Annotated in this window: 50 protein-coding genes (2 of these 50 cut by a window edge); 32 read left to right on the top strand and 18 right to left on the bottom strand. The window is 65.0% G+C overall.

Annotation, left to right across the window (positions count from 1 at the left end; translation table 11 throughout):
- On the top strand, positions 1-1,283 hold the 3' portion of the coding sequence (locus AC066Y_RS18120; RefSeq protein ID WP_478275060.1) for a L,D-transpeptidase family protein. Its footprint begins 262 nt before the window's first position; 1,283 of the gene's 1,545 nt are visible here — the last part of the coding sequence; the start codon falls outside the window, past its left edge; the stop codon is at positions 1,281-1,283.
- Positions 1,284-1,363: 80 nt separating this feature from the next.
- On the opposite strand, the gene AC066Y_RS18115 is transcribed toward AC066Y_RS18120, so the two are convergent.
- A complete protein-coding gene (locus AC066Y_RS18115) occupies positions 1,364-2,422 on the bottom strand; it encodes a class I SAM-dependent methyltransferase (RefSeq protein ID WP_478275059.1) in 1,059 nt (352 codons plus the stop codon).
- A gap of 181 nt (positions 2,423-2,603) precedes the next feature.
- A complete protein-coding gene (glgA, locus tag AC066Y_RS18110) occupies positions 2,604-4,031 on the bottom strand; it encodes a glycogen synthase GlgA (protein WP_478275058.1) in 1,428 nt (475 codons plus the stop codon).
- A gap of 175 nt (positions 4,032-4,206) precedes the next feature.
- Between glgA and AC066Y_RS18105 the strand changes: the two genes are divergently transcribed.
- The 8 genes from AC066Y_RS18105 to AC066Y_RS18070 all read left to right on the top strand — a co-directional run bounded on the left by AC066Y_RS18105 (position 4,207) and on the right by AC066Y_RS18070 (position 13,362).
- On the top strand, positions 4,207-5,418 hold the full coding sequence (locus AC066Y_RS18105) for a CaiB/BaiF CoA transferase family protein (protein ID WP_478275057.1): 1,212 nt from the start codon (positions 4,207-4,209) through the stop codon (positions 5,416-5,418).
- Positions 5,419-5,653: 235 nt separating this feature from the next.
- Positions 5,654-7,195, top strand: a complete 1,542-nt coding sequence (locus AC066Y_RS18100; protein WP_478275056.1) for an ABC transporter substrate-binding protein — start codon at positions 5,654-5,656, stop codon at positions 7,193-7,195.
- A 6-nt stretch (positions 7,196-7,201) separates the two neighbouring features.
- Positions 7,202-8,152: an ABC transporter permease gene (locus tag AC066Y_RS18095; protein ID WP_478275055.1), complete on the top strand. Its 951-nt coding sequence runs from the start codon at positions 7,202-7,204 to the stop codon at positions 8,150-8,152.
- Positions 8,139-9,008 (top strand): ABC transporter permease, encoded by an 870-nt coding sequence (locus AC066Y_RS18090; protein ID WP_478275054.1) that lies wholly within the window; start codon positions 8,139-8,141, stop codon positions 9,006-9,008. Before AC066Y_RS18095 ends, AC066Y_RS18090 begins: the two co-directional genes overlap by 14 nt.
- Positions 9,005-9,991, top strand: a complete 987-nt coding sequence (locus AC066Y_RS18085) for an ABC transporter ATP-binding protein (RefSeq protein ID WP_478275053.1) — start codon at positions 9,005-9,007, stop codon at positions 9,989-9,991. The genes AC066Y_RS18090 and AC066Y_RS18085 overlap by 4 nt, the downstream gene beginning before the upstream one ends.
- Complete coding sequence (locus AC066Y_RS18080; RefSeq protein WP_478275052.1) at positions 9,988-10,956, top strand: ABC transporter ATP-binding protein; 969 nt, start codon at positions 9,988-9,990, stop codon at positions 10,954-10,956. The genes AC066Y_RS18085 and AC066Y_RS18080 overlap by 4 nt, the downstream gene beginning before the upstream one ends.
- A 141-nt stretch (positions 10,957-11,097) precedes the next feature.
- A complete protein-coding gene (locus AC066Y_RS18075; protein WP_478275051.1) occupies positions 11,098-12,168 on the top strand; it encodes an alcohol dehydrogenase in 1,071 nt (356 codons plus the stop codon).
- A 111-nt stretch (positions 12,169-12,279) separates the two neighbouring features.
- Entirely contained in the window at positions 12,280-13,362 is a 1,083-nt protein-coding gene (locus AC066Y_RS18070) for an isocitrate/isopropylmalate dehydrogenase family protein (RefSeq protein WP_478275050.1), read from the top strand.
- A gap of 52 nt (positions 13,363-13,414) precedes the next feature.
- Here AC066Y_RS18070 and AC066Y_RS18065 read toward each other — a convergent pair whose 3' ends face one another.
- From AC066Y_RS18065 to AC066Y_RS18050, 4 genes are read right to left on the bottom strand one after another with little or no spacing between them, the layout of a single operon-like run.
- Positions 13,415-14,662: a hypothetical protein gene (locus AC066Y_RS18065; RefSeq protein ID WP_478275049.1), complete on the bottom strand. Its 1,248-nt coding sequence runs from the start codon at positions 14,660-14,662 to the stop codon at positions 13,415-13,417.
- A gap of 10 nt (positions 14,663-14,672) precedes the next feature.
- Positions 14,673-14,990: a hypothetical protein gene (locus tag AC066Y_RS18060; RefSeq protein WP_478275048.1), complete on the bottom strand. Its 318-nt coding sequence runs from the start codon at positions 14,988-14,990 to the stop codon at positions 14,673-14,675.
- A complete protein-coding gene (locus AC066Y_RS18055) occupies positions 14,987-16,594 on the bottom strand; it encodes an amino acid adenylation domain-containing protein (RefSeq protein WP_478275047.1) in 1,608 nt (535 codons plus the stop codon). The genes AC066Y_RS18060 and AC066Y_RS18055 overlap by 4 nt, the downstream gene beginning before the upstream one ends.
- An 11-nt stretch (positions 16,595-16,605) precedes the next feature.
- A complete protein-coding gene (locus AC066Y_RS18050) occupies positions 16,606-17,958 on the bottom strand; it encodes an LLM class flavin-dependent oxidoreductase (protein ID WP_478275046.1) in 1,353 nt (450 codons plus the stop codon).
- Between AC066Y_RS18050 and AC066Y_RS18045 the strand changes: the two genes are divergently transcribed.
- The gene (locus AC066Y_RS18045; RefSeq protein ID WP_478275045.1) at positions 17,939-19,705 is read left to right on the top strand and encodes a carbamoyltransferase family protein; all 1,767 of its coding nucleotides are present in this window, start codon (positions 17,939-17,941) and stop codon (positions 19,703-19,705) included. The genes AC066Y_RS18050 and AC066Y_RS18045 overlap by 20 nt on opposite strands.
- A 48-nt stretch (positions 19,706-19,753) precedes the next feature.
- On the opposite strand, the gene AC066Y_RS18040 is transcribed toward AC066Y_RS18045, so the two are convergent.
- Together AC066Y_RS18040 and AC066Y_RS18035 are read right to left on the bottom strand one after the other, a co-directional pair.
- A complete protein-coding gene (locus tag AC066Y_RS18040; RefSeq protein WP_171948101.1) occupies positions 19,754-20,077 on the bottom strand; it encodes a hypothetical protein in 324 nt (107 codons plus the stop codon).
- Positions 20,078-20,510: 433 nt separating this feature from the next.
- Positions 20,511-20,906, bottom strand: a complete 396-nt coding sequence (locus tag AC066Y_RS18035; RefSeq protein WP_016844123.1) for a helix-turn-helix domain-containing protein — start codon at positions 20,904-20,906, stop codon at positions 20,511-20,513.
- A 570-nt stretch (positions 20,907-21,476) separates the two neighbouring features.
- On the opposite strand from AC066Y_RS18035, the gene AC066Y_RS18030 reads away from it, so the two are divergent.
- A complete protein-coding gene (locus AC066Y_RS18030) occupies positions 21,477-21,788 on the top strand; it encodes a hypothetical protein (protein WP_143046883.1) in 312 nt (103 codons plus the stop codon).
- A 49-nt stretch (positions 21,789-21,837) separates the two neighbouring features.
- Here the strand turns inward: AC066Y_RS18030 and AC066Y_RS18025 are convergent, their stop codons facing one another.
- From AC066Y_RS18025 to AC066Y_RS18015, 3 genes are all read right to left on the bottom strand, one after another.
- Positions 21,838-23,157: a dicarboxylate/amino acid:cation symporter gene (locus tag AC066Y_RS18025; RefSeq protein ID WP_478275044.1), complete on the bottom strand. Its 1,320-nt coding sequence runs from the start codon at positions 23,155-23,157 to the stop codon at positions 21,838-21,840.
- Positions 23,158-23,258: 101 nt separating this feature from the next.
- Positions 23,259-24,716 (bottom strand): sensor histidine kinase, encoded by a 1,458-nt coding sequence (locus tag AC066Y_RS18020; RefSeq protein WP_478275125.1) that lies wholly within the window; start codon positions 24,714-24,716, stop codon positions 23,259-23,261.
- A gap of 232 nt (positions 24,717-24,948) precedes the next feature.
- Positions 24,949-26,223: a serine hydrolase domain-containing protein gene (locus AC066Y_RS18015; protein WP_478275043.1), complete on the bottom strand. Its 1,275-nt coding sequence runs from the start codon at positions 26,221-26,223 to the stop codon at positions 24,949-24,951.
- A 143-nt stretch (positions 26,224-26,366) separates the two neighbouring features.
- Here AC066Y_RS18015 and AC066Y_RS18010 point away from each other — a divergent pair, with 143 nt between their 5' ends.
- The 12 genes from AC066Y_RS18010 (at position 26,367) to AC066Y_RS17955 (ending at position 38,703) form a co-directional block, all read left to right on the top strand.
- A complete protein-coding gene (locus AC066Y_RS18010; protein ID WP_478275042.1) occupies positions 26,367-27,281 on the top strand; it encodes an intradiol ring-cleavage dioxygenase in 915 nt (304 codons plus the stop codon).
- A 345-nt stretch (positions 27,282-27,626) separates the two neighbouring features.
- Entirely contained in the window at positions 27,627-28,943 is a 1,317-nt protein-coding gene (locus AC066Y_RS18005; protein WP_478275041.1) for a CmpA/NrtA family ABC transporter substrate-binding protein, read from the top strand.
- A 60-nt stretch (positions 28,944-29,003) separates the two neighbouring features.
- Positions 29,004-29,906, top strand: a complete 903-nt coding sequence (ntrB, locus tag AC066Y_RS18000) for a nitrate ABC transporter permease (RefSeq protein WP_478275040.1) — start codon at positions 29,004-29,006, stop codon at positions 29,904-29,906.
- 10 nt (positions 29,907-29,916) lie between these two features.
- Entirely contained in the window at positions 29,917-30,711 is a 795-nt protein-coding gene (locus AC066Y_RS17995) for an ABC transporter ATP-binding protein (RefSeq protein ID WP_478275039.1), read from the top strand.
- An 81-nt stretch (positions 30,712-30,792) separates the two neighbouring features.
- Positions 30,793-31,218, top strand: coding sequence for a globin family protein (locus AC066Y_RS17990; RefSeq protein WP_478275038.1), 426 nt, complete (start codon positions 30,793-30,795; stop codon positions 31,216-31,218).
- A 197-nt stretch (positions 31,219-31,415) separates the two neighbouring features.
- Entirely contained in the window at positions 31,416-32,318 is a 903-nt protein-coding gene (locus AC066Y_RS17985; protein ID WP_478275037.1) for an SMP-30/gluconolactonase/LRE family protein, read from the top strand.
- Between the two features lie 349 nt (positions 32,319-32,667).
- Positions 32,668-33,507, top strand: a complete 840-nt coding sequence (locus AC066Y_RS17980) for an aldo/keto reductase (RefSeq protein WP_478275036.1) — start codon at positions 32,668-32,670, stop codon at positions 33,505-33,507.
- Between the two features lie 192 nt (positions 33,508-33,699).
- Entirely contained in the window at positions 33,700-34,689 is a 990-nt protein-coding gene (locus AC066Y_RS17975; protein WP_478275035.1) for a DMT family transporter, read from the top strand.
- A 90-nt stretch (positions 34,690-34,779) separates the two neighbouring features.
- Positions 34,780-35,862 carry a zinc-binding dehydrogenase gene (locus tag AC066Y_RS17970; protein ID WP_478275034.1) on the top strand — a complete coding sequence of 361 codons (1,083 nt, stop codon included), beginning with the start codon at positions 34,780-34,782 and terminating at the stop codon, positions 35,860-35,862.
- 79 nt (positions 35,863-35,941) lie between these two features.
- Complete coding sequence (locus tag AC066Y_RS17965) at positions 35,942-36,700, top strand: SDR family NAD(P)-dependent oxidoreductase (protein ID WP_478275033.1); 759 nt, start codon at positions 35,942-35,944, stop codon at positions 36,698-36,700.
- A 4-nt stretch (positions 36,701-36,704) separates the two neighbouring features.
- Complete coding sequence (locus AC066Y_RS17960) at positions 36,705-37,964, top strand: NAD(P)/FAD-dependent oxidoreductase (RefSeq protein WP_478275032.1); 1,260 nt, start codon at positions 36,705-36,707, stop codon at positions 37,962-37,964.
- Between the two features lie 70 nt (positions 37,965-38,034).
- Positions 38,035-38,703: an amino acid ABC transporter permease gene (locus AC066Y_RS17955; RefSeq protein ID WP_176532749.1), complete on the top strand. Its 669-nt coding sequence runs from the start codon at positions 38,035-38,037 to the stop codon at positions 38,701-38,703.
- Between the two features lie 165 nt (positions 38,704-38,868).
- On the opposite strand, the gene AC066Y_RS17950 is transcribed toward AC066Y_RS17955, so the two are convergent.
- A complete protein-coding gene (locus AC066Y_RS17950; protein WP_478275031.1) occupies positions 38,869-39,747 on the bottom strand; it encodes a transporter substrate-binding domain-containing protein in 879 nt (292 codons plus the stop codon).
- 284 nt (positions 39,748-40,031) lie between these two features.
- On the bottom strand, positions 40,032-40,994 hold the full coding sequence (gene ppk2 / locus AC066Y_RS17945) for a polyphosphate kinase 2 (RefSeq protein ID WP_478275030.1): 963 nt from the start codon (positions 40,992-40,994) through the stop codon (positions 40,032-40,034).
- A gap of 148 nt (positions 40,995-41,142) precedes the next feature.
- On the opposite strand from ppk2, the gene AC066Y_RS17940 reads away from it, so the two are divergent.
- Positions 41,143-42,315 carry a fumarylacetoacetate hydrolase family protein gene (locus AC066Y_RS17940; protein ID WP_478275029.1) on the top strand — a complete coding sequence of 391 codons (1,173 nt, stop codon included), beginning with the start codon at positions 41,143-41,145 and terminating at the stop codon, positions 42,313-42,315.
- Positions 42,316-42,464: 149 nt separating this feature from the next.
- A complete protein-coding gene (locus tag AC066Y_RS17935) occupies positions 42,465-42,773 on the top strand; it encodes a hypothetical protein (protein ID WP_478275028.1) in 309 nt (102 codons plus the stop codon).
- Positions 42,774-42,852: 79 nt separating this feature from the next.
- Here AC066Y_RS17935 and AC066Y_RS17930 read toward each other — a convergent pair whose 3' ends face one another.
- Together AC066Y_RS17930 and AC066Y_RS17925 are read right to left on the bottom strand one after the other, a co-directional pair.
- Positions 42,853-44,475, bottom strand: a complete 1,623-nt coding sequence (locus AC066Y_RS17930; protein WP_478275027.1) for a Spy/CpxP family protein refolding chaperone — start codon at positions 44,473-44,475, stop codon at positions 42,853-42,855.
- A 265-nt stretch (positions 44,476-44,740) separates the two neighbouring features.
- Complete coding sequence (locus AC066Y_RS17925; protein WP_478275026.1) at positions 44,741-45,202, bottom strand: Lrp/AsnC family transcriptional regulator; 462 nt, start codon at positions 45,200-45,202, stop codon at positions 44,741-44,743.
- Between the two features lie 130 nt (positions 45,203-45,332).
- On the opposite strand from AC066Y_RS17925, the gene AC066Y_RS17920 reads away from it, so the two are divergent.
- Positions 45,333-47,699 carry a transketolase gene (locus AC066Y_RS17920; protein ID WP_478275025.1) on the top strand — a complete coding sequence of 789 codons (2,367 nt, stop codon included), beginning with the start codon at positions 45,333-45,335 and terminating at the stop codon, positions 47,697-47,699.
- 308 nt (positions 47,700-48,007) lie between these two features.
- Positions 48,008-49,441, top strand: a complete 1,434-nt coding sequence (locus AC066Y_RS17915) for an aldehyde dehydrogenase family protein (RefSeq protein ID WP_478275024.1) — start codon at positions 48,008-48,010, stop codon at positions 49,439-49,441.
- A 202-nt stretch (positions 49,442-49,643) separates the two neighbouring features.
- Here AC066Y_RS17915 and AC066Y_RS17910 read toward each other — a convergent pair whose 3' ends face one another.
- The gene (locus tag AC066Y_RS17910) at positions 49,644-50,606 is read right to left on the bottom strand and encodes an SMP-30/gluconolactonase/LRE family protein (protein ID WP_478275023.1); all 963 of its coding nucleotides are present in this window, start codon (positions 50,604-50,606) and stop codon (positions 49,644-49,646) included.
- A 113-nt stretch (positions 50,607-50,719) separates the two neighbouring features.
- Between AC066Y_RS17910 and AC066Y_RS17905 the strand changes: the two genes are divergently transcribed.
- A complete protein-coding gene (locus AC066Y_RS17905) occupies positions 50,720-51,541 on the top strand; it encodes an NAD-dependent epimerase/dehydratase family protein (RefSeq protein WP_478275022.1) in 822 nt (273 codons plus the stop codon).
- On the opposite strand, the gene AC066Y_RS17900 is transcribed toward AC066Y_RS17905, so the two are convergent.
- Complete coding sequence (locus AC066Y_RS17900; protein WP_478275021.1) at positions 51,542-52,111, bottom strand: invasion associated locus B family protein; 570 nt, start codon at positions 52,109-52,111, stop codon at positions 51,542-51,544. It lies immediately after the preceding gene.
- 34 nt (positions 52,112-52,145) lie between these two features.
- On the bottom strand, positions 52,146-52,838 hold the full coding sequence (locus AC066Y_RS17895) for a GntR family transcriptional regulator (protein ID WP_478275020.1): 693 nt from the start codon (positions 52,836-52,838) through the stop codon (positions 52,146-52,148).
- Positions 52,839-53,011: 173 nt separating this feature from the next.
- Between AC066Y_RS17895 and AC066Y_RS17890 the strand changes: the two genes are divergently transcribed.
- The 4 genes from AC066Y_RS17890 to AC066Y_RS17875 all read left to right on the top strand — a co-directional run.
- Complete coding sequence (locus AC066Y_RS17890) at positions 53,012-54,715, top strand: IlvD/Edd family dehydratase (protein ID WP_478275019.1); 1,704 nt, start codon at positions 53,012-53,014, stop codon at positions 54,713-54,715.
- A 153-nt stretch (positions 54,716-54,868) separates the two neighbouring features.
- Positions 54,869-55,867, top strand: coding sequence for a TRAP transporter substrate-binding protein (locus tag AC066Y_RS17885; protein WP_478275018.1), 999 nt, complete (start codon positions 54,869-54,871; stop codon positions 55,865-55,867).
- Between the two features lie 97 nt (positions 55,868-55,964).
- Entirely contained in the window at positions 55,965-56,549 is a 585-nt protein-coding gene (locus AC066Y_RS17880) for a TRAP transporter small permease (RefSeq protein ID WP_478275017.1), read from the top strand.
- On the top strand, positions 56,546-57,671 hold the 5' portion of the coding sequence (locus tag AC066Y_RS17875) for a TRAP transporter large permease (protein ID WP_456757905.1). 215 nt of this gene lie beyond the right edge of the window; the window shows 1,126 of its 1,341 coding nt (coding positions 1-1,126); the start codon lies at positions 56,546-56,548; its stop codon lies beyond the right edge, outside the window. The genes AC066Y_RS17880 and AC066Y_RS17875 overlap by 4 nt, the downstream gene beginning before the upstream one ends.

Raw genomic sequence — 57,671 nt, 5'->3', positions numbered from 1 at the left:
ACGATGCCTGGATGCCGAACATGCAGCGCATCACCTGGAACGGCATCGCGCTGCATGGCGGCCCGCTGCCCGGCTATGCGGCCTCGCACGGCTGCGTGCGGATGCCCTACGACTTCGCCGAGAAGCTGTTCGACAGGACGCGAATCGGGATGCGTGTGATCATCGCGCCGAACGACCCGACGCCGGTCGATTTCACCCACCCCGCGCTGTTCGTGCCGAACGCCCAGGCCATCGCGGCTGCTCCGGCGCGTGCTGAGACGTTGTCCCGCGAAGCTGCGGATGCCGCCAAGGTGGCCGACGAGGCAAAGAAGGCGTCCGTGGCCGCGACCAAGGAAGCTGCACTGTTCACGCCGGCATCGTTGCGCAAGCTGGAAAAGGCCAAGACCCGTGCCGACGCCGAGCTTGCGTTCGCCGACAAGATGCTCGCCAATGCCAAGACCGATCAGGCCAAGGCGCGCGCCGAGGATCTGAAGCAGAAGGCCGCCGCCAAGGCCGCGGAAGCGACGACGCAGTTCGAGGCGGCCCAAGGCGACGCCAAGCCGAAGCTCGACGCCGCAGCGGCCGCAAAGGACGCCGCCAAGGCGGCCGAGACCAAGAAGGCCGACACCCAGAAGGCTGCGACCGAGGCGAAGCTCGCGCTCGAGCCGGTCTCTGTCTACATCAGCCGCGCGACGCAGAAACTTTACGTCCGGCGCAACACCCATAAGCCATGGGCTGACGGTGGCGAGGTGTTCGACTCAAGCATCGAGGTTCCCGTCACCATTCGCGATCCGGACCAGCCGATCGGCACGCATATCTTCACGGCGATGGCGCGCAACGACACCGGCCTGCGCTGGACCGAGGTGACGATCGACGACGGTGACAACGCCAAGAACGCGCTCGACCGCGTCACCATCCCGCAAGATGTGCTGGATCGCATCGCGCCCACTGCCGTGCCGCGCTCGTCGATTATCATCTCGGACGAGCCGCTGAGCGCCGAGACCAACTACCGCACCGAGTTCGTCGCCGTGCTGAGCAACCAGCCCCAGGGTGGTTTCATCACACGCAAACCGACCCGGCTGATGGAAACCGACGACATGGTTGCGAGCGGGGACGGAGACAGTTTCGGCTTCTTCTCTCAGCGCAGCTGGAATCCCCAGTCCGGCACCCAATACGGCTATCCCCAATACGGCAATCCTCAGGCGCCGACCCAGTACGGCTCCCCGTATTATGGCAATCCTCAATCCGCCAATCCGCGCCGGCGCGGCGGCCAGTACTACTGGCAATCGCAACAGGACTGGTAGCAGGGCGCTGCCGCTGGATCAGACAGCACTCTGAGCGTCGGACGGCGGCGTGACACCGCCGTCCGATCGCGTGAGCGCTGTTACGGGCGAGCTTCCAGGATCAGGTTGAACGGCGTTTCCGCCGCGCGGCGGAAGCGTGAGAAGCCACCCTGGCGCGCCACCTCACGCAGCCTGGTCTCGCCGGCCTGCGCGCCGAGTGCAAGCCCGACCTCCTGGTCCAGCGACGCCGGCGTGCAGATCATCGTCGACGCTGCGTAGTAGACGCGCCCGATCGGATTGAGGTTGTCCTCCAGCCGGTCGTTGGCGAACGGCTCGATCAGCAGGCAGGTGCCGTCGTCGGCGAGGGTGGAGCGGGTGTGCTTGAGCGCGCCGACCGGGTCGCCCATGTCGTGCAGACAATCGAAGAAGCACACCAGGTCGTAGCGATTGGCAGGGAAGTCCTTGGCCGAGTGCGTCTGGAAATGAACGCGGTCCGACAATCCCGCCTCCTTCGCAGCCATCCGCGCCGCCTGGATCGAGCCGTCATGATAGTCGAAGCCGAAGAAGGTTGACTTCGGAAACGCCTCCGCCATCAACCGGGTCGAGACGCCGTGGCCGCAGCCGACGTCGGCGACGACAGCGCCCTTCTTCAGCTTGTCGACGACGCCCTCGAGCGCCGGCAGCCATTCCTGCACCAGATAGTGCTTGTAGCTGGTGCGGAAGAACCGCGCCGTGCCGCAGAACAGGCACTCGCTGCGCTTGTTCCAGCCGACGCCCTTGCCGGTCTTGAACGCGTCGGTAATTTTCGGCTCGTCGAGAAATGTCGCGCCGACCAGGCTTCCCACGGCGCCGAGGAAGACCGGGCTCTCCTCGTCGGCGAGCGCGAGCGCCTGCTCGGGCAGCATCGAGAATTTTCCGGTTGCGCTGTCGTACTCGACGTAACCGGAAGCGGCCTGCGCGGAGAGCCACTCCTGAACGTAGCGTCCGGCTGTTCCTGTTGCCTTGGCCAGCGCCGCTGCATTCATCGGTCCTTGCTGCGCGAGAGCCTTGTAGAGCCCGAGCTTGTCGCCCAGCAGCATCAGCGAGGCGTTCATCGCCGCGCCGACATCGCCAATCATCTTTCCCATGAATGAATTAAGACGCTCCTCGTTGACGTCCATGATGTTCCTCCATCGCAATCGGTTTTGCCAAAAGTCCGTCAGTGGCAATGACACATATGCGCCGTCGTCCGGGCAGGTAGCCATGGGGCGACTTGATCGCATGAAAGGTTCGCTGAAATGACCCGATTGTTACTTGGGACGCCGGAGCGGCCCGACCTCTCAAACCTGCGAGGCAGGCGGCCTATGCCGCCGTCTGCGGCATGATCAGCCTCTTGTACAGCGCGCCGTAGCAGGCGGCCGACAGGTCCCAGCTGTAGGACTTGGCCATCGCGCTGGCGCGCATGGCATTGAGGCGATCCTTGGCGCGATAGGCGTCGAAGGCGCGCCTGACGCCGCCGAGGAAGGATTCCGCCGATGGCTGCGCGAACAGGAAGCCGGTCTCGCCGTCGGCGATGGTCTCCGCGAGCCCGCCGGTCTGGTGGCCGATCGGCAGCGAGCCGAAGCGCTGCGCATACATCTGGCTGAGGCCGCAGGGTTCGAAGCGCGACGGCATCAAGGTGAAATCGCTGCCGGCGAAGATCCGGCGCGCCTGCGCATCACTGAAGCCGATGATGACGCCGATCGCGTCGGGCCGGCGCCGATGCGCGGCCACCAGTGCGTCCTCGATCGCCGGCTCGCCGCTGCCGGTGACGACGATCTGTCCGCCGTCCCTGATGATCTCGTCGGCGGCCGACAGCACGAGGTCGACGCCCTTCTGATGCACGAGCCGCGCAACCAGGCCGAAGATCGGCCCGCGCGAGACCGCAAGGCCGAACTGCCGGCGGACATAGTCGGCGTTGGCCTGCTTGCCCTTCCAGTCGCCGGCGCCGAACGGCTGCGCGAGCTGTGCGCAGTGGCGCGGGTCCCAGCTCTCGTCGATGCCGTTGAGGATGCCGGTCAGCTGCTCGGCGTCGGAGCGGACGCGCAGCAGGCCCTCCAGCCCGCAGCCGAGCTCGGCGGTGGTGATCTCCCTCGCATAGGTCGCGCTGACCGTGGTCAGATGCGAGGCGTAGACGAGGCCTCCTTTGAGGAAGGACAGCTTGTCGTAGAACTCCAGCCCGTCGATGTGGAATGAGCTTTCCGGTGCGCCGATCCGCCGCAGCGAGTCCCGCGGAAACAGGCCCTGATAGGCGAGATTGTGGATGGTCAGGATCGATGGAATCCGCGCCTCGCGCCATGCGAGGTAGGCGGGTGCGAGCGCGGCCTGCCAGTCGTTGGCGTGAACGAGGTCCGCTGCCCAATTCTTGTCCAGCGTTCCGGCTGCAAGTTCGGCAGCGGCGGAGGCAAAGCGGCCGAAGCGGATGTCGTTGTCGGGCCAGTCGCGGCCGGACTCGTCGCCATAGGGATTGCCCGGCCGGTCGTAGAGCTGCGGACACAACAGCACGTAGACCGGCAGCCCGTCTTTGGTCGATGCGCGCCCGAGCGTGCAGGCCGGCATCTCGGCGAGGGCCTCGCATTGTCCAACGATTTCAATATGAGTGAACTGTTCGACCACGTCCCGGTAGCCGGGAAGTATGATCCTGACGTCGCTCCAGGAGCGGAGCGCCCGGGGAAGTGCAGCGGAAACGGCGCCGAGCCCGCCCACGCGGACGAAATCGTCCATCTCCGTCGTGACGAATAAGACCTTCAACAAGCGCCCTCGTTCCCGCCCGTGACAAGGCTATGCAAGATCGGGTCCAATCTGCCTTTGAGTAAAATGCAAGACGGCCCGGGTCCCGGTCTGGACGAGACGCTTTCCTGTCAGGGCGGCTCACTTTAGGGTCTCGCGACGCCGAACAACGGAAACGACGAAGCTGGAGGAAGCCTTGGCCACGACAATAGCCGCTGACGATGAGGGGAATTTGACACGGAGCTTTGACGGCCTTCGCGTGCTCGATTTTTCGACCACGATCGCCGGACCTCATTGCACGCGGATGCTCGCCGACATGGGTGCGGAGGTGATCAAGATCGAGCCCGCCGAGGGCGAGACGATGCGGACGCGGCCGCCGGTGCGCAACCATTGCTCGACGGCGTTCGGCCAGCTCAATATCGGCAAGAACAGCCTCGTGCTCGACCTGAAGTCGCCGGCCGGCGTCGAAGCCGTGCACCGGCTGATCGCGACCGCGGACGTGCTGGTGGAGAATTTCCGCCCCGGCGTGATGCGCCGGCTCAAGCTCGACTATGCCTCGATCCGCGACATCAATCCGAAGCTGATCTTCTGCTCGATCTCCGGCTACGGCCAGACCGGCCCATCGGCGGAATTGCCGGCCTATGCGCCGGTGATCCATGCCGCTTCAGGCTACGAGATGGCGCATCTCGCCTACCAGCCGGGCCGCAGCCGGCCGGATTATTGCGGCATCTATCACGCCGACGTGTTGACCGGGGTCTATGCCTTCGGCGCGATCTCGGCGGCGCTCTATCAGCGCGGTGCCAGAGGCAAGGGCCAGCACATCGACGTCTCGATGCTGGAATCGATGCTGAGCCTGACCCTGAACGAGTTGCAGTGGTCGCAATTCGAGGTGAAGCAAACCCAGCGGCCGATGTTCGGCCCGATCGAAACCACCGACGGCTACGTGATGGTGGCGATCGCCAGCGAGAAGACGTTCCAGAACCTGATGCAGGTGATCGGCCGGCCTGAATGGGTGTCCGATCCGCGCTTCGCCAAATATTCCGATCGGCGGGAGAATTGGGCTGATCTGATGGAGGGCGTCGAGGCGTGGTCGCGTTCGGTCAGCACGCAGGCCTGTCTTGCCGCGCTCAATGAATATGGCGTGCCGTCGTCGGCCTATCGCACCGTGCGCGAGGCGCTCGCCGATCCGCAAATCGCCCATCGCGGTGCACTGGCCGAGGTTGAGGACGGCGGTGGCAGCTTCAAGGTGCTCAATCTGCCGTTCCGGATGTCCGGTGCTGCGGTCGGTGCGGCCAGGCGGATGTCGACGCTCGGCGAGCACACGCTGTCTTATCTGAAGGAGATCGGGCTCTCCGACGACCAGATCGCTGGCTTTGCATCGCAACCGGCAAAGACGGCGCGCAGCTAGAGCATGATCCGGACCCGGAGGGCCGAGTTGGCGCAAAGGGGATGCCGCTTTCCGGAAGGATCGTGCTCAAACAGCTGGACGAGATCATGATGCGGGTCCACGTGATCGCATCGTGATCGAGCTGCGGCTTTTCATCCGTTTTACGGTCTTGTCGCGCGCGGCGATTCCGGACAAGCTGCCTGCCAACGTACGACGATCCGGAACACCGGACGTCGCCACCTGGGAGGGAGCATCGATGAAGCTGGCCGGGCGCGCGCACGCAGTTGCGCGCATATTTCTTGTGGCGGGATTAGGCGCAGCGGCGTTCGCTGCACCGGCCCATGCGCAGAAGCAGGGCGGAACGCTCACCGTCGGCCAGGAGCTGGACATTCCGGGCTTCGACCCGCTCAAGGTCGGCGTCTACGATACATCGGCCAACACTGCGGCAGCCTCGATCTTCGACACGCTGATGACGCTCGACGAGAAGGGCGAGCCGAAGCCGAAGCTCGCGCTGTCGTGGGAGCATTCCGAGGACTTCAAGACCTGGACCATCAAGCTGCGGCCCGGCGTCAAATTCCACGACGGCACGCCGTTCAATGCGCAGGCGGTGAAGGAGAATTTCGACCGCCAGAAGGATCCGGCCAACAAGTGCCGCTGCGCCTTCTACATTACCAGCATCAAGAGCGTGGACGTCGTCGATGACCTCACGGTGCGCTACAATTTCAGCGACCCGGCGGTGAACTTCCCGGCGACGCAATCGATCCAGAGCTCCAACAACGTGATGCAGTCGCCGACCGCGTGGAAGACCAAGGGCGATGATTACAATCGCAACCCGGTCGGTACCGGTCCCTACATCTTGAAATCCTGGAACGCCGGCGACCGCATGGTGCTGGAGAAGAACCCGGACTATTGGGATAAGGGCAAGCCCTATCTCGATCGCGTCATCCTGAAGCCGCTGCCGGATGCGCAGTCGCGCTTCGCCTCGCTGCAATCCGGCGAGGCCGACATCATCTGGGACGACGAGGCCGACGCCGACAATATTATCAAGGCGCGCAAGGACGCGAGTCTGACCGTGCATACCTATCAAGGCTCCGGGGCCGCAGTCGCCGCCTTCAACACCAAGGTCCCACCGTTTGACGACGTGCGCGTGCGCCAGGCGCTGGTGATGGCGCTCGACCGCGAGAAGATGTCGCAGGCGATCACCAATGGTCTGGCGCGGCCGGCCAGCAATCCCTACGGCGACGGCTCCTGGGTGAAGTGCAAGGATGACGGCGCGCTGCTCTACGATGTCGAGAAGGCCAAGGCGTTGATCAAGGATTACGGCAAGCCGGTCGAGTTCAAGATGCTGGTCACGGCGACGCCGCGCGGCCGCACAGGCGGTCAGGTGTTGCAACAATTCTGGAAGCGGATCGGCGCCAATATGGAGATCGAGCAGGTCGATCAGGCGACCATTCCGCCGCGCGCCTTCATGCGCCAGTTCCAGCTCACGCCGTGGCGCATCGTCGATCTCGCCGATCCCGACCCGCAGATGTACGCCAATTTCCACACGGGCAGTCCGGTGGCGCTGGCGAACTATTCCAATCCGGAGCTCGACCGGCTGCTGGAGCATGCACGGACCACCGCCGACGTCGCCCAGCGTACCGACGATTATTGCGCGATCAGCCGCCTGATCAACAAGGAGGCGATCTGGTTCTGGACCTTCCAGAACACCTACTACGCGATCTCGAGCACGAAGGTGAAGGGCGTGCCAAAGATGTTCAACGGGGTGCTCGACGTCTCCTACGCCTGGAAGGAATAGCCTTTCATGCTGTTCTTCGTCGCGCGCCGGCTCCTGTACCTTGTACCGGTGCTGATCGCGGTTTCGGTCCTGACCTTCGTGATCGCCTCGCTGCTGCCCGGCGATCTCGCCTACGTGATCCTCGGCGACCAGGCGACGCCGGAGAATGTCGCGGCGCTGCGTCACGACCTGGGTCTCGATCAGCCGATCTGGCTGCGCTATCTCGGCTGGCTGTGGCACATCCTGCAGGGTGATTTCGGACGGTCGTTCCGCACCGGGCAGACCGTGTGGCAGGCGGTCAGCGAGCGCGTGCCGGTCTCGTTCGAGCTGATGATCTTCGCCGAGCTGATCGGGCTTGCGATCGGCGTGCCGCTGGCGATCGCCTGCGCCGCCAAGGCGGGCTCCGCGTTCGACCGCTTCATGACCGGCTCGGCCTTCGGATTGCTGTCGGTGCCGACCTTCCTGTCCGCGATCCTCTTGATTTATTTGTTTGCGGTCGAGCTGCGCTGGCTGCCGGCGACCGGCTATGTGCCGTTTACCGAGGACCCGGTCGCCAATCTGCGCTTCATGGTGCTGCCGGCGCTGACGCTCGGGCTTGCGGAATGGCCGGGCATCATGCGCGTGCTGCGCTCCGACATGATCGCTGCGCTCCAGGAGGACTATATCGCGCTCGCCAAGGCCAAGGGCCTGAAGCCGTCGCGCATCCTGTTCGTGCATGCACTGAAGCCGTCGTCGCTGACACTCGTCACCATCACCGGCATCAATATCGGCCGCCTGATCGGCGGCGCCGTGATCGTCGAGACGATCTTCGCGCTGCCCGGCATCGGCCGTCTCCTGGTCGGCGCGATCCTGACCCGCGACCTCATCATCCTGCAGGGTGTCGTGCTGCTGGTCGGCGCGGGCTTCGTCATCATGAACTTCATCGTCGATCTGCTCTATGCCTTACTCGATCCGAGGATCCGCCATGGCCACGCTTGAGCTCAGCCTCGACGAGAGCAGTGCCGCACCGGCGCGGCGCAAGCGCCGGGTTGGCACGCTGTTCTGGCTCGCCATCGGATGGACCGTCGTGGTATTTGCGGTCGCGATCCTTGCGGACCTGCTGCCGCTGCCGAGCCCGACCGACATGGACATGCTGGAGCGGCGGGCGCCGGTTTCGGCCGAGCACTGGCTCGGCACCGACGGCCTCGGCCGGGATGAATTGTCGCGGCTGATCTATGGCGCCCGCATCTCGCTGATCGTCGGCCTCTGCGCACCTATGATCGGTGTCACCATCGGCGGCGCGCTCGGTATCCTCGCCGGCTATTTCCGCGGCCGTTTCGAATCCTTCGTGGTCGGCGGCATGGACGTGCTGCTGGCATTTCCGCCGCTGATCCTGGCGCTTGCGGTCACCGCCTTTCTCGGCCAGTCGATCTTCAACCTGACCTGCATCCTCGGTGTGCTCGGCATCCCGGCCTTCATGCGGGTGGCGCGGGCGTCGACGCTGACGCTGGCACGGCGCGAATTCGTCATCGCGGCGCAGGCGCTCGGCGCTACCCATGCACGCATCCTGCTGCGCGAACTGCTGCCCAACGTGCTGTTGCCACTCATCGCCTTCTTCCTGCTCGGCGTCGCCGTCACCATCGTGGTCGAGGGCTCGCTGTCCTTCCTCGGCCTCGGCGTGCCGCCGCCGATCTCGAGTTGGGGCAGCATGATCGGGGAGGGGCGCGAAAGCCTCGAGGTGGCGCCGCAGCTCGCCTTCATTCCGGCGATTGCGATGTTCCTGACCGTGCTCTCGTTCAACCTGATCGGCGACACGATGCGCGCGCTGACCGACCCGAGGCAGGGTGCGCTATGAGCGGTGCGCTGCTGTCGGTCGAGGACGCGGTGGTCGACCTGCCGACGCCGCGCGGCAATCTGCGGGCGGTCGATCATGTCGATCTCGCCGTCGGCGCGGGCAAGACGCTCGGCATCGTCGGCGAATCCGGCTGCGGCAAGACCATGCTGTCGCGGGCCGTCCTGCAGCTGCTGCCCAAGAAGGCCAAGTTGTCCGGCCACGTGATGTTCGACGGGCAGGATCTCACGACGCTGTCGGCGGAGAAATTGCGCAAGCTGCGCGGCCGCTCGCTCGCCGTCGTGTTCCAGGATCCCATGACCTCGCTCAATCCGGTGCTGACCATCGGCACCCAGCTGATCGAGACCATCCAGGAACATCTCGAGCTCGATCTGGCCCAGACCAGGCAGCGCAGCATCGAACTGCTGACGGCGGTCGGCATTCCGGCGCCCGAGCAGCGGCTGACGCAATATCCGCATCAGCTGTCCGGCGGCATGCGCCAGCGCGTCGCGATCGCGGTGGCGCTGTCCTGCGAGCCGAAGCTCCTGATCGCCGACGAGCCGACCACCGCGCTCGACGTCACGATCCAGGCGCAGATCCTCGATCTCTTGGCACGCGAGCAGCAGCGCCGTCATATGGCGATGATCATCATCACGCATGACCTCGGCGTGGTCGCCGGCCGTACCGACGAGGTCGCGGTGATGTATGCGGGGCGCGTCGTCGAGCGCGCGCCGACGCCGGCCTTGTTCAAGCAGATGCGGATGCCCTACACCGAGGCGCTGCTCGCCGCGCTGCCGAAGCTCGACGTGCCGCCGCATACGCCGTTGCCGGCGATTTCGGGGCGGCCGCCCGATCCGACCCGGCCGCTGAAGGGCTGCTCGTTCTCGCCGCGCTGCCGCTATTCGGCCGGGCGCTGCAGCACGGAGAAGCCGCAGCTCAGTCCGGCGGAGACATTAGAGCATCTCTATGCCTGCTTCCATCCGATCGCGGCGGGACGTGGCGCATGATGTTGCAGGCCGCATCCAATCCGCTGATGAAAGTGGAAAACCTCGTCGTCGAGTATTCGGTGGGGGGCAAGACCATCCATGCCGTCTCCGATGTCAGCCTCGAGATCGCGCGCGGCGAGACGCTGGGGCTGGTCGGCGAATCCGGCTGCGGCAAGTCCACGCTCGGCCGTGCCGTGCTGCAATTGGGCCAGGCCGTCTCCGGCAAGGTGCTGTTCGACGGCCACGACCTCACCACCCTGAAGGGCGAGGCGCTGCGCAAGATGCGCCGGCGCGTGCAGCTGATCTTTCAGGACCCGATCGCCTCGCTCAATCCGCGGCGGCGGATCGGCGACATCGTCGCCGAGCCGCTGGTGATCGCGGGCGTCAAGGATCCCGAGGAACGCCGGCGGCGCGTCAGCGAGGCGCTGTCGGCGGTCGGCCTCGATCCGGCGCTGGTAAGCGGACGGCTGCCGCACGAATTCTCCGGCGGACAATGTCAGCGCATCTGCATCGCCCGTTCGCTGGTGCTCAATCCGGAATTCGTGATCTGCGACGAGCCGGTGTCTGCGCTCGATGTCTCGATCCGTGCGCAGATCCTCAATCTGCTGGAGGAGATGAAGGCTCGTTACGGCCTGACCCTGCTGTTCATCGCCCACGACCTCGCCGTGGTGAAGGCGGTCTCGGATCGCGTCGCGGTGATGTATCTCGGCCGGCTCTGCGAGGTTGGTCCGTCGGAGCAGCTGTTTATACGGCCGGCGCATCCTTATACCGCGCTGCTCATCGAAGCGATCCCGGTGCCGGATCCGGATGTCCGGCCGACCCAGAGCGTGCCGGTCGGCGAGCCGCCGTCGCCGATCGCGCCGCCGTCGGGCTGTCGCTTCCGCACCCGCTGCCCGCGGGCCGATGCGCGCTGTGCCAGCGAGGCGCCGGAACTGCGTCTGGTTGCGCCCGGCCAGTTCGCGGCTTGCCATCATCCGCTGATCTGAATAGTCACCCTCTGAACAGTGACGCGTTGGCATTCGAGCGAGCTGCATGGCGGCTTGCTCGAAAATGGGGTCTTGAGCGTTTGTCCCGGGCGGGCAGGCGTGGCAAGGTCCGCCTCAAGAACAAGTTTCGGGAGAACAGCGATGAAGAGTTTCCAGGTCGTCGATTTCAACGCCCCCTTGAAAGAGGTCGATCAGCCGACGCCGCAGCCGTCGGGCACGCAGGTGCTGATCAAGGTCAAGGCCGCCGGCGTCTGCCACAGCGATCTGCACATCTGGGAGGGCGGCTACGATCTCGGCCATGGCCGCAAACCGCTGTCGCTGAAGGACCGCGGCGTCTCGCTGCCGCGCACGATGGGCCATGAGACGGTCGGCGAAATCGTCGCCTTCGGGCCGGATGTGAAGGACGCCGATAAGGGCGCCCTCAAGGTCGGCGATGTCACGCTGGCCTATCCGTGGCTCGGCTGCGGCAAATGCCCGACCTGCATTGGCGGCGACGAGAACATGTGCGCGATCAAGCCGAATGCGCTCGGCGTCTATTGCGACGGCGGTTATGCCGATCACATGACGGTGCCGCATCCGAAATATCTGCTCGACCTCAAGGGCCTCGATCCCGTCACGGCCGCGCCTTACGCCTGCTCTGGCGTCACGACCTACAGTGCGCTGAAGAAGGTCGAGAAGGATCTCGACACGCCGATCGTGATCTTCGGCGCCGGCGGGCTCGGCCTGATGGCGCTCTCGCTGTTGAAGGCGATGGGCGGCAAGGGCGCGATCGTGGTCGACATCGACGCCAGGAAGCGTGAGGCTGCGGAAGCTGCCGGTGCGCTCGCGACCGTCGACGGCAAGGCGCCCGACGCGCTGGAGCAGCTCATCAAGAAAGCGGGGCAGCCGATCCGCGCCGCGATCGACCTGGTCGGCAACGCCCAGACCTCGCAACTCGGCTTCGATTGCCTGACCAAGGGCGGCAAGCTCGTGATCGTCGGCCTGTTCGGCGGCGGCGCGACCTGGGCGCTGCCGCTGATCCCGATCAAGGCGGTCACCATCCAGGGCAGCTATGTCGGCAATCTGCGCGAGACGCAGGAGCTGCTCGACCTCGTCCGGACCAAGAAGATCCCGGCGATCCCGGTCACGCCGATGCCGCTGGCAAAGGCGAACGAGGCGCTGACCAATCTGCAGAAGGGCCAGCTGGTCGGCCGCGCCGTGCTGATGCCATAGATCAGTCACCGTCCTTCCGGGATGGTGCGCCAGCACCAGACCGGGAATCTCGAGATTCCGGGTTCGATGCCCGCATTGCCCAGGAATGACGATCATCTTTCGGGAGTCCCCATGTCCGCCAACGACGCACTCCACATCGCAGTTCTCGGTGGCGATGGCATCGGTCCCGAGGTGATGGCGCCGGCGCTCGAAGTGCTGCGCAGGATCGAGGCGTCGTCCGGCCTCAAATTCCGCTTCACCGAGGCGCCGGCTGGCGCCGGCCATTACAAGCAAACTGGCAAGTCGATGCCGGAGAGCACGATTCGGCTGTGCGAGGAGGCCGACGCGATCCTGCTCGGGGCCTGCGGCCTGCCGTCGGTGCGCTACCCCGACAACACCGAGATCGCGCCGCAGATCGAGTTGCGGATGATCTTCGATCTCTACGCAGGAGTGCGGCCGGCGCGATTGATCCCGGGGGTGCCGAGCACGATCGTCGGTGCCGATCAGAAGGGCATCGACCTTGTCGTGATCCGGGAATCGACCGAGGGCCTGTTCGCCTCGATGGGCAAGGGCGTCGTCACCGACAGCGAGGCGCGCGAGACCATGGTGATCACGCGCCGGACTTCCGAGCGGCTGTTCGAGTTCTCGTTCCGGCTTGCCGAACGCCGCAAGGCGCGCGGCCGCGTCGGCGGCGGGCTGACCTGCGTCGACAAGGCGAACGTGTTCAAGGCGTTCGCGTTCTTCCGCAGCATCTTCGACGAGACCGCGCAGCGTCATCCCGACGTCAGGGCTGACCATCTCTACATCGACGCGGCTGCGGCCGCGCTGGTGAAGCGCCCCTGGGACTTCGACGTCATGGTGACCGAGAACATGTTCGGCGACATCCTGTCCGACCTTACCGCCGGCCTGATCGGCGGCATGGGCATGGCGCCGTCGGCCGATATCGGTGACCGCTACGCGGTGTTTCAGCCGTGTCATGGCACGGCGCCGGACATCATGGGACAGGGCAAGGCCAACCCGACCGCGATGATCCTGTCGGCTGCGATGATGCTGGACTGGCTCGCCGACAAGCACTCTCTCGACAGCGCCGCTGAAGCTGCCGAAAGCATCGAGCGGGCCGTCGACAAGGTCTATGCCGGCGGCATCAAGCCGTTCGAATTTGGCGGCAGCAACGGTACCGCCGATATCGCGAAGGCCGTGCTGGCGGCGCTTTGACGGCGACGAGACCGAGCCCGCCTCCTTTCGCCGCGCTGGCCGACCGGAGCCGTTACGGCAGCAGCGTTGCGTCGCCGTCGAATGGGCCGGCGTACCAGGCGTTCTCGTCCGCGAGGGTGCGGGCCAGGGCCTCGTCCGTCGTCTTGTAGATGAGCGGATCGGTCGGGTAGGTCCTGACGTAAGGGTTCCATCTCATCATGATCCGCCTGATATGTCTGGACACGCCGACCACCTCGAACAGATGACCGCCCGAAGCGACCGCGTTCGCATAGGCCGCCTCGAGCAGCGCTTCGCTCACGTCGGGGTCGTCCTGCTCCACCAGGATGTCGGCGAGCATCGACCGTCGCAAACCTGTCTCGCGGTCGACCGCATGCAGCACGACGGCATACCCCGCCAGGCGCTGGAATCGATGGTGGCAAAGCACGGCAACCGTCGAAGAGCTCCCAGGGAGCGTGAAGTGCCACCGGAGAGAGGCGGGACTTCGGTCGGCCAGCAACCGAGGGGCCTCGCCCAATTTGCGTCGCCACAGCGCTTCGAATTCGTCCCCGATGTCCTTCACATCGATTTCCGTTACTCTGCCGGTCAGACGGCCCCGTGGTCCGCGGCGGAGCGAATCCAAACGCATGGCCGACGCGGCAAGGAAAGCTCCGACAGACTCCATTCCGCTCCCGACGTCGAGCTTCGCTGCGAGCACCCGCGCAAACTGACGGACATCCAGGATCCAGAACAAGATCTTGTCGTAGTCGGGGTCAGGCAACGACCTCGCATGAAGGGCTTTTGATTGATTGACCACCGATGCTGTCGAGTGCGTGATCACGAAGAGATCGATATCTCGCTGCCGGAAGAACGAAGCCAGCAGGCCGATGCATCGGGTGCGGTACGCCGGCTCGATCACGAGGCCAGCTGCTGTCGCGGCGAATATCGTTCGGCTTTCGAGCTGGTAGAGCACGGGAATGTTTCCCTGGTACCCGACGATTCCCTGCGCGGTCTCCAGCACCCACCCCATGCTGGGTTGCGATTTGGCGGCTGCCATCGCGGGATTTTGTCGCCAGAGCCGATCCCAGTTCTCCGGGCTGTCTTTCGCAAGTCCCCCGCGTTCCTTCAGCCTCGCGACGCTTTCGAAATCCGCAAACCGGACCTCCCGCTGCTTCGCCGGCGCCAACGCGATTCCGGAGAGCGGTGCCGCTTCGGCTTGAGCGGACGCAGGACGGCGCCGGCTTTTCAGGAGTCGGAGCAGGATATCGGCGGCGTGATACTTGGAGCGTGCCTGAATTTGCGCCGGCGCACGGGTTCCCGCCATCAATCCCTCCCTAGCCGAATGGCGGCGACGACCCGGTGGCGCCATTTCGCCACCGAGGCTGCGTCAATTGCTCGGACACGAACAGGCACAGGGGGCCGATCAGCGTCATCCGTTCTGGATCGAGGTTCTCGAAATCGATCTCCCCGTCGAAGTGCTCGCCCACCGCCATCATCATCTCGACGAAGGCGAGCGAATCGAGCGCGCCCGACAGCAGCAGGTCGTAGTCGTCGGGGAGATCGCGTAGCGGACGCTGTCCGCGGTCCTGGAGCTTCCGGTTGAGAAAGGCTCCGAAGAACGCGCGGACGTCGTCCGTGGTCGGACCGCTCATTGGCTATCTCCCAAAACCGCCGGCATGGCCTTGCGGTCGTATTTTCCGTTGGCGTTGCGCGGCAGCCGGCTGCGGACGTGCCATCGTCTCGGGACCATGTAGTCCGGCAGCCGGGCGGCGACCGCCGCGCGAAGCCGGTCGAGATCAACCGGCCCGCCTTCGATGAGCACTTCGATGCCGCCATAGCCGCTCGACGTGACGGGCCAACCGATCGCCACGACGCCGTCGACGCCCGAGGCCTCGCGCACCACGGCTTCGACCTCGCCGAGCTCCACCCTGTGGCCGAGGATCTTCACCTGGGAATCCATGCGGCCGAGATGGGTCAGGGGACCATCGCCGGCGGGCCGGCGCACGCGGTCGCCGGTGCGGTAGAACATCTCCTGCCGTCCGGGCGGAACGACGAAGGCTGCGGCGGTCTTCTCGGGATCCTTCCAATAGCCAAGCGACATCTGCGGACCGCTCATCAGCAGTTCGCCGTCCGCGCCCGGCCCGACCTCGTTCAGGTGCTCGTCGACGATGAGCACGTTCATTCCCGGGAATGGCGCGCCGATCGGCACGATGCCCACCTCCGCTTCGAGTGGCGCCCGCTTCGGATCCCACCGGTAGCCGGTGCATGCGATGGTCAGCTCGGTCGGTCCGTAGAGGTTCTCCACGACGCTGTTCGGCGCGGCCATCGCCCAGGCCGCGACGCTAGCGACGGGCAGCGGCTCGCCGCAGAACAGGCTCAGCCTGAGCGAGGGAAACCCTCCCGGCTTCAAAAGGCCGGACTGCTTCATCAGCGCGACCATCGAGGGCACGGAGAACCAGACCGTCAGCCCCTGGTCGCGGATGAACCGCCCAGGATTGATCAGCGTCTTCTGCGAGGGGCAGCACACGCAGGCGCCGCGTTCCCACGCCACGAACATGTCGGATGCCGACAGGTCGAACGTCATGTCGAACGTCTGCGAGACGGTGTCCAGCTCCGTGATGGCGAAGCGCTCCGCAGCATGGTCGACGTAGGCTGCGACGTTGCGGTGCGCGACCATTACTCCCTTCGGCATGCCGGTGCTGCCGGAGGTGAACAGCAGATAGGCGATCGCGTCCTCGCGCGCGTCCGGCTCGCGCCAGTCGGTGTAGCATTCGAGATCGGCGGCTCCGACGACGGCGTGCCGCGGCCATCGTTCGCGATAGGGGCGAGGATCCTCGAGACCGGGCGCGATCACGAGCAGCGGTTCGTTCACGCCCGCCATGAGCGCGTTCATTTGCGGCAAGGATTCCGCGTCGACGATGATCGATCGGCACTCCGAGCGGACGAACATCGACCTGGTGCGCTCGACCGGGAAGCTGCGGTTCAGCGGCACGTAGCCGTTTCCGGCCAGAAGCGATCCGAGCACGCCGGCGAACGCGGTCGCGCTGCGATGCGCGAACACGGCGGTCAGGGGCGTCGACGACCCTTCGCGATGCGCCTGGATGCAGGCTGCGATGCGGACGGCGACCTCGCGAAGCTGCCGATACGACAGCGACGTGCCCTGCGCCACGACGGCAGGACGGTAGGGAAACAGCTTCGCCGAGCGCAGGAAGCCCGTCCACAATCCCCGCCTTGATCCGTCCGCGCGCAACTCCATCGAACAATTGCCTAACCTAGCCTGCGAGGCCCTGACGCGCCGGGATCGCGAAGCGCTGATGATTTCAGACGCCGGGCCTTCGTCAGCGCCTGTCCGAAGACCTCGCCCGTATGGGCCAGTTCGTCGCGGCTGGGTGGAATGTCCAGGATGAACGTCCCGTAACCGGCCGCGGCGTAGCGCGCGAGTTCGTCGGAGACGACCCCGTAGTCACCAACCAGATACGGGCAGAAGGTCTTATAGTTTTCGAACGGTACCAGCCAATATGGCGTGTCCTGGCTGACGGCCGTCTCGGCCGCGAGATCGGACATCTGCTTGTGCCACGCCGAATCCGAGACCTTCATGGCCAACTTGTGCGCCAGTTGCCCCTTCTTGTCAGTCGGGAAGCGTTCGTGCGCGACGCGCCAGGCCTCGTCGGCGTTCGCGCGGGCGATGATGCCGACGCGCACGCCCGAGCCGACGCAGTCATCGTCGGCCTGCCCGTACTCTGCGGCCGGCTTGGGATACTTCACCGGCGTCGCGCCCAGCGCCTTGGCGGCCGCGAGCCCGGCTTCCGAGGAGCCCGACACGAATATGCCGGGCAGCAATTCCCGCGGCAGCGCTGGCGTCATCCTCAGATTGCGGACGGCATGGAATTGCCCTTCGAGCGTCATCGGTTCGGCGTTCTCCAGTAGCAGCTTGATGATGCCGGTGTATTCGACGAGCCTCGCGTACCGCTTGTCGTGCGCCGTCGCATCGCCGAGCGCTGCAAGCTCGGTCGTGTAGCCGCCTGCGACCATGTTCAGATAGAGCCGGCGTCCGTACATGTGCGCGAGCGAACTCACCATCTTGGCGACGCTGTACGGATGCATGTAGACCGGCTGCACCGCCACCAGCGGACAGAGCTCCCTCGTGCTCTGCAGGATGATCTGCGAGACGAGCCAGGGATCGACCAGGGAATTCTCCGTGTAGACCAGGATCCCCTTGCAGCCCGCCTCTTCACTCCAGCGGGCGACGGCCTGCACCCGTTCGACATAGTCCGCGGCCTGCACCGCGCCGGATTGCGGGCACGTGCTGAAGACGTCGAACCGAATGTCGGAAAACGTATCCATCATCCACCTCCGTTCAAATGACGTCGCAACGCCGTGGTTGGTGGAGAACCGCGTGACGATAGCAGATGCGTTCATGAGGTCCCCGACGCAAAGGTGGTACTCCGTCAAGTGATGGGAACGGATGGCCGGTCGACTATTCCGGGGCGGCGCGCGCTGCACCTTTTGCGGACCTTTGATTTCTCCGGTTTCTCTGCAACGATGCCGCGCAACCTGCTCGAATTTCCCTTGAGCCTGATCCGTCCAGGGGTTGTTGAATATGACCAAAGTAATCGGCATCAGTGGATTCGAGAGCTCGATCCCCTTCAAGCGGAAGCACTGGCCGGGCCTGGAGGAGCGTGAATATCGGATCTCACAGGGCCACGATTCCGCCGCGGTGCTGGTGGTCAACGGCAGGATCGTCGCCGGTGCCGCCGAAGAGCGCTTCAACCGCAAGAAACACACCAGTGATTTCCCGATCGGCGCGATCGGCTACTGCCTGGAGACCGCTGGCCTGAAGCCCTCCGACATCGACGTGATCTCTCACGGCTTCGACTATGCGCCCTACAAGGCCGCGTTCATGCTGGATCCGACCTCCGCCCAGCAATACAGGGAGGTCTTCTCGCGCGAAAAACTGCTCTCGCAAGTGGATGAGCACCTGCCCGGATTTCCGGCCGGCAAGGTCCACCACGTCAACCATCATCTGTCCCACGCCGCCAGCGCCTACTACACCTCCGGTTGGGACGAATGCCTGGTGGTGATCCTCGACGGCATGGGCGAGATCCACGCCGTCACCGTCTATCACGCGCACGACAACGCCATCGACAAGGTCGCGGAAATCACCGCCCAGGATTCGATCGGCATCCTCTATTCCACGCTGACGCTGCATCTCGGCTTCGATTTCAACTCCGACGAATACAAGATCATGGGCCTCGCTCCCTACGGCGATCCCGCCCGCCACCGTGCTTTTTTCGAGCGGACCGTGGAGCTGCGCGACGACGGCCTGATCAGGATTCCGCTGCTCCGCCTCAATACCGAGCGCCATGATCGCGAAACCTACGGCGCGACGCGACGTCATCTCGGTGAGTATCTGATCCCGGCGCGCGCGCCCGACGGCGACGTCACCGACGACCATCGCGACGTCGCCGCAGCGCTGCAAGAATGCCTCGACAGCGTCATGCTCCACATCTGCGGCCATTTCGGCCGTAGCACCGGCCTGCGCAGGCTCGCGATGGCGGGCGGCGTCGCGCTCAACTGCACTGCCAACGGCCGCCTGCTGCAGTCTGGCCTGTTCGACGAGATCTACGTTCAGCCGGCCGCAGGCGACGATGGCTCCGCGCTCGGCGCTGCGCTCTGGTCGGCATCGCGCGACAGTGGCGTGAAGAACGTCCGGATGCCGGTCCCCTTCCTCGGCCCCGCACCCACGCAAACCGAGATTTACAGGGCGCTGGCCGACACCGTCGGCCGCATCGAGATCACGCGCTTTCGGGATCTCGACGAGACCTGCGCGGCGGCGGCCAGGCTGATCGCCGCCGGACACGTGCTCGGCTGGTACCGCGGACGCATGGAGTTCGGGCCCCGCGCCCTCGGACACCGCAGCATCCTGGCCGATCCCGGTCATCCTGACATGCGCGACCGCATCAACGCGATGGTCAAGATGCGTGAGGCCTTCCGCCCGTTCGCGCCGGCGGTCAGCCTCGAGCAGGTGCATGACTGGTTCGAGGTGCCGAAGGGGCTCGAGCTTCCCTACATGATCATGACCGCCGACGTGCGCCCCGAGCACCGCGCCGCGCTGCCGGCGATCACGCATGTCAACGGCTCGGCCCGCGTGCAGACGGTCGGCGTCAGGGACAATCCCGAATTCCACGCGTTGCTGCGGGCGGTCGGCCGGGCGACTGGCCGAGAAATGGTGCTGAACACGAGCTTCAACGTGAAGGGGCAGCCGATCGTCAACACGCCGCGCGAGGCCATCGACACCTTCCTCGGCACCGGGATCGAATATCTCTTCCTCGAGAACGTGCTCGTCCGCCGCGTGGGCCAGATGTAGCCGGCACTGGCCGAAAAGGTGAGGGGGCCGAAGCCCCCTCGCTGATGATTAGCGCCGGTGTCCGCCGTGATGTCCGCCGCCGTGATGGCCGCCACCATGATGTCCGCCGTGATGACGGTGCCCGTGATGATGGCGGGGGTAGAAGTGCGGACGATGATGCCATCCGTGATGGCGCGGTCCGTAGCCGTAGCCCGGTTGCCAATAGCAGCGGCCCCAGCGATCGCAGACCTGGCGCACCTTGTCGACATTGGACGTTTCGCCTGCGATGTGGCTGGCCTGCGGAAGCCCGTTCGGCATCGCCGATGCCGCACCGGACATTAACGCTGCGCTTCCGAGCGCGGCCAGTCCAATAACGGCAAGCTTGATATTCATTGAGATCTCCTTGGTTGAAGCCTGAAAACGTCCATGCGGCCGCTTCGTTGCTGCGACAAAAAAGCCAGGCAGGTGCACTCGGTTCTGGCGATGCCGGTTCAACGCAGCAAATGCGGGAGTTGTGAGGTCGCTCCGTGCGCGGGCGACAATTGGCCGCGCGACAGAATGGCGACGGATCGTGCTCGCATGCGCTGCATGAGATGTGCAGCCGGAGCGTGAACTAGAACGGCCGCGCATATGCGCAGCCGGGCGCCTGGATCACGAAAGCTTGAGCCTGCCGCGGCCAAAGAAAAAGCGCTGCCATCGCCGATGGCAGCGCTTCGATATCTTCCCGGTCCGACCGGCGCGTGGCGATCCCAATGACCGGTCGCGGCCGATCCGCTCGCCCTGGTCGATCGCGTTCGCGGTGTCGCGATCGTACCTGTGCTGCCGTTCAGTCTTCGTTGGCGGCGATCGATTCCATCAGCGACACCAGTTGGCGCTGCACGGTCTGATCCTTGATCTTGCTGTAGGCGCGCAGCAACCGGAGGCTGAACGCGCTGTCGAGGAACAGCAGGCTCTCGACTTCGCGGGCCTTGTTGTCGCCGTCGTAGAAGAAGGTCACCGGCACGTCCAGCGCGGTCGCGATCTGCTGAAGGCGGGCGGCGCCGACGCGGTTCACGCCCTTCTCGTACTTCTGAACCTGCTGGAAGCTGACGCCCAGCTTGTCGCCGAGTTCCGCCTGCGAGATCTTCTGCTCGACACGGCGCAGACGAATCCGCTTGCCCAACTCAATGTCCGGCTTGCCGGCGCTGCGCTGCTTCATCTTCTTTGCTGCTGATCTGTTCATTCTCGTGACCCGTCCTTCAAATCGAGAATCCCTGGCCCGGTCGGGTCAGGGACACGTTCATGATGTACCGCGTTAAGCTCGAGTGGATCGTCAGTTCGTCCGAACGACGAAATCCAAGAAGATCGCGGGATGGTATCCAGACGCACATGCGCATTTGGAAGCACCCAAGTACCGAATCGGTCGACTACCTGTAGTCGACCGCACCAAGGTGTCTGTCGACACCCCGCCCTCTACATTTGGCAAAATATTGACCAAACCACAACTAGCGCGAGTTTGATCGACACAGATTTTGCGCGCATGCTTACTGGGCGGCAATGCACTGCGCCCGTAGTTCTACGGGCAGCCAATATTGTACGAGCGTCCTAGTATGGATGCAACCCCAGCTAGTGCATCCTGAGGTCGCGGCGACGGTTCGCGGTTGCTTGACTGAATCGCCGCCAATGCGAAAAGTTTGACGTAAGTCCAAGTCAGGCTTTCGGAATGTTGCTGGACAATTGCCTAAAAGTTCTGAATCATCGGGAACAATTGTGCGCCTACGGAAAGCCGGCGAACTCTGGCAGGAGAGGCCAAATGAAGCGGAAGAGGGGAACACCTCGACTCTACCTCGCAGCTTCGGGAGTGGAAGATATGCCGGTCGCAAATACGGAAGAACGGTTGCTGGCGCTGCTGGCAACCCTGGAAGAATGTCAGGCATTTCTGACTGACCGGGCGAACACGGAGACGGCGCGGCTGTTGTCCCTTGCCATCCTCGAGCTTCGGATGGAGCTGCACAAGGTGACGGATTCCGAGTTGAAGGCGCTGTGCGACATGATCGCGTCGGACGAGCCGGTGCAGGAACCGGCGACCAGGCAGTTGCCGCCGTATCTGCGGCTCATCAAGTAAGCCGGCGCCCGCGCAATGCGCGGGACGCCGCCGGCCGGTGTCGCACGGCTCAGCCCGCGGTGACGTCGACCGCCTCAGTGCCTTCGAGCACGCGCCGGGCCTTGTCCCGGTCAAGGTCACCTTCCCAAGCCGCGACCACGACGGTGGCGACGCAATTGCCGATCAGATTGCCGACGGCGCGCGCCATGCCGATGAACCAGTCAACCGAGAGCACCAGCACGAGTCCGATCGCCGGGATGCTCGGCACCGCATTGAGCGTCGCCGCCAGGATGACGATCGCCGAGCCGGGCACGCCGTGCGCGCCCTTCGACGTGATCAGCGACACGCCGAGCACCAGCAGCAGGTCGCCGAACGACAGCGGCGTGTTGGTCGCCTGCGCGATGAAGACGACCGCCAGCGTCAGATAGATCGAGAACGCATCGAGGTTAAACGAATAGCCGGTCGGAATCACGAGGCCGACCACCGAATCCTTGACGCCGAAATGTTCCAGCTTGCGCATCACCTGCGGCAGCACCGCGTCGGAGGATGCGGTTGCGACCACGATCATCAACTCCTCGCGCAGGTAGCCGAGGAACTTGAGGATATTGATGCCGGCCAGCGCCATCACCCCGCCGAGCACGCCGAGCACGAAGATCGCGACCGACACGTAGAACAGCGCCACCAGCGACAGCAGCTGCTTCAGCGAGCCGACGCCGTATTTGCCGACCGTGTAGGCGACGGCGCCGAGCACGCCGATCGGCGCGAAGCGCACGATCAGGCCCATGGCGCGGAACAGCACGGTCGAGACCGCGTCGATGAACGAGGTGATTTTCTCGCCCTTGTCGCCGCCGACCAGCGCCAGGCTGATGCCGAAGATGATAGCGAAGAACAGGACCTGCAGCACGTCGTTGCGCGACAGCGCGTCGAACGAGGTGGTCGGGATGATGTTGAGCAGGAAGCTGCCGATGCCTTCGCCCTTCAGCTTCTGCGCGTTGCTGGCATAGTTGCCGAGCGCCTTGGCGTCCAGCGTCGAGGTATCGATGTTCATGCCGTGACCGGGCCCGAACAGGTAGGCCAGGATCAAGCCGACCACGAGCGCGACCGTCGTCATCGCCTCGAAATACACCAGCGCCTTGACGCCGACGCGTCCGACTTTCTTGAGGTCGCCGGCGCCCGCGATGCCGTGCACCACCACGCAGAACACGATCGGCGCCACGATCATCGAGATCAGCTTCAGGAAGGCATCGCTGAAGATCTTCAGTCCGATCGCGAAATCGGGCGCGGCCATGCCGATGATGATGCCGAGCAGCAGCGCAACGAGCACCTGCACGAACAGCGATGTATAGAGCGGCTTGCGTGCAACTGTGGCTTCCGCTGCGATGGTCGACATGAACTCCCCCTGTTTTTGGCCGGTGTTCTTGCCGGCCGATCCCACCCCATCTTAGCAACTTGCGTGCCAAGATGTCGCAGGGTTGGGAGCCACTTGCCCGGTCATTCGCCGGCTTCGAGGGTGCTGGTCACCGTGTAGACGACGCCGTGGGGCAGGAAATCCACCGTGGCCTCGCCGCCGAGCTGGTCGCGGGCGCTGCGCTCGATCAGCCGGGAGCCAAAGCCGCGCTGCACCGGCCCCGCGACCGGTGGGCCGCCGGCCTCCGTCCAGATCATCCGGAGCATCGGTCCGGGGCCGTCCGCGAGGATCTCCCAATCCAGGGTCACCGTGCCGGTGTCGTTGAACAGTGCGCCATATTTGGCGGCGTTGGTCGCCATCTCGTGCAGGAGCATCGACAGCACCAAGGCAAGCCGGGGCGACAGCGGCACGCGCGGCCCGAACATCCTGACCCGTTCGGAGGCGTTCAGCAGATAGGGCCGCAGCACGCGGCTGACCACGTCCTGCAGGTCGGAACCCTGCCATTTGTCGGTCGAGAGCAAATTGTGCGCCTCGGCGAGTGCGCCGAGCCGTCCCTCGAACTTGTCGCGTTCGGCGCGGCTCGCGCTGCGGAAGGTCTGCGTGGCGATCGATTGCAGGATCGCCAGCGTATTCTTGACGCGGTGGTTGAGCTCCTCGATCAGGAGGTCGTGCAGCATCTCGCCGCGTGCGATCGTAGTCGCCATCCGCACCGCAAAGCCGAGGCCGACCAAGAGCAGGACGCCGCCGATCAGGCTGGTGATCGCGAGCGAGCGCCACAAGGGCGCCACCAGCGAGTTCTCGGCGATCCCCGCCGCGACGGTCCAGCCGGTGAGACGCGATCGAGTGAAGCCCGTGATCAGCGCCACGCCTTCGAGCGAGACGGTCGGCAGTGTCGCCTCGCTGCGGCGGAACATCTCGGCAAACAACGTTGGCGAGGCGCGCTGCCCGATGGTCGCCTGCGGATTCGGCACGCGGGCGAGGTTGACGCCGTCGCCGTCGAAGATCGAGATGGTCCAGTCCTGGTTCAGGCGCTGCCGCTCGATCATGGCCTGGAAGACCTCGATCGGCGGGCTGAAGGAGATGTCGTAGAGCACTTCGCCGTCGCGTATCACCGGCACCTCGACAGTGATGATCAGTTGCTGCTTCACCTCGCCGAAGAACAGGTTGGAGTATTGCGGCTGCCGCGTCGCAAACACCTTCTCGACGATCTCGAGATTGCTGCGCGGTGGCAGGCTCGCGGTGTCCGGCGTCAGCGAGGAGAACGCCTGGCGTCCCCTGCGGTCGGCCACCAGCACCACGCCATCCTTACCGTACTGGTCGAGAAAGCCGGCCGCGACGCGGCGGAAATTGTCGAAGTCGCTGTTGCGCAGCGAGTTGGTCAGCGCCAGCACCTGCAGCCCGCCGGTCATGCGCTGCATTTCCGCATCGAGCAGCAAGCGGATGCTGCGCGCCGTCTCCAGCACGCGCTGCGTGGCCGCCTGGCGATCCCGCTGGTAATTGTGGAAGACGATCCCGACCGCGAAAACGATCAGCGGCAACATCGTCCCCGCGACCAGAAGCGCGAGACGCACTGGCAATGTCAGTTTCGGCACGATGTCCCCGGGTCGGTGCCCGTTCGCGGTGAGCTTAGGGGAAGCGGGAAAAGTCCGCCAAAGGAAATGACCGGCAATGTGAAAAATTCCGCGGCGCCTAGAGCATGATCCGGAAAAGTGTGAAGCGGTTTTCCGAAAAGATCATGCTCAGACGAATTGTGCGCCGCGAAAGAGCTCTTGGTCAGAGATTGCTCTCGGTGATCGCGGCGTAGACCATGGTGCGCAGCTCGCGGCGCAGCGGATAGGCGCTCGACGGCAGCACCTGGGTCATGAAGATCGTGATCAGCTCCTCGGCCGGATCGATGAAGAACGATGTCGTCGCGGCGCCGCCCCAGTTGAATTCGCCCGGGCTGCCCGCGATCAGGGTCTGCGCCGGGTGCATGGTGACGGCGAAGCCGAGGCCGAAGCCGATGCCGTTATAGGCGGCTTCGGCGAACATCGAGCGCGACATCGCCGGCAGGTCGACGCCGCCGGGCAGATGGTTGGTGGCCATCAGCTTCAGCGTCTTCGGGCCGAGCAGCCGAACGCCGCCGAGCTCACCGCCGTTGAGCAGCGCGCGGCAGAAGGTCAGGTAGTCGGCCGCGGTCGAGCACAGCCCTCCGCCGCCGGAGACCAGCGAGGGCGGCGACAGAAACGAACTGGTGGCCGGATCGTCCTGCAGCGTCAGCGTGCCCTTGCGCTCGGCGGCGAGCGGGTTGAAGCCGCCCTGCGGGTCGGCGGAATAGCAGGCGGCAAAGCGGTGCGCCTTGTCGGCCGGCACGAAGAAGTCGGTATCGTTCATGCCGAGCGGCTTGAAGATGCGCTCCTTCAGGAACTGCTCGAACGGCATGCCCGAAATCTTGCCGACGAGATAGCCGAGCACGTCGGTTGAGACCGAGTAATTCCAGGCTTCACCCGGCGAGAACTCCAGCGGGATCTTCGCCAGGTCCTCGATCATGCTGTCGAGCGTGCCGGCCTTGATGACCTCGCCGATCTTCTTTTCGCGATAGGCCGCGTCGACATTGGAGCGCTGCTGGAAGCCGTAGGTGAGACCCGAGGTGTGGCGCAGCAGATCCACGATGAGCATCGGCCGCGTTGGCGGGCGGGTCAGGAAGGCGGGCGCGGTGCCGGCGACGAACACGCCGAGGTTCTTCCATTCCGGAATGTATTTGGCGACCGGCTCGTCGAGCGCGACCTTGCCTTCCTCGACCAGCATCATGAAGGCGACCGAGGTGATCGGCTTGGTCATCGAATAGATGCGGAAGATGGTGTCGTCCTTCACCGGCACCCTGCGCTCGAGATCGGCAAAGCCCTGGACGGTGGAATGCACGATCTTGCCGCGGCGATAGATCAGGAGCTGGGTGCCCGGAAAGCGGCCGGACTCGATGTAGCGGCTCTTCAGATGCGCTTCGAGGCGGTTGAGGGCGGTGGTCGACATTCCCGCGGATTCGGGCGAGGCAGGCGTGGGAGCTAACATCGGGCATTTTCTCCGGCTGGCGAGGCAGCCTTGATAGCCGAAAAGTGTCCGCTGCAGCAATCGGCCGCCGCTTACCGGCACCGGGCCGGTAGTGTACGCTCGCCCCTGCAATCGCGCCCTCAAGGGATACGGGAAACGCCGAGATGACCCAGTTCAACGAAACCGAGCTCACCACAGCCGTCATCCGCAGCTTCGACCAGACGCCCGATCCCCGGGCCAAGTTCCTGCTGCAGGAACTGGTGAAGTCGCTGCACGATTATGTGCGCAAGACCGATCTCACCTTCGAGGAATGGGACCACGCCATCGGCTTCCTGACCCGCACCGGGCAGAAGTGCACCGACATCCGCCAGGAATTCATCCTGCTGTCCGACGTGCTCGGCGTGTCGATGCTGGTCGATGCGGTCAACCACAGGGATCGCGACGGCGCGACCGAGACCACCGTGCTCGGCCCGTTCTATGTCGGCGAGCACAAGGTGACGCCGCACGGTACCGACATCTCGGCAAGTCTGCCCGGCGAGCGCATGTTCGTGCAAAGCCGCGTCACCGATCTCGACGGCAAGCCGCTGGCCAATGTGCCGGTCGATGTCTGGCACGCGGACGAAGACGGATTCTATGACTCGCAGAAGCCGAGCTATGCCTCCGAAGGCCCGTCCTCGCGGGCGCGCTTCATCACCGATGCCGACGGTCGCTTCTTCTTCCGCACCATTGTGCCGTGCAGCTATCCGATCCCGACCGACGGTCCGGTCGGGCAGATGATCACGCAGACCAACCGGCATCCGATGCGGCCGGCGCATGTGCATTTCCTGGTCAACGCCAAGGGCCATGAGCCGCTGATCACGCATGTGTTCGTCGAAGGCGACAAGTACATCGATTCCGATGTCGTGTTCGGCGTGAAGGACGAACTGATCGCCAAGGTCGAGCGGCACACCGACCCTGTGATGCCCGATGGCCAGCGGTCGGATGGCCCGTGGAGCCTGATGACGTACGAATTCCACGTGAAGCCCGGCGGCGGAATGGCGCCGGCGCCGCTCGGCACCAAGGTCGCCGAAGACGCCTGATCACTGCCGTCCAAGCTCTCTGCTTAATTCATGTGCGGCGCCCAAGAATTGGGCGAATCGCATTTTTTGGCAGCGCGCGGAGACTCCGCGCGCGATGCGACAAGCTGCGCAAAACATTGCAATAAAATCGATTTTTGCACTGCGGTAGCTTGGCATAAGGCTTGAATGGTCAGGTGCCGACGCCATTGAAGCCGTCCCTCGAGGCCACCCCATCGGATTTCTGACGCCGCCAAACCGGGGCCTCCCCGGTACATGCCCTTTTGCGCCCTGCGCGCGTCGCCACCCGACGAACGGTGCTCGACGCACAGCCGCATCACCGCAACGCAACGACGCAAAGGACGACCGATGACCAAGCCCACCAACAAGCCCCGAGGCCGCGCGATCAGCCGTCGCCAGCTCCTGAACGCAACCGGCGGCGCCGCCGCCCTGCTCGCCGCAGCCAAGCTCAATTTTCCCGCTGGTGCATTCGCGCAGGGCGCGGGTCCGGAAGTGAAAGGCGCCAAGCTCGGCTTCATCGCGCTCACCGACGCTTCGCCGCTGTTCGTCGCCAAGGAGAAGGGCATCTTCGCCAAATACGGCATGCCCGACGTCGAGGTGCAGAAGCAGGCCTCGTGGGGCACCACGCGCGACAATCTCGTGCTCGGATCCGAGGGCAACGGCATCGACGGCGCGCACATCCTGACCCCGATGCCGTATCTGATCTCGGCCGGCAAGGTGACGCAGAACAATCAACCGACGCCGATGTACATCATGGCGCGGCTCAATCTGAACGGCCAGTGCATCTCGGTTGCCAAGGAATATGCCGATCTCAAGATCGGCGTCGACACCACGCCGTTCAAGCCGGCACTCGAGAAGAAGAAGGCCGGCGGCAAGGCCGTCAAGGCGGCCATGACCTTCCCGGGCGGCACGCATGACCTCTGGATCCGCTACTGGCTCGCCGCCGGCAGCATCGATCCCGACAAGGATATCGAGACCATCGTAGTGCCGCCCGCGCAGATGGTAGCCAACATGAAGGTCGGCACGATGGACTGCTTCTGCGTCTGCGAACCGTGGAATTTGCAGCTGATCCACCAGGAGATCGGCTACACCGCGATCACGACGGGCGAGCTCTGGGACAAGCATCCGGAGAAGTCGTTCGGCCTGCGCGCCGCCTGGGTCGACAAGAACCCGAAGGCCGCGAAGGCGCTGCTGATGGCGGTGATGGAAGCCCAGCAGTGGTGCGAGAAGGCCGAGAACCGCGAGGAGACCGCAGCGATCTGCGCCAAGCGGCAGTGGATCAACTGCCCGGTGGAAGACATCACCGACCGTATGAAGGGCAAGTTCGACTACGGCACCGGCCGGGTGGTCGAGAACTCGCCGCAGCAGATGCGGTTCTGGAAGGACAACGCATCCTACCCCTATCAGAGCCACGACCTCTGGTTCCTCACCGAGGACATCCGCTGGGGCAAGTACGAGGCGGGTTTCGACACCAAGGCGCTGATCGCCAAGGTCAACCGCGAGGATCTCTGGAAGGAGGCGGCCAAGGAGCTCGGCGTGCCGGCATCGGAGATTCCAGCCTCGACCTCGCGCGGCAAGGAGACCTTCTTCGACGGCAAGGTGTTCGATCCCGCCGATCCCGCCTCTTACCTGAAGTCGCTGTCCATCAAGCGTGTCGACGTCTGAGCCCCACAGGGCCGCGCTCTCTTGCGTGGCCCGTCGCCTGACCACGGAGATAGTCTGTCAATGTCGATGCCTGCCATGAAGACCGAAGTGTCAGCGGTGGCGATCCCGCCGGCCGTTGCCGCGGCGCCGGTCGTGACCATGACGCCGAAACGCGCGCCGCGCGCCGAGACCTACGCCAGGATGGTGAAGGAGACCGCGGCGCACGTGGTGCCGCCGCTGATCGTGATCGCGTTGCTGCTGGTGGTGTGGGAGCTGATCTGCCGGCGCGCCGGGTCCAGCCTGCCGCCGCCGTCCAAAGTGTTCAAGGACACCAGGGAGCTGATCCTCGATCCGTTCTTCGACAATGGCGGCATCGACAAGGGCCTGTTCTGGCATCTCTCCGCCAGCCTTCAGCGCGTTGCCTACGGCTATTCGCTGGCGGCGATCGCGGGCATCGCACTCGGCACGCTGGTGGGACAATCGGTCTGGGCGATGCGCGGGCTCGATCCGCTGTTCCAGGTGCTGCGCACCATCCCGCCGCTGGCCTGGCTGCCGCTGTCGCTCGCGGCCTTCCGTGACGGCCAGCCCTCGGCGATCTTCGTCATCTTCATCACCTCGGTGTGGCCGATCATCATCAACACCGCGGTCGGCATCCGCAACATCCCGCAGGATTACCGCAACGTCGCCGCCGTGGTGCAGCTCAATCCGCTGGAGTTCTTCACCAAGATCATGATCCCGGCGGCCGCGCCCTACATGTTCACCGGCCTGCGCATCGGCATCGGTCTGTCCTGGCTCGCGATCGTGGCCGCGGAAATGCTGATCGGTGGCGTCGGCATCGGCTTCTTCATCTGGGATGCGTGGAATTCCTCGCACATCAGCGAAATCATCCTGGCGCTGTTCTATGTCGGCATCATCGGCTTCGTGCTCGACCGCCTGATCGCGGCGCTGGGCAAGATCGTGACCCGCGGCACGGCTGCGAACTGAGGGACAAGTCATGCAGGCCTATCTGAAGCTCGACCACATCGACAAGACCTTCACCCGCGGCAGTGCCACCACGGAGGTTCTGAAGGACATCAACCTGACGATCGAGAAGGGCGAATATGTCTCGATCATCGGCCATTCCGGCTGCGGCAAGTCGACCCTGCTCAATATCGTGGCCGGTCTCACCGGCGCCACCAATGGTGGCGTGCTGCTGGAGAACCGCGAGGTCAATTCGCCGGGGCCGGATCGCGCCGTGGTGTTCCAGAACCACAGCCTGCTGCCGTGGCTGACCGTCTACGAGAACGTCAAGCTCGGCGTCGACAAGGTGTTTGCCAGGACCAAGACCCGGGCCGAGCGCGACGCCTGGGTGATCCACAATCTCAACCTCGTGCAGATGGCGCATGCCAAGGACAAGCGGCCGAGCGAGATCTCGGGCGGCATGAAGCAGCGCGTCGGCATCGCACGTGCGCTCGCGATGGAGCCGAAGGTGCTGCTGCTCGACGAGCCGTTCGGCGCGCTCGACGCGCTGACCCGGGCGCATCTGCAGGATTCGGTGATGGCGCTGCACCAGAAGCTCGGCAACACCATCCTGATGATCACCCACGACGTCGACGAGGCCGTGCTGCTGTCGGACCGCATCGTCATGATGACCAACGGCCCGAGCGCGCGGATCGGCGAGGTGCTCGAGGTGCCGCTGGCGCGCCCGCGCAAGCGGCTCGAGCTCGCGACCAACCCCGGCTACCTGAAATGCCGGCAGCGCGTGCTCGAATTCCTCTACGAGCGCCACAGCTTCGTCGAGGCGGCATGAGCTGCGCCCTCGCTCACGTGAGAGCTTTTTTCGGCCTCGCCGCAATGGCGCGGCGAGGAAGCAGCGTGCACGGAGGCACACATGACGGAAGACCAAGTCAAGCTCGTCCAGCAGACCTTCGCCAAGGTCGCACCGATCTCGGAGCAGGCGGCGGTGATCTTCTATGACCGCCTGTTCGAGGTCGCGCCCGGCGTGAAGGCGATGTTTCCCTCTGATATGACCGAGCAGCGCAAGGAGCTGATGGGAATGCTTGCCGTCGTCGTCAACGGATTGAGCAATCTGCCGTCGGTGCTTCCCGCCGCGAGCGCGCTTGCCAAGCGCCATGTCGGCTATGGCGCCAGGCCCGAACATTATCCGGTGGTCGGCGGCGCATTGCTGTGGACCTTGGAAAAGGGCCTCGGCGAAGCTTGGACGCCTGACGTCGCTGCCGCATGGACCGCGGCCTATGGCACGCTGTCCGGCTACATGATTTCAGAAGCCTACGGCAGCGCGCAGGCGGCGGAGTAGGGCGGTCGTCGGCGGCCCACGCCGCGCGAAATCGGTTCCGCTAGGAACTGAATATCCATCCCCGTCGTTGCGAGCGAAGCGAAGCAATCCATACCTCCGCTTGCCGAGATGTGGATTGCTTCGTCGCTGTCGCTCCTCGCAATGACGTACAGAACGATTTATGGTCCACCCGCTCCGCCAACGGGTGAACCAATAAAATGATGTTCCTGGAAACGCCGCCGAAACTGATCCCGACCGAAGTCTTCTCCGCCATGCCGGCCGAATTCCGCCGCAAGGTGGCGAGCGAATGGGCCGACGCCAACCGGCCGGGCGCGGTGACCGACTGCTTCATCGAGGGACCGTCGTTCGATGCCGCCGGCAATCTCTACATCGTTGACATTCCGTTCGGCCGCATCTTCAGGATTGCGCCGGACAAGTCATGGACGCAGGTCGCCGAATATGATGGCTGGCCGAACGGGCTGAAGATCGATCCGATGGGCCGCATCCTGATCGCGGACTACCGGCACGGGCTGATGGAGCTCGATGCCAAATCGGGCGAAGTCACGCCGCTGCTGCGTTCGCGCAATTCGGAATCGTTCCGCGGCTGCAACGATCTGCACATCGCTTCGAACGGCGACATCTACTTCACCGATCAGGGCCAGACCGGGCTGCACGATCCGACCGGCCGCGTCTATCGCCTGAAAACCAGCGGGCAGCTCGACTGCCTGATCAACACCGGCATCAGTCCGAACGGCTTGGTGCTCGATCCGCATGAGGCGGTGCTGTTCGTCGCCATGACACGCGACAATGCGGTGTGGCGTGCGCCGTTCATGAAGGACGGCAGCGTGTCCAAGGTCGGCCGCTTCTGCTCGCTGTTCGGCCCGAGCGGGCCCGACGGCATGACGATGGACAGAGCCGGGCGGCTGTTCGTCGCGCACGCCTCGCTCGGCCACGTCTTCGTGTTCGCACCGAACGGTGAGTGCATCGCGCGGATCAAGTCTTGCGCCGGCCAGAGCTGCACCAATGTCGCAATCGGCGGCGCCAACCGCGACCGGCTCTACATCACGGAATCGGTGACGGGCACGGTGCTGGTCGCCGATATCAGCGGGCTCGACGGATAGTCACACACCGGCGCTGGAACGAAGCACGCTGTCGCTTGGTGCGATGGCTGTGTGGACGAATCTCAACGTGTGACCGCGCGTAATGCGGGCATTGCGGGTGCGGATCGGAGGATCCGCGCCGTTGCGATTACGTGAGACGGCGCAACAACTGCTGTCGTCCCGGCGAAAGCCGGGACCCATAACCCCAAATCTACGTTGTTGGAACACGCTGGGGCCGCAGCAATCCCCACAACTGAATTTTGTGGTTATGGATCCCGGCCTTCGCCGGGACGACGATGTGGAGACATGATCTCTCGTTTCCACTATCTTTGCGCTGGGCGAGAGGCGACCCACGCAGAACGAGGCGACCGTGCAGACAAGAAAATTCGGCAACAACGGCCCGCAGGTCTCGGTGATCGGGCAGGGTACCTGGTATCTCGATCGCGGTGACCGCAAGGCGGCGATCGCTGCGCTGAAGCGCGGTATCGACGCCGGCATGACGCATATCGACACGGCGGAGATGTATGGCGACGCCGAGCTCGTGATCGCGGACGCGATCACCGGCCGCCGTGACGAGCTGTTCCTGGTCTCGAAGGTGTTGCCGAGCAACGCCTCGCGGCGCGGCACCATCACTGCCTGCGAGCGCTCGCTGAAGCGGCTGAAGACCGATCGCCTCGATTGCTATCTGCTGCACTGGCGCGGGACCTATCCGCTCGCCGAGACGGTCGCGGCGTTCGACGAATTGATCGCGGCCGGCAAGATCCGCTCCTGGGGCGTCAGCAATTTCGACGCAGACGATCTGGATGAACTGCTCGATGTCGCGGGCGAGGGCAAGATCGCCTGCAACCAGGTGCTCTACCATCTGCGCGAGCGCGCCATCGAGCACGCCGTGATCCCGTGGTGCGAGCAGCATGGTGTGGCCGTGGTCGCCTATTCGCCGTTCGGCCACAATGACTTTCCTTCCGCGTCGAGCAAATCCGGAGCGGTGCTGCAATCGATCGCGCAGGCGCACCAGGCGACACCACGCCAGGTCGCGCTGAGCTTTCTCACGCGGCTGCCGACGGTGCTCGCGATTCCGAAGGCGTCGAACGCGGACCACGCGGCGGAGAATGCCGCGGCGGGAACGCTCGAGCTCAGCGGCGACGAAATCGCCGCGCTCGACGCGGCGTTCCCGCGCGGGCCGAAGCCGCGCTCCCTGCCGATGCTCTAGTTCGCGGGATTCACTCAAGCTCCGCTCTACACAGTTCTTAACAAACTGTCGCAGTTGCGGCCGCGCACAGGCTGCGGCGGGCGGTCGCGCGCGCTGGTGCATATCGGAGTCCCGTTTTCGGGCATTGTTCTTGCGGCGGAACTGGCGTTTTGTAGAACAGCAGATTCCCCTTATTTTGCCTTCGAGATTGCCGTGACACCGCCCCCCGCCGTAGCCGCCAGGCTGGACAGCGTTCCTCTTTCATTGCCCGCGAAAACGTCTGTTGCACGCAAGGCGCCGGCCCGCACCGACCGGCCGTTCAAGGGCATTGCGCTGATCCTGCTGTCGACGGTGTTTTTGGGCACCTCCGACGTCACCGCGAAATATCTGTCGTCCTCGCTGCCTTCGATCGAGATCGCCTGGATCCGCTTCCTGGTGTTCGCGCTGATCATGACGCCGGCGATGCTGCCGGGCACGCCGCTGTTCGCGCTGCGCAGCAGCCGTCCCGGCCTGCATGCGCTGCGCGGCGCAGCGCTGCTCGGCTCCTCCTTGATCTTCATCACGGGGCTGGGCTTCCTGCCGATCGCCGAGGCCTCGGCCACCAGCTTCGTCTCGCCGCTGTTCGTCACCGCGCTGTCGATCGCTTTCCTTGGTGAGAAGGTCGGCATGCGGCGCTGGATCGCAACCGCGGTCGGCCTCGCCGGTGTGTTCATCATCCTGCGACCGGGCACCAGCGCCTTCCATCCCGCCGCGATCTTCCCGATCGTCTCGGCGCTGGCCTGGGCCGCCACGCTGATCCTGACGCGCATGATGAGCGGCAGCGAACGTCCGATCACCGTGATGACCTATTCGTCCATTGTCGGCGTCGCCATTGTCAGCGCGCTGGTGCCGTTCGTCTGGGTCACGCCGAGCTGGCACGACATCATGTTCGGCATCCTGATCGGCGTTGCGTCCACCGTCGGACAGTGGATCGTCGTGCTGGCGTTCCGCTACGGCGATGCCTCGGTACTGGCACCGTTCTCCTACACGCAGCTGCTCTGGGTCAGCATCCTCGGCTTCCTGATCTTCGGCGAAGTCCCCGATCGCTGGACCATCCTCGGCGCCGGCTTCATCGTCGCCTCCGGCCTCTACACCGCGCACCGCGAGCGCATGCGCCGCTCGCAGTTGCTCGCCGTGGCCAGCGAGCCGTCACCGAACGCCTGAGGGTGCACTTGCGTTTTCGGACGAAGCGGCTATCCCTTCCGTTAGAAAATGCGCCAAAATGAGTGGGAAGAAACCCACGCGGGAGGGAACATGCGCGCAGCGATCTTCAGAAACGGTGAGATTGTCGTCGACCAGATGCCGGAACCGAAGCCGGGCGCCGGCCAGGTGCTGGTCAAGTCGCTCGCCTGCGGCATCTGCGGTTCCGACCTGCACGCACGCAAGCATGCTCACCGCATGGTGGAGCTGAGCAAGTTCCTGCCCGGCCGCACGCCGATGGATCTGTCGCGCGACGTCGTGTTCGGCCACGAGTTCTGCTGCGAGATCCTCGACTACGGCCCGGGCACCACGCGCAAGCTGAAACCCGGCACGCGCGTCTGCTCGCTGCCGGCGCTGCTGACGCCGGAGGGCCCGAAGGGCATCGGCTATTCCAACGACTATCTCGGCGCCTATGCCGAGCAGATGCTGCTCAGCGAGCCGCTGCTGCTCGAAGTGCCGAACGGGCTCGCGGCTGAGCACGCCGCGCTCACCGAGCCGCTTGCGGTCGGCGTCCATGCGGTGGCGATGGCTAACATCAAAGGCGGCGAGGTGCCGCTGGTGATCGGCTGCGGGCCGGTCGGCCTTGCCGTGATCGCGGCGCTGAAGATCAAGGGACTTGGTTCGATCGTTGCCGCCGACTACTCGCCGGCGCGACGGCTGCTCGCCGAGAAGATGGGCGCCGATGTCGTGGTCGATCCAGCGAAGACGCAGCCTTATGCGAGCTGGGCCGAACACGCCCAGATGACCGACGCGGAGACGGCGGCGCGGCCGCCGATGCAGGCGCTGCTGCCGCCGCTGAAGCCAGCGCTGATCTTCGAATGCGTCGGCGTGCCCGGCGTGTTGCAGCAGGTGTTCGAGGGCGCCCCGCGCAACGCCCGTGTAGTCGTGGTCGGGGTCTGCATGGAGACTGACAAGTCCGAGCCGATGCTCGGCATCATCAAGGAGCTCAACGTCCAGTACGTGCTCGGCTACACGCCGGAGGAGTTCGCCTATTCGCTGCGTCTGATTGCGGAAGGCCAGGTCGATGCCGGCTCGCTCGTGACCGGCCGCGTCGGCATCGACGGCGTCGCGCAGGCCTTTGCCGATCTCGCCAATCCCGAGGCGCACACCAAGATCCTGGTCGAGCCGTGGCGTTAGTGCTGACGGCGGCGGTTTGCATTTCGTGACGCCGAACCTATAGTTCGCCGTCTCTTATCGCACCGACAGCACGCACCTCATGCGCGTTTCAATCATCACGGGAGGCGGCTCCGGCATCGGCGCCGCGGTTGCGCGCCGGCTCGCCGGCCCCGATCAGGGGCTGGTGCTGCATGGCCAGGGCGCCGAGGCCAGCGGGCTCGCGCGGCTGAATTCGGTTGCGGAGGAATGCCGCAGCAAGGGCGCCAAGGTCGCGGTCTCTACCGGCGATCTCGCCGGGGCCGGCGCGGGCACGTCGCTGGTCGCGGCTGCGCGCGCCGCATTCGGGCCGATCGATAGCATCGTGCACGCCGCCGGCTTTGCCGACCGGCGCGAATTCGCCAGCCTGCCGCGCGCGGCGCTGGAACGCGCCTTTGCCGTGATGGCGGCGGCATTCCACGAGATCGCGGCGGCCGCGCTGCCCGATCTAGCGCGCAGCGCGCAGGGCCGCGTCGTCGCGGTCTCCAGTTTTGGACCGCATCGTTTCGTGCCCGGCGCCACCTATCCGGGATCGGCCGCGGCCAAGGCCGCGCTCGAAGTGCTGGTGAAGTCGCTCGCGATCGAGCTCGCAGCATCAGGTGCCACCTCAAACGCCGTGATGCCCGGCTATACGCGCAAGGATCCCGGCCTGTTCGGCGCGCTTGACACCGCGACCTGGGAGCGGGTGGCGAAAGCCAATCCGATGCAGCGGCTGGCCGAGCCCGACGAGGTCGCCGCCGTCGTCGCGTTCCTGCTGTCGCCGGAAGCGGGCCACATCACCGGCGCCACGCTGCCGGTCGATGGCGGCCTGACCTTGATGTGACGGCATGAGCGAGGGGGCGTCCGCACAGCAGGCCGATGTCGTCGTGCTCGGCGCCGGCATGGTCGGCGTCTCGGCCGGTCTTGCCGCACGGCAGCGCGGTCTCTCTGTTGCCATCGTCGACCGCCGCGAGCCGGGCAGCGAGACCTCCTACGGCAACGCCGGCATCATCTCGTCGGGCTCGATCCTGCCGCTCAACACGCCGTCGCTGCTGCAGAACCTGCCGAAATACCTCACCAACACGCATCCGGCGCTGCGCTGGAATCTTCCGTGGGCAGTCGCCAATGCCGGCTGGGTGATCCGCTTCCTCGCTGCGGCGACACCGTCGCAGACCAAGCCGCGGGCCGCCGCGCTGCACGGCCTGATTGGGACGTCGCTGACGCTGCATCGCGACTGGATCGTGCAGGCGGGTGCCGGCCATCGGATCCGTGAGACCGGCTGGCTCAAGGCCTGGCGCGGCGACGGGCTTGCGACCGCCAAGGCCGAGCAGGCGGCGCTCGCCGAATTCGGCATCAGAAGCGAGGTGCTCGACCGCCAGGCGATCTCCGCGCTCGAGCCGAACATCATTCCTGCCTACAGTGTCGGCCTGCTGCACACCCAGACGGCATCGGTCGATTCACCGGGCGCGGTGGTCAAGGCCTATGCGCAGATGCTCGCCGCCAGCGGCGGCACGGTGCGGCAGTCCGAGATCCGGCGGATCGAGCAACAGGACGAAGGCTGGCGGGTGCAGCTTGCCGACGGCGAGATCGCCGCGCGCCACGTCGTGGTCGCGCTCGGGCCGTGGTCGGCCGAGTTGCTGCGGCCGCTCGGCTATCGCGTGCCGCTCGCGTTCGAGCGCGGCTATCACCAGCATTTCGAGCCGAACCCGGCACGCAAATTGCTGCGGCCGATCCATGATGCGGAGGGTGCATTTCTGATGACGCCGATGGAGCAGGGGATTCGCGTCACCAGCGGCGTCGAGCTGACCGCGCGCGACGCGCCGTCGAACTTTTCGCAGCTCGAGGCCGTGGTACCGATGGCGCGCAGCGTGGTCGAATTCGGCGACGCGGTCGGCGAGCGCTGGCGCGGCGCGCGACCGACGCTGCCCGACAGCCTGCCGATGATCGGACCCGCGCCGCGGCATCGCGGTCTCTGGCTTGCCTTCGGCAACCAGCATATCGGCTTCACCACCGGTCCGGGAACGGGCGCCGCGGTCGCGGCGATGATCGCAGGCTCTGCGCCGCCGTTCGACGTGAAGGCATTTTCACCGGGCCGGTATATCGCGTGACTCGCGCGAAGCCGCCTGCGATGCTGGGAACGCAAGGCGAGCGCAAGACGCGTGGCAACCGAGGGGCAGGATGAACTACGTCTGGGATTTCGGGATCCTCGCCAAGTACAGCCATCTGTTCTGGCTCGGGCTCGGCTGGACCATGGCCTACACGATCGGCACCATCATCTTAGGGACCCTGATCGGCCTGATCGTCGGCATGCTGCGGCTGCGGCGCATTCCCGTGATCGACTGGCTCCTGATCGCCTATATCGAAGCCTTCCGCTGCACGCCGCTGCTGGTGCAGATCATCTGGTTCTACTACGCGTTTCCGGTCGTGATCGGCGTCAACATCCCGGCGCATGTCGCAGCGGTCAGCGTGCTGTCGCTCTATGGCGGTGCGTTCTATGCCGAGATCGTGCGCGGCTCGATCGAGAGCGTGCCGGTCGGGCAGTGGGACGCCGCGAAGGCGCTCGGTTTCCGCGGCTGGCGACTGATGCGGCTCGTGATCCTGCCGCAGGCGCTGAAGCCGATGATGGCGCCCTATGTCAACCAGTCGGTGACGCAGCTGAAGAACACCTCGCTGGTCTCGATCATCGCGGTGCCCGATCTCGTCTACAACGCGACGCTGATCAACGCCGACACCTACCGGCCGCTCGAGGTCTACACCATCGTGGCGCTGATCTATTTTGCGATCCTGTTTCCCTCGACGCTGGTGGCGCGCCGGCTCGAGCGCGGACTGACCTACGACAAGGTGTGATCGTTCTTCTCCCTCTCCCCGTTCTTACGGGGAGAGGGTCGGGGTGAGGGCTGCTTCCACGAGTCTGGATCGCGGTGAGACCTGTACCCCCTCACCCGGATCGCATCTGGCGATGCGATCCGACCTCTCCCCGCAAGCGGGGGCGAGGTGAAGACGAGCGCGCGGCTAGATGCTCAGCTCCACCGGCACGTCCTCCGGCTTGACGCCGGCGAGGCCGAGGCCCTTGACGAACCATTCGCGCATCTGGCCGATGCCGCGGTTGTAGTCGACCCACACCGACAGGAAATCGCGCCAGCGCTTGTCCTGTTCGCGCCGCACCGCCATGCCGCTCGCGATCGTCACCGAGGGCGAGGCCAGGATCTTGTAGGTGCCGAGGTTCGGATTCTTGGCGATCGCGGTCAGCCCGAGCACCAGCGCGTTGACCACGCAATCGACGCGGCCCGACGACATCTCCAGCATCACCTCGTCGCGCGACTTCAGCGACTTGATGGTGGCGTTCGGCGCGAAGCGCCGGGCCACCGCCTCGTTGGCCGAGCCGACGTCGACCGCGATCTTGACCTCGGGCTTGTTGATGTCGGCCCAGGTCCTGGCCTCCAGCCCCTTCTTCAGCATCGCGCCGAACGGATGCGGGAACACCAGGTTGGTGAAATCCACCACCAGCGCCCGCTGCGGGGTCGGATTGAGCGCAAAGCCGAGGTCGATCTTGTTGGCCTGCAGATCGAGAATTGAATTGCCATAGGTCGATTCGACATATTCCAGCTTGACGTCGAGCAGCTTGGCGAGGTCGTTGGCCATCTCGATCGAGAAGCCGGACCAGGTGCCGGTGGCGAGGTCCTTGTTGAAATAGGGCAGCTCGCCCGGCAGCACCGCGATCCGCAGCACCTTGTTGGCCCTGATCCGGTCGAGCGTGTTGTCGGCTTGGGTCTGCGCCGCGGCTGGGGTTGCCATGGCGGCCGCGAGTGCTGCGCCGCCGCCGATCCCGAGCGCATAGCGCAGCGCGTCGCGGCGATCTTCGGAAATTGCGATGTCGTCGGATTGAGTCAAGCGGGCCTCCCTACACCAGATCGGAGGAAGCCTAGCGTCGGTATCCGGTGCCAGCAAGTGCGCGCGCCTGCGCTATTGGTAGGCGCCCGAGCGCCGGTCTTCTTACCTCGCCCGCTTGCGGGGAGAGGTCGGATTGCATCGCAGATGCAATCCGGGTGAGGGGGAGTCTCCGCGGGCGTGATCTTCAGCGAGTGTGCGGGAGCAGCCCCTCACCCCAAAACCCTCTAAGAGCAAGCTTCGCTTGTCTCGACCCCGCGAAGGGCGGGGAGCGGGGGGAACGAGCATCAATACGTTCCCGGCACGTACATCTCGGGCGGGATCGGGCCGCGGTGATAGTCGGGGTTGCGCACCCGCGGCGGCAGCACCACCGGTTGGTGGGTGACCTGCTGATAGGGGATCTGGCTCAACAGGTGCGAGATGCAGTTCAGCCGGGCGCGCTTCTTGTCGACGGCATCGACAATCCACCACGGCGAGTCCTGCAGGTGCGTGCGCTCCAGCATGGTCTCCTTGGCCTTGGTGTAGAGCTCCCAGCGGGTCCGCGCCTCGACATCCATCGGGCTCAGCTTCCACTGCTTCAGCGGATCGTGGATCCGCATCGAGAAGCGGAACGCCTGTTCCTCGTCGGTGATCGAGAACCAGTATTTCAGCAGGATGATGCCGGAGCGGATCAGCATGCGCTCGAATTCCGGCACCGACCTGAAGAACTCCTCATACTGCTCGTCGTTGCAGAACCCCATCACCTTCTCGACGCCGGCGCGGTTGTACCAGCTGCGGTCGAACAGCACGATCTCGCCGCCGGCCGGCAGGTGCGAGACATAGCGCTGGAAGTACCATTGCGTGCGTTCGCGCTCGTTTGGCGCCGGCAGCGCCGCGACGCGGCAGATGCGCGGGTTGAGCCGCTGCGTGATGCGCTTGATGACGCCGCCCTTGCCGGCGGAATCGCGGCCCTCGAACAGCACGACGACCTTCTGCTTCTCGTGCTGTACCCAGTCCTGCAGCTTGACCAACTCGCCCTGCAACCGCAGCAATTCGCGGAAGTAGAGCTTGCGGTCGATCGACGGCCGACCGGCGGCCCCGTCGTTCTCGAACTCGTCGAGCCTCACGTCGTCGAGCTCCAGCTCGAGTTCCTCGTCGAGGCTGTCGGCCATCTCCTGGTGGATGCGGGCGCGCAAGGCTTCCTCGCGTAAGGCTTCGTCGCGCAAGGCGTCATCTCGGGCGGCTTCATCGGTGAGGTCGAAGGCGGTCATGACGGTCCGTCTTTCAGTGTGTTAGATTGATCGGCGGGGAGCATTGACGGGCGATGTTACCCCTCTATGACATTGGCATGACCGCTGTTTCACGCAGCCGGCGGGACTGTGCTAACAAGCGATGACAAGATCAAAAAAGGAGACGCCGATGATTTCGCTCAAGCCACAAGACGTCCTGCCCGCGGACGGCACCGCCGGCACGCTGGTCGGACGGGTCTGGCTGCCGCAGGCGGGCGGGCCCGCCGTGGTCGCGGTGCGGGGCGACGGTGTGTTCGACGTCACCGCGCGCTTCCCGACCGTGAGCGCGCTGTGCGAGGAGGCCGATCCCGCGGCCGCGTTGCGTGCCACGCACGGCGAGCGGATCGGCGATTTCGAGGCGATCCTCACCAACACGCCGCCCGATGGCCGCGACGCGACAAGACCGCATCTGCTCGCGCCGGTCGATCTCCAGGTGCTGAAAGCTGCCGGCGTCACCTTCGCGATCTCGATGCTGGAGCGCGTGATCGAGGAGCGGGCACGCGGCAATCCGTCGTCGGCGGAGGCAATCCGCAAGGAGGTGGTGCGCCTGGTCGGCGACGATCTCTCCAAGCTGAAGCCGGGCTCCGAGCCGGCGATGCGGTTGAAGCAGGTGCTGATCGACCAGAACGCCTGGAGCCAGTATCTGGAGGTCGGCATCGGCCCCGACGCCGAAGTGTTCACCAAGGCGCCGACGCTGTCCTCGGTCGGCACCGGGATGGATGCCGGCCTGCATCCGAAGTCGACCTGGAACAATCCCGAGCCGGAGGTCGTGCTTGTCGTCTCCGGCGCCGGCAAGATCGTCGGCGCGGCGCTCGGTAACGACGTCAACCTGCGCGATTTCGAGGGCCGCTCGGCGCTCTTGCTGTCGAAGGCCAAGGACAACAACGCCTCCTGCGCGATCGGCCCGCTGCTGCGGCTGTTCGACGGGACCTTCTCGCTCGACGACGTCAGGAAGATGGATGTCGGCCTGACCGTGAAGGGCGCGGACGGCTTCGTGCTGGAGGGCCATTCCTCGATCTCCAAGATCAGCCGCGACCCGACCGATCTGGTCGCCCAGACCATCGGGCCCGTGCATCAATATCCCGACGGCTTTGCGCTGTTCCTCGGTACGATGTTCGCGCCGGTCAAGGACCGCGACGCCAAGGGCGAAGGCTTCACCCACAAGCGCGACGACATCGTCACCATCGAAGCGCCGCAGCTGGGCAAGCTCGTCAACCGCATGCGTGGCAGCGACGAATGCGAGCCCTGGACCTTCGGCGTTGGCGCGCTGATGAAGAACCTCGCGCAGCGCAAGGTGCTGTGAGGAGGAGCGCAGCTCGTAGGGTGGGTTAGCCAACGGGTCCGCCCGAAGGGCGGCCCGATGATAAACTCCGCGCAACCCACCGTGTCGCCTGCAGCAAAGATGGTGGGTTACGCCTTCGGCTAACCCACCCTACGCGCTGACGTGCTATCTTGCTTGCTGTCGCCGCCGGCGTTGTCGAACATGTTCAGAAACCTGCGCGGCAGATCAATCGCGTGCTGCAACTTGAGGGCGCGCGGATGCATGAAATTCGGAGCGACCGCTTGTCGCGCCCTTATGTGATCCAGTTCATCCTCGTTCGCGCTGCTTCGCTTCAGCATACGGGCTCGACGCGAACAGAAGGAGTCGCGGACATGAGCGAGCAGCCATCAAATGGAATGCCTGATTGGCTCACGACCGACATGCTGGTGATTGCCGTTGCACTGGCCATCATCGTGATTGGCGTATGGATCGCGCCGTAGCCTGGTTGCTCCGGCTGGTTGCCCCGCTGAGATATCGCGGGATGATGTCACCGCCATAGGCGCGAGGCGATGGCGTGCCCTACAAGCCGATCATCCGGAAGATCATGCCGCCGATATTGGGGCCATGATGGTGATGGCGGCGATGCCGGTTTCGCGGCGGTTCGTCACCGCCTGCTGCGGCCATCGCGCTCCTGCCGCCGTCCCGCTCGGGGCCAACAGCGTCGAACGCGGCCTTCTGCTCGTCGCTGAGCGCGCTGTAGAAAGTATCCACGGCCGGACGTACCGTTCCGATCGCCTGAAGCATGGAATCCAATCTGGCTCCAACCGCCGCAAGGCGTGCCGGTGGCGTGCGCGCATCGGTGGGCGGACAGGACGATTTCAATGTGTCCTCGGCCTTTGTCGCAGCGTCCCGCAAGGCATCGAGGCTCGCCCGCTGTGCATCGGTTGGCTTGACGTTGCGTTCGATGATGTCGCCGGGCCATGCGATGGCGGCGGGCTGCGCGGTATTGCAGTTGCCGTTGTCCGCCGTCGCCTCATGCTGGCCGCGGTGCTGATCTGCCACCAGCGCGGTCACCTTCGCTTTCTGATCGTCGCTGAGCAGCCCATAGAACCTCTCCAGCGCCGGCTGAAGAATCCCGACTGCGTCGCGCATGGCCTGGAGGCGTTGCTGCATCGCGACGAGGCGGCTCGGCGCCGTCAGCGGCACGTCCTTGGGACATGAATTGAGAATGGTCGCGGACGCCTTCTGCGATGCGCTGGCGAGCTCGTCGAGCGCGGTGCTCTGCTCCGCATTGGGCTGGATGGCGCTGCGGAATTGCTCGATCGGGAAGCCCGCGATATCGCTTCTGTCGCTGCCGCACATGTCGGCAAGGGTTGTGGTCTGAGCAGGGGCGCGCGATCGACCCGTGGCCGGCGGCCGGGGACCGGCATAGCCGGGCAGGTAATAGGCATAGCCGCTCAAGGCATCGTAGTCGTAGGGACCGAACAGGCCGGCATACAGATCGCCATAGCCGTAATCCCAGAAGTACGGGTCATAGCCCCCGCCCCACCAGGCGTAGTCATAAAGATCGTAATAGGCATAGGGCCAGAAGATCGGGCCGACCCAGCCATAGCCGCCATTCGGATGGCGCCACCACCCAACGCCACCCATGGCGGCTCCGGCGGCGGCAGTCGTGATCGCGGCGCGCGTCATCGGATTGCGCAGGCCGCCAGGCTGGCGCAGGGCGCTGCTGATCTGGCGTGAGGCCAGCGCGTGCCCCACGGCGCTCGCGTTGTGCCGCATCGCAGCGGGTGAGGCGGCACGTTGGCCGGCAGCTACGCTCGGCGCGCTGCGCGCAGCGTGAGCAGCTGGACGGAATTGGTTATGACGCGCGCCGGAGCCGCCGCCGAGCCGCGTGCCGGCTCTTGCAGCGGGATGAATGGTGTGAAAGCCGCCGCCACGCGCGCCGCCGGCGTGGAATCCGCCGCCGTGGAAACCACCACCGTGGAAGCCGCCTCCGCCTCCATGAAAGCCACCGCCGCCGCCATGAAATCCGCCCCCGCCGCCATGAAAGCCGCCACCGCCATGACCTCCACCACCGTGGCCGCCGCCGCCACCGCGGGCAGCATCGGCGCTGCCTGCGAATAGCGCGGCCGATGCCGCGACTGCGAGGATCGCGGCGAGCGCCAGCACGGTATGTTTGCAGCGGGCAGCCCTCAGCATCTGTCCTCACCCTTCGGATAGTCAGTGATGCCTGACATCAACATCGAAGGCCGCTGCCGGGTTCCCGCGGGCGATCCGGTCGCGAGGATTTAATTTGCAGCATCGTCGTCCTGGCGAAAGCCAGGACCCATTACCCCAATTGTCCGTCGTTGTATGACGCTGGGGCCGCGATCCCATCCATCATCAAATGCGGTGGTTATGGGTCCTGGCCTTCGCCAGGACGACATTGGGATGTTGGCACGGCTGGAGTCACCAACCAGCGCCCTCACACCGGCAACGCCGTCGAATACTTCACCTGGCTCAGCGCAAAGCTCGACTCGATCGAGGCAATGCCGTCGAGCCGGGTCAGCTTGTTCTTCAAGAACGCCTCATAGGAGGAGAGGTCGGCGGCGACGACGCGCAGCAGGTAATCGCGGTTGCCGGTCATCAAATAGCACTCTAGCACCTCGTCCCATTTCGAGATCGCGCGCGCGAAGCGGTTGAGGTCTTCCTCCTTCTGGCGCGCGAGCTTGATCGAGATGAAGACCGAGACATGCAGCCCGAGCGATTTCTGGTCGACGGTTGCGGTGTAGCGAGAAATCACGCCGCGCTGCTCGAGCAGCTTGACCCGGCGGTGGCAGGGCGACACCGAGAGCCCGACCTTGTCGGCGAGCTCCTGCATGGTCATGCGGCTGTCGGTCTGGAGCAGACTCAGGATCTTGCGGTCAATGGCGTCGAGGGCAGGCATTGGGATGAACTCGCAGGTGAAGGCCGGATCGTGGGAATTTATCCCAATTTTTCCTGTGCTGTCGCGCGGAATTGAGATTTTCGGCGGCCCCCGCGGCAGTAACATCCGAGATATCGCCCGGAGCATTGCCATGGGAATCGCGCCTGAACGCCTCGACATGCTGTCCGCCCTGGCCCGCAAGGTGCTGTGGCTGTCGTCGTGGACCATCCATCACGCCAACCATGTGCGGCCTTCTACCGACGGACTGAAGGTCGGCGGCCATCAGGCCTCGTCAGCCTCGCTCGCCAACATCATGTCGGCGCTTTATTTCTCGGTGCTGCGCCCGCAGGACCGCGTCGCGGTGAAGCCGCATGCAAGCCCGGTGTTCCATGCGATCCAGTATCTGTTCGGCCACCAGACCCGCGACAAGCTGGAGAATTTCCGCGGCTACAAGGGCGCGCAGTCCTATCCGTCGCGCGCCAAGGACACCGACGACGTCGATTTCTCCACCGGCTCGGTCGGTCTCGGCGTGGCGCAGACGCTGTTCGCCTCGCTGGTGCAGGACTACGTCAGGGCGCACGGCTGGATGACTGACCGGCCCGAGGGCCGCATGATCGCGCTGGTCGGCGACGCCGAGATGGACGAGGGCAACATCTTCGAGGCGCTGCTGGAGGGGTGGAAGCACGGCTTGCGCAACACCTGGTGGGTGGTCGACTACAACAGGCAGTCGCTCGACGCCGTGGTGCGCGAGGGACTGTGGGCCAAGTTCGAGACCATGTTCCGCAATTTCGGCTGGGACGTGGTGATCGTGAAATACGGCAAGCTGATGCTTGAGGCGTTTGCCGAGCCCGGCGGCGAGGCGCTGCGGCGCTGGATCGACAATTGCCCGAACCAGATGTACGCGGCGCTCTGCTTCCAGGGCGGCGCGGCGTTCCGCAAACATCTGCGTGACGATATCGGCGACCAGGGCGACGTGTCGGCGCTGATCGGTCGCCGCAGCGACGACGAGCTGCTGGCGCTGATGTCGAACCTCGGCGGCCACGATATGGCGAGCATGATCGAGGCCTTCGAGGCGATCGACCATGATCGTCCGGTCTGCTTCATCGCCTACACCATCAAGGGCGTCGGCCTGCCGATGCAGGGCCACAAGGACAACCACGCCGGCCTGATGACGGTGGCGCAAATGGAGAAGTGGCGCGCCGCGCAGAACATCCGCACCGGCCACGAGTGGGACAAGTTCGAGGGCCTGTCGCAGGAGCCCGCGAAGCTCGAGGCGTTCCTGGCCGAGGCGCCGTTCAACCGCGAGGGACGCCGTCGTCTCTCGGCGCCGGAAATCGACGTGCCGGAGCGGCTGGCCTTCAAGGCCTCCGCGCAGATGTCGACGCAGCAGGGCTTTGGCCTCGTGCTGCATGAGCTCGCACGCGGCGACAGCGAGCTTGCGTCGCGCATCGTTACCGTTTCGCCCGATGTCACGGTGTCGACCAACCTCGGCGCCTGGGTCAATCGCCGCGGCCTGTTCGCGAAGGCGGAGAACCACGACCTGTTCCGGCAGGAGAAGATCCCGTCAGCCTACACCTGGGAATATTCGCCGAAGGGCCAGCACCTCGAGCTCGGCATCGCCGAGATGAACCTGTTCATTATGCTGTCGGCGCTCGGCCTGTCGCAGCAGATCAACGGCGCGCGGCTGTTGCCGGTCGGAACGCTGTACGATCCCTTCATCGAGCGCGGCCTCGATGCGTTGAACTACGCCTGCTACCAGGACGCCCGCTTCATGGTGGCGGCGACGCCGTCGGGCATCTCGCTGGCGCCGGAAGGCGGCGCGCATCAGTCGATCAAGACACCCTTGATCGGGATCGGGCAGGACGGGCTTGCCTCATTCGATCCGGCCTTCGTCGATGAACTTGCCGTGATCATGGGCTGGGGCTTCGGCCACATGCAGCGCGAGGGTGCCGAGGGCGGTTCGGTTTACTTGCGACTCTCGACCCGGACGCTGGAGCAACCGCAGCGGATCATGACACCGGACTTGCAGCGCGACATCACCGATGGCGCCTACTGGATGCGCAAGCCGGGCCCGAACTGCGACATCGTTGTTGCGTATACCGGCACCGTCGCGCCGGAGGCTATCGAGGCGGTCGGCCTGATCGGCGAGAGCCACCGCGATGTCGGTCTCCTGGCGGTAACCTCCGCGGACCGGCTCTATGCGGGTTGGTCCGCGGCGCGGAATTTGCGTCGCGATCGCCGTGGCACGCAGCATTTGAGTCATATCGAGCGGATGCTGGCGCCGCTCGGCCGCGACTGCGGCATCGTGACCGTGATCGACGGCCATCCGGCCTCGCTGGGCTGGCTCGGTAGCGTGCGCGGCCATCGGGTCGAGGCGCTCGGTGTCGAGCATTTCGGCCAGACCGGCACGATCGGCGACCTCTACCGCCATTACGGTATCGACGCCAATGCGATCATCGATGCCGCGGAAAGCCTCTCAACCGGCGCCCCGGTGCGGCATCGCAAGATGGCGGTGTAACCACATAGTCGTCCCGGTGAAGGCCGGGACCCATTACCACGTATGGGAGTAGTGAAGGCGACTTGTTGCCCCAGCCTTCCGCCTCACGAGCATCGGTGGCTATGGGTCCCGGCCCCCGTGCGCAATTGCGTACTAGGCCGGGACGATCCAGCACCTTGCCACCCGCGCGCCTCGCGCCTTATATCCCGTGGGCGTGCACGAGCCGCGCCCCGCATATGGCGGGTTCAATTCGCCCTGCTTTCGTGCAAGGATGCCTGCCGAACGCTTTCCGTTCCCCTTATCCATACGCCCCCTACAAGAGGTTTCCGATGGTCAATCGCATGCAATTCTACATCGATGGCGCCTGGGTCGATCCCGTCGTCAAAGGCAAGTCCACCCCCGTCGTCAATCCGGCGACCGAAGAAGCGATGTATGAGGTTGCGCTCGGCTCCAAGGCCGATGTCGACAAGGCAGTCGCCGCCGCGAAGCGCGCGTTCGAGACCTATTCCCAGACCAGCCGCGAGGAGCGCATCGCGCTGCTCACCAGGATCGTCGAGGTCTACAAGGGCCGCATGAAGGAGATCGGCGCCGCCGTCTCTGACGAGATGGGCGCTCCGCTGCCGATGGCCGAAAAGCTCCAGGCCGGTGCCGGCCTCGGCCATCTCATGAACACCCTCGAAGTGCTCAAGAAGTACGAGTTCGAGGAGACGATGGGGACCGCCGTGATCGTGCGCGAGCCGGTCGGCGTCGTCGGCATGATCACGCCCTGGAACTGGCCGCTCAACCAGATCGCCTGCAAGGTCGCGCCCGCGCTCGCCGCCGGCTGCACCATGATCCTGAAGCCGTCGGAGTTCACCCCGACCTCGGCGCTGATCTTCGCGGAAATCCTCCATGAAGCCGGTGTGCCGAAGGGCGTGTTCAACCTGCTCAACGGCCTCGGCCCGGAGGTGGGTGCCGCGATGAGCGAGCACCCGGACATCGACATGATCTCGTTCACCGGCTCGACCCGCGCCGGCGTCGATGTCGCCAAGCGCGCGGCGCCGACCGTGAAGCGCGTCAGCCAGGAGCTCGGCGGCAAGTCGCCGAACGTGATCCTCGAGGGTGCTGACCTCACCAAGGCGGTGACTGGCGGCGTGATGCACATGTTCAACAACTCGGGCCAGTCCTGCAACGCGCCGTCGCGCATGATCGTGCCGCTCTCCAAGATGAAGGAAGTGGCCGCGATCGCGAAGGGCGTCGCCGACAAGACCAAGGCCGGCGATCCGCGCGCCGACGGCACCACCATCGGTCCGGTCGTCAACCGCGGCCAGTGGGACAAGATCCAGGCGCTGATCCAGAAGGGCATCGACGAGGGCGCAACGCTCGTCGCCGGTGGTCCGGGCCTGCCCGAGGGCGTCAACAAGGGCTTCTACGTCCGCCCGACCATCTTCGCCGACGTCACCAACGATATGACGATCGCCCGCGAGGAAATCTTCGGACCGGTGCTGACCATCCTTGGCGCCAAGGACGAGGCTGAGGCGGTGAAGATCGCCAACGACACGCCCTACGGTCTCGCCGGTTACGTCTCGGCCGACACCGTGGAGACCGCGCGCCGCGTCGGCCGCCAGATCCGCGCCGGCAACGTCAACCTGCAGGGCGTGCCGAACGAGCGCTCCGCGCCGTTCGGCGGCTACAAGCAGTCCGGCAACGGCCGCGAGTGGGGCCGCTACGGTCTGGAAGAATACCTCGAGGCCAAGGCGGTCGCCGGCTACAACGCCGCGTAAGCCGAGCCACGAGAGGCAACAATTTGGCGCCGAGGCAGGCAACTGCTCCGGCGTCAGCCATTTTGGAAGCTAGAAATTTCTATCGGCGTCCCGGCGAAGGCCGGGACCCATTACCACAGGCCGTCATTTTGCGAATGATTGTGGCCCCAGCCCAACAATCCAAGATCCATCGGTGGGTCCCGGCCTTCGCCGGGACGACAAGCTAACCGCCGAGCGCGCCCTGGGTGTTGACGTAGAGCGCATAGATCGACTGGCTCGCCGCCATGAACAGGCGGTTGCGCTTCAGTCCGCCGAAGCAGAGGTTGGCGCAGCGCTCCGGCAGTGCGATGCGGCCGATCGTGACGCCGTCGGGCGCGAACACGACAACGCCGTCGAGCTCGGGATCGCCCATGCCCCAGCCGCACCACAGATTGCCGTCGATGTCGCAGCGCATGCCGTCGGGCGTGCCGCGGCCGGCATCGATGAACACGCGCTTGTTCGCGATTGTCTTGCCGTCGGCGGAAACGTCATAGGCGAGGATCTTGCGGTTCGGCTCGCCGCGGGATTCCACGACGTAGAGGATCTTTTCGTCCGGCGAGAAGCACAGCCCGTTCGGCCCGAGCACGCCCTCGGCGACGATGCTGGCCTTGCCGGTTGCGGGATCGAGCCGGTAGACGTTGGGCTCGATTTCCGGATCGGCCTTGTAGCCCTCGTAATTGCCGAGCAGGCCGAAGATCGGATCGGTGAACCAGATCGCGCCGTCGGATTTCACCACGACGTCGTTCGGCGAGTTCAGCCGCTTGCCGCCGAAGGAATCGATCAGCACGGTAATCGATCCGTCATATTCGGTACGGACCACGCGGCGGCCGCCATGCTCGCAGGTGATCAGCCGGCCCTGGCGGTCGCGGGTGTTGCCGTTGGCGAAGTTCGACGGCTTGCGGAAGATGCTGACCGCGCCGGTCTCTTCCTCCCATTTGAGGATGCGCTGGTTCGGGATGTCGCTGCACAACAGATAGCGGCCGTCGCCGAACCACACCGGCCCTTCGGCCCAGCGCAGGCCGGTGGCGATGCGCTCAACGGCGGAGAGCTTCAGCCAGTATTTCTCGAAGCGCGGATCGAGCGCGTGGATCGCAGGATCGGGATAACAGGTCGCGGGACGCCAGCCGGCGGAATGAACATCGGACATTTGCTGTTCTCGTTGTTGTGTTTCGATGGTGTTTCCTTGAGCGCATGGTTTGCTATCATTGTCGGTCTGCGACCGCAATTCGGCTGCAGCAAACAGGAAAGACGAGGGACGGCATGCCACGCATATTGATGACCGGCGCATCGGGGGGAATCGGCACGAGCCTGCGCAAGCTGCTGCCGCCGATCTATCCGGATCTCCTGCTGAGCGACATCAAGAAGCCCTCCGATCTCGGCAGCAACGAAAAATTCAAGGCGGCCGATCTCGCCGATCTCGCTGAGGTCGAGGCGATCTGCGAGGGCGTCGACGGCATCCTGCATTTCGGCGGCTATTCGGTCGAGGGTTCCTGGGACGCGATCCTGCAGGCCAACATCATCGGCTGCTACAATCTGTTCGAGGCGGCGCGCAAGAAGGGCGTCAAGCGCGTGATCTTCGCCTCATCCAATCACGCGGTCGGCTTCTACCCGCGCCACCACCGGATCGGCACCGATGTCACCGCGCGGCCGGATAGTCGTTATGGGGTGAGCAAGGTGTTCGGCGAGGGCGTCGGCGCGCTCTATGCAGACAAGCACGGCATCAAGGTGACCTGCATCCGGATCGGCAATTTCGGCGAGGCACCGCTCGATCACCGCAGGCTGTCGATCTGGCTCAAGCCCGAGGATCTGGTTCAGCTCTGCCGGATCGGGCTCGAACATCCCGACATTCATTTCGAGGTGCTGTACGGCGCGTCGTACAACGAGCGCTCGTGGTGGGACAATCACCGCGCCTACGATCTCGGCTATCGTCCGAGCGGTCGTGGCGAAGACTTCCGCGAGCACGCGATGGCCGAGCAGGCCAAGCTGCCGCCCGATCCCGTCGGCGATTATTACCAGGGCGGGGCGTTCTGCAGCATGGAGTTCGACGGCGACAGGACGAGGGTGATCGACTGGAAGAAGTGATCAGTCGTCGCACTGCGGCAGTTGCTTCACGGCCTCGGTGTGCTGGCGCTGCGGCTCATTCGAGCTTTGCCCGGATGCCTTGGGTACGCTTCCGGGTCCATTATAGGTCTCGGAGAAGTGGGCGAGCGGGAAGTTGAGGCTGATCTTCTGTCCAGTCAGGTTCTTCGCTTCCACCACGATCGTTTGCGCGTGCTTCAGCCGTTCGATCAGCTCGCCATTGGCCTCCAGCGTGCCGCCGCAGCCGAGCGTGTAGCAATGCGTCCTGGCGACCTGCATCGGTTCGTCCTGATCGATACGGAGGCTGATCGTGCCTTCCAGCATGGTCCGCGTTCCGACATTGGCGGTGAGCAGCGCGCGCGTGCTGGTCTGTGGCGAAACGCTGATGGAGCCGCCCGACGGCGCGCACTGGCCGCGCGCGGCGGCAGCGACGAAGCAACTCGCCTCCGTCAGGCAGGTCTTGGTCCAGGGCTCATAGGTGAGCTCGGCCGCGCGCGGATCGGCCGCGTCTGCAATTCCGCCAAGCGCAAGCTGCACGGCGAACGATCCAACCAACAAAACCACGTAACGCATCGCCGTCTCCTTTACGAGGAGGCCGCGTATCGCGCTATTGCGGCTTTTTGTCGTTGGAGATGCGGACGAGATAATCCGCCTTGCTGTACTGCATGTGATCGACGCAGAGCTGCGCCAGCGCCCAGCTGTCGCGGCCCCTCAAGAGCTCGATCATCAATTCGTGCTGGCGGCGCGACAATGCGAGGCCTTCGCTGTCGGCGAGGTTCTTGGCGCGCATCGGCAATGTCAGGTTCATGTAGTCCTGCAGCGAGCGGACCAGGTAGGGATTGCCGCAGGCGGAGAACAGCGCGAGGTGGAATGCATCGTTGGTTTCGTGGATGCCGCGCATGTCCTGCGCGTCGGCCTTGAGGCAGTAATGCCGTTGTAACTCGCTCAATTGGTCGATCAGGCTGTCGGGCGCGGGCAGGGCGATCATCAGCGCGGCCTGGCGCGTCAGCATCTCGCGCACCTCGTAGATCTGCCGCACTTCCTCGGCCGAATAGAACCGCACCGTGGCGCCGACATTCTTCTCGCGCAGCACGATGCCCTGACGTTCGAGCTGGAACAGCGCCTGGCGGACGAAATGCCGGCTCGCGCCGTAGCGCTGCATCAGGGTATCCTCGACCAGCCGCAGTCCGGGCGCGAAGCGACCGAAGATGATGTCCTCCTCCAGCCGGCGGATCACTTCCGCCTGTTCCTCCTCCCGCGAGGGGGTCTGGAGTTCGGGCAAGGTGGGCTCGGCTGTCATGCGCTCTCGGCTTCGGGTCGGTGCCGGAGGTCAGCATGAGGCCATGGCTATTGTCAATAATGGGGGCGATTTTGCCGCAGACCAGCCTGCGCTCTCCGCCAGATTATCTCGTATTGACAATAATTCCTGCCGCTCCTTAAGTGCGGCCAACCAACACATGGGAAGAGAAGAAAATGGCCGACGGACTTCGCAAGGGACTGACCAGCTATGGCGACGCCGGCTTCTCGCTGTTCCTGCGCAAGGCTTTCATCAAGGCGATGGGCTATTCGGACGACGCGCTCAATCGCCCGATCGTCGGCATCACCAACACCTACAGCGACTACAATCCCTGCCACGGCAACGTGCCGCAAATCATCGAAGCGGTGAAGCGCGGCGTGATGCTGTCAGGCGCGATGCCGTTCGTGTTCCCGACCATCTCGATCGCCGAGAGTTTTGCGCATCCGACCTCGATGTACCTGCGCAATCTGATGGCGATGGATACCGAGGAGATGATCCGCGCCCAGCCGATGGATGCGGTGATCGTGATCGGCGGCTGCGACAAGACCCTGCCGGCGCAGCTCATGGCCGCCATCAGCGCCGATCTGCCGACGGTGGTGATCCCGGTCGGCCCGATGGTGGTCGGTCATCACAAGGGCGAGGTGCTCGGCGCCTGCACCGACTGCCGCAGGCTGTGGGGCAAGTATCGCGCCGGCGAGATCGACGATGTCGAGATCGAGGCGGTGAACGGCCGGCTCGCGCCGTCGGTCGGCACCTGCATGGTGATGGGCACGGCCTCCACCATGGCCTGCATCACCGAAGCGCTCGGCCTGTCGCTGCCGATGAGCGCGACGATCCCGGCGCCGCATGCCGAACGCTTCCGCTCCGCGGAGGCCAGCGGCCGCGTCGCCGCCGAAATGGCGAAGACCAAGGGACCGAAGCCGAGCGAGATCCTGACGCCGTCGTCGTTCCGCAACGCCCAGGTCGTGATGCAGGCGATCGGCGGCTCGACCAACGGGCTCATCCACCTCACGGCCATCGCCAACCGCTCGCCTTACAAGATCGATCTGGAGGCGTTCGACAAGCTCGGCCGCGAGGTGCCCGTGCTGGTCGACCTCAAGCCGTCGGGCGAACACTACATGGAGCATTTCCATCATGCCGGCGGCGTGCCGAAGCTGATGGCGCAACTCGGCGACCTCATCGATCTCGATGCCAGGACCATCACCGGTCAGACCTTGCGCGATGTTGTGGCCGGCGCGGAGGACGTGCCGGGGCAGGATGCGATCCGCTCCAAGACGAACCCGATCAAGTCCGAAGGCGCGATGGCGATCCTGCACGGCAATCTCGCGCCGCGCGGTGCCGTCATCAAGCAGTCGGCGGCGAGCCCAAAGCTCCTGCAGCACACCGGCCGTGCCGTGGTGTTCGAGTCGGTCGAAGACATGACGCTGCGGGTCGACGACCCCGCGCTCGATGTGACCGCCGACGACGTGCTGGTGCTGCGCAACGCCGGCCCGAAGGGGGCCCCCGGCATGCCGGAGGCGGGCTACCTGCCGATCCCGAAGAAGCTCGCGCGCACCGGCGTGAAGGACATGGTCCGCATCTCCGATGCGCGAATGAGCGGCACCGCCTTCGGCACGATCGTGCTGCACATCACGCCGGAGTCCGCCGTCGGCGGTCCGCTGGGTCTCGTGCAGAACGGCGACATGATCCGGTTGGATGTTGCCAAGCGCAGCATCGATCTCCTGGTCGACGAGGCCGAACTGCAGAAGCGTCGCGCCGCGCTGGCTCCCGCCGGCACGCCGGATTGGGCCAAGCGCGGTTACGCGCATCTCTTCAACGAGACCATCCTGCAGGCGGACGAGGGCTGCGATTTCGACTTCATGCGCGCCAAGGGGAAGTAGCGAGCGCCGTTCGGCGCAGTTGCCAAATTATCGATAATTCGAGTGACGCAGTATGTGATTGCGCCTATGGGCGTCAAATTGCCTCTGTTTTATTGACAATCCCGCGGGACTGGTGGGATGATCGCGTCAATCAAAAACAGGGGGAACGTCGCGATGGGCTATTCAGCCAGGATCGTCGGGATCGCCATGGCCGCGGCAGCGCTGCTGCCGGCGCGCGCCGGTGCGCAGGAGGTCAAGCACTTCCGCTTCGCCTACGACCAGCCGCGCAACACCGGCTATTCGGTCGCCGGCGATCTGTTCGCCGAGAAGCTCAAGGAATTGAGCAAGGGGACGATGATCGTCGACCAATATCCCGGTGCGCAGCTCGGCCAGGAGCCGCAGCTGCTGCAGCTCGTGAAATCAGGCGATATCGAGTTCGCGATCGTGTCCTCCGCCAACACGGCGACGATCTCGCCGCAGGCCGGCGTGATGTCGCTGCACTTCCTGTTCCGCAACGACGCCCATGTGATCAAGGCGCTGGCGGACCCGCAGGTGTTCGACGCCATCAGGACGATGATCGACGAGACCGCGCAGGGCCTGCATGTGATCGGCACCGGTTCGCAGGGCGTGCGCCACATCTACAGCAAGAAGGAAATCCACAACGTCGGCGACCTCAAGGGCGTGAAGGTCCGGGTGCAGGCGACCGCGACCGAGGACACCATGTTCCCGGCCTATGGCGCGCAGACGGTGCACATGCCGTTCGGCAGCGTCTACACCTCGCTGCAGACCGGCGTGGTCGACGCCGCCGAGAACAGCATCAACGTCTATCTCGTCAACAAACACTATGAGGTCGCGCCCGTGCTGTCGATCACCGAGCACGAGGCCAACAATGCCTTGCTGTTCGTCTCCGACAAGCTCTGGCAGAGCCTCTCCGCCGAGCAGAAGCAATGGGTGCAGGCCGCCGCCAACGAGGTCAGCGCCAAGGAGCCGCAGAAAGCCTTCGAGTTGGAGCGGAATGCGCTGACCAAGCTGAAGTCGTTCGGCGTCAAGGTGGTCGATGACGTGGACAAGAAGAGCTTCACCGCGATCGCCGATCCCTATCTCGACAAGCTCGCCAAGCAGCTCGGCCCGCACGCGGAGAAGATCAAGAACCTGATCCGCGCAGTCAACTAGCGCACTTGATGCGTCGTCCCGGCGAAAGCCGGGACCCATACGCCGCGGTCTATCAAGTTGGGTGATTGGGCCGCTGCCTCGCTGAGGAATTTCGAGCATGGCCATCGCCGACAGACTGGTGCTGCAACGGCAGCGGCATCTGAAATGGCGGGCGCTCGACCGGCTCGAGCTGATCCTGATGATGCTGTGCGGCCTGCTGTGCTTCGGCTTCTCGCTCTCGGTGACCGCCGACATCGTCACCCGCACCATCGGTCACCCCTGGCTGTGGCTGCAGGAGGTGACCTCGACGCTGTTCATCTACGCGATCTTCATCGGCGCCGCGGTCGCGACCAGGCGCAACGACCATCTCTATCTCACCGCGCTCTCAGAGGCGATGCATGGCAGGTCGCGGCTGGTCGTCGAGATCGTCATCAGGTTGGTGGTGCTGGGCGTCGCCTTTTGCCTGGTCTGGTACGGCTATCAAAATTACCTTCGCGGCTTCGGCAGCTTCCGGCTGCCGTCCGGCACGCCGATCGCATCACTCTATGCGGTGATTCCACTGTCCGGCATCCTGATCGGCCTGTTCACGGTCGAGCAGCTTGTCAACGGCATCCGCAACGAATTTGAGCATCCGGAGCCGCCGGACGAGGATCCTGCGATTCCCGCGATCAACTCCAGTGCGACCACGGGAGTGCAGCCGTGAGCGCACCGGTCGTGCTCGTGTTGATGTCGTCCTGCTTCCTGTTCTTCGGTTATCTCGGCGTGCCGGTGCCGTTCTCGCTGATGGCGGGCGTATTCGTCGGCGCAATGCTGTCGGATGTATCGCTCGCCGCGATCATCCAGAAGATCTTTGACGGCGTCGATTCCGAGGCGCTGCTGGCGATCCCGTTCTTCCTGCTGGTCGGCGAGCTCATGAGCTCGGCGAATGTCGTGGTCCGCATTGCCAACCTGTCGGTCTCGCTGGTCGGTCACATCAGGGGCGGGCTGTCGCAGGTCGTCGTCGTGTTCAGCATGTTCTTCTCGGAGATGTCGGGCTCGACCACCGCCGATGTCGCTGTGATGAGCAGGGCGCTCGGCGGGCCGATGCGGCGGGAGGGCTATGAGCCGGCCTTCATCGCCGCGATCATCGCCTCGGCCTCGACGATCGCGGCGCTGGTGCCGCCCAGCATCACGGCCGTGGTCTATGGCGCGGTCGGCAACGTCTCGATCGCCGGCCTGTTCATGGCGGGGGTGGTTCCCGGGCTGATGATCGGCTTCGGGCTGATGATCTATTGCTACTTTTTCGGGCCGTCGGGCCTGCGCAAGCCGCGGGCGCCGCTGCGCCAGATCGCGTTCGCCGCCGGTGACGCCGCGTTGCCGCTGATGATCCCGGTGATCCTGCTCGGCGGTATCCTGACCGGTTGGTTCACGCCGACCGAGGCCGGCGTGGTGGCGGTCGCCTACATCATCCTCGTCGTGATCCCGGCGCTGAACCGCGGGCACCTGAAAAAGATCCCGTATGACTTCTGCCTCGCCGGCCTGATCTTTTCGCTGCCGCTGATCACGATCGGCGCGGCGAACGCATTCGGCTGGATGCTGGCCTATCTGCGCGGCGCCATCTACATCGCCGACTGGATCACCTCGATCGCGGGCAACGATCCGCATCTCATCATGCTGCTGATGGTGCTGCTGTTCACCGTGGTCGGCGACTTCATCGAGCCGGTGCCGACCATCATCATCTTCATGCCGCTGGTCAACGCGCTGACCCAGGCAGGGGACATCAATGGCGTGCATATGGGCGTCGTGCTGATCGCGACGCTCGCTTTCGGCCTGATCACGCCGCCCT

It is taken from the genome of Bradyrhizobium sp. USDA3010, assembly GCF_056429065.1.
This window is presented reverse-complemented; position numbering and strand designations above follow the sequence as displayed.

What these genes read in the sequence shown, in the direction of transcription:
- AC066Y_RS18115 (WP_478275059.1), bottom strand. Translation starts at nt 2,422, where the DNA reads ATGGACGTCAACGAGGAGCGTCTTAATTCATTCATGGGAAAGATGATT.
- AC066Y_RS18100 (WP_478275056.1), top strand. Translation starts at nt 5,654, where the DNA reads ATGAAGCTGGCCGGGCGCGCGCACGCAGTTGCGCGCATATTTCTTGTG.
- AC066Y_RS18095 (WP_478275055.1), top strand. Translation starts at nt 7,202, where the DNA reads ATGCTGTTCTTCGTCGCGCGCCGGCTCCTGTACCTTGTACCGGTGCTG.
- AC066Y_RS18090 (WP_478275054.1), top strand. Translation starts at nt 8,139, where the DNA reads ATGGCCACGCTTGAGCTCAGCCTCGACGAGAGCAGTGCCGCACCGGCG.
- AC066Y_RS18085 (WP_478275053.1), top strand. Translation starts at nt 9,005, where the DNA reads ATGAGCGGTGCGCTGCTGTCGGTCGAGGACGCGGTGGTCGACCTGCCG.
- AC066Y_RS18080 (WP_478275052.1), top strand. Translation starts at nt 9,988, where the DNA reads ATGATGTTGCAGGCCGCATCCAATCCGCTGATGAAAGTGGAAAACCTC.
- AC066Y_RS18075 (WP_478275051.1), top strand. Translation starts at nt 11,098, where the DNA reads ATGAAGAGTTTCCAGGTCGTCGATTTCAACGCCCCCTTGAAAGAGGTC.
- AC066Y_RS18070 (WP_478275050.1), top strand. Translation starts at nt 12,280, where the DNA reads ATGTCCGCCAACGACGCACTCCACATCGCAGTTCTCGGTGGCGATGGC.
- AC066Y_RS18065 (WP_478275049.1), bottom strand. Translation starts at nt 14,662, where the DNA reads ATGGCGGGAACCCGTGCGCCGGCGCAAATTCAGGCACGCTCCAAGTAT.
- AC066Y_RS18060 (WP_478275048.1), bottom strand. Translation starts at nt 14,990, where the DNA reads ATGAGCGGTCCGACCACGGACGACGTCCGCGCGTTCTTCGGAGCCTTT.
- AC066Y_RS18055 (WP_478275047.1), bottom strand. Translation starts at nt 16,594, where the DNA reads ATGGAGTTGCGCGCGGACGGATCAAGGCGGGGATTGTGGACGGGCTTC.
- AC066Y_RS18045 (WP_478275045.1), top strand. Translation starts at nt 17,939, where the DNA reads ATGACCAAAGTAATCGGCATCAGTGGATTCGAGAGCTCGATCCCCTTC.
- AC066Y_RS18050 (WP_478275046.1), bottom strand. Translation starts at nt 17,958, where the DNA reads ATGCCGATTACTTTGGTCATATTCAACAACCCCTGGACGGATCAGGCT.
- AC066Y_RS18040 (WP_171948101.1), bottom strand. Translation starts at nt 20,077, where the DNA reads ATGAATATCAAGCTTGCCGTTATTGGACTGGCCGCGCTCGGAAGCGCA.
- AC066Y_RS18035 (WP_016844123.1), bottom strand. Translation starts at nt 20,906, where the DNA reads ATGAACAGATCAGCAGCAAAGAAGATGAAGCAGCGCAGCGCCGGCAAG.
- AC066Y_RS18030 (WP_143046883.1), top strand. Translation starts at nt 21,477, where the DNA reads ATGAAGCGGAAGAGGGGAACACCTCGACTCTACCTCGCAGCTTCGGGA.
- AC066Y_RS18025 (WP_478275044.1), bottom strand. Translation starts at nt 23,157, where the DNA reads ATGTCGACCATCGCAGCGGAAGCCACAGTTGCACGCAAGCCGCTCTAT.
- AC066Y_RS18020 (WP_478275125.1), bottom strand. Translation starts at nt 24,716, where the DNA reads ATGTTGCCGCTGATCGTTTTCGCGGTCGGGATCGTCTTCCACAATTAC.
- AC066Y_RS18015 (WP_478275043.1), bottom strand. Translation starts at nt 26,223, where the DNA reads ATGTTAGCTCCCACGCCTGCCTCGCCCGAATCCGCGGGAATGTCGACC.
- AC066Y_RS18010 (WP_478275042.1), top strand. Translation starts at nt 26,367, where the DNA reads ATGACCCAGTTCAACGAAACCGAGCTCACCACAGCCGTCATCCGCAGC.
- AC066Y_RS18005 (WP_478275041.1), top strand. Translation starts at nt 27,627, where the DNA reads ATGACCAAGCCCACCAACAAGCCCCGAGGCCGCGCGATCAGCCGTCGC.
- ntrB (WP_478275040.1), top strand. Translation starts at nt 29,004, where the DNA reads ATGTCGATGCCTGCCATGAAGACCGAAGTGTCAGCGGTGGCGATCCCG.
- AC066Y_RS17995 (WP_478275039.1), top strand. Translation starts at nt 29,917, where the DNA reads ATGCAGGCCTATCTGAAGCTCGACCACATCGACAAGACCTTCACCCGC.
- AC066Y_RS17990 (WP_478275038.1), top strand. Translation starts at nt 30,793, where the DNA reads ATGACGGAAGACCAAGTCAAGCTCGTCCAGCAGACCTTCGCCAAGGTC.
- AC066Y_RS17985 (WP_478275037.1), top strand. Translation starts at nt 31,416, where the DNA reads ATGATGTTCCTGGAAACGCCGCCGAAACTGATCCCGACCGAAGTCTTC.
- AC066Y_RS17970 (WP_478275034.1), top strand. Translation starts at nt 34,780, where the DNA reads ATGCGCGCAGCGATCTTCAGAAACGGTGAGATTGTCGTCGACCAGATG.
- AC066Y_RS17965 (WP_478275033.1), top strand. Translation starts at nt 35,942, where the DNA reads ATGCGCGTTTCAATCATCACGGGAGGCGGCTCCGGCATCGGCGCCGCG.
- AC066Y_RS17960 (WP_478275032.1), top strand. Translation starts at nt 36,705, where the DNA reads ATGAGCGAGGGGGCGTCCGCACAGCAGGCCGATGTCGTCGTGCTCGGC.
- AC066Y_RS17955 (WP_176532749.1), top strand. Translation starts at nt 38,035, where the DNA reads ATGAACTACGTCTGGGATTTCGGGATCCTCGCCAAGTACAGCCATCTG.
- ppk2 (WP_478275030.1), bottom strand. Translation starts at nt 40,994, where the DNA reads ATGACCGCCTTCGACCTCACCGATGAAGCCGCCCGAGATGACGCCTTG.
- AC066Y_RS17940 (WP_478275029.1), top strand. Translation starts at nt 41,143, where the DNA reads ATGATTTCGCTCAAGCCACAAGACGTCCTGCCCGCGGACGGCACCGCC.
- AC066Y_RS17930 (WP_478275027.1), bottom strand. Translation starts at nt 44,475, where the DNA reads ATGCTGAGGGCTGCCCGCTGCAAACATACCGTGCTGGCGCTCGCCGCG.
- AC066Y_RS17925 (WP_478275026.1), bottom strand. Translation starts at nt 45,202, where the DNA reads ATGCCTGCCCTCGACGCCATTGACCGCAAGATCCTGAGTCTGCTCCAG.
- AC066Y_RS17920 (WP_478275025.1), top strand. Translation starts at nt 45,333, where the DNA reads ATGGGAATCGCGCCTGAACGCCTCGACATGCTGTCCGCCCTGGCCCGC.
- AC066Y_RS17915 (WP_478275024.1), top strand. Translation starts at nt 48,008, where the DNA reads ATGGTCAATCGCATGCAATTCTACATCGATGGCGCCTGGGTCGATCCC.
- AC066Y_RS17910 (WP_478275023.1), bottom strand. Translation starts at nt 50,606, where the DNA reads ATGTCCGATGTTCATTCCGCCGGCTGGCGTCCCGCGACCTGTTATCCC.
- AC066Y_RS17905 (WP_478275022.1), top strand. Translation starts at nt 50,720, where the DNA reads ATGCCACGCATATTGATGACCGGCGCATCGGGGGGAATCGGCACGAGC.
- AC066Y_RS17900 (WP_478275021.1), bottom strand. Translation starts at nt 52,111, where the DNA reads ATGCGTTACGTGGTTTTGTTGGTTGGATCGTTCGCCGTGCAGCTTGCG.
- AC066Y_RS17895 (WP_478275020.1), bottom strand. Translation starts at nt 52,838, where the DNA reads ATGACAGCCGAGCCCACCTTGCCCGAACTCCAGACCCCCTCGCGGGAG.
- AC066Y_RS17890 (WP_478275019.1), top strand. Translation starts at nt 53,012, where the DNA reads ATGGCCGACGGACTTCGCAAGGGACTGACCAGCTATGGCGACGCCGGC.
- AC066Y_RS17885 (WP_478275018.1), top strand. Translation starts at nt 54,869, where the DNA reads ATGGGCTATTCAGCCAGGATCGTCGGGATCGCCATGGCCGCGGCAGCG.
- AC066Y_RS17880 (WP_478275017.1), top strand. Translation starts at nt 55,965, where the DNA reads ATGGCCATCGCCGACAGACTGGTGCTGCAACGGCAGCGGCATCTGAAA.